Genomic DNA, 56,226 nt, shown 5'->3' on the forward strand with positions numbered 1-56,226 from the left:
CCGGCGCCGCCGGAGCCGGGGCGGTGGCGTGCGCGTTGACCTGGGCGTTGGCGGTCGACGGCGCGGCGAGCAGGCCGTGGTCGTTGAGCACCTGCATGCCGCTGGTCAGGAAGCGCAGCCCGACAAGTGCCGACAGGGCCAGGATCGCCACGTTGAGCAGCTTGAAGAATCCGTAGTCGTTCGCGGTGATCAGGAAGAAGAGACTGATCGGCGCGAACGCCACCGCGAGCATCGAGGTGACCGTGATCGCCACCATCACCAGTGCCAGCGACTGGCGCACCGAGAGCCGGGCGCCGAAGACCAGGTTGAACAGGTAGAGCGTGGGCAGGCAGATGACCAGGGTGACCAGGAACAGCAGCGGCAGCTTCAGCGCCGAGGTCAGCGCCATCAGCGGGCTGTGGAAGAAGCCCAGCACCGCCCCGTAGCAGGCCAACGCGATGGCGGAGCTGGTCAGCATCCGCCCGGTCAGCTTGTTGAGGTCACCCTCGGCCACGATCTGCTGCCAGATGCCCTCGCGATCACGCAGGATGCGCTCGATGACGAGCGGGCTGGGACGGTCACCCGACACGGGCGCACCCCTTTCGGTGGTCTTTCACTGTGGACTGGTGGGCAGACGGTAGGGCACCCCGGGCCGGGCCGCCACCCTGCTCCGGTGAGTCCTCAACGCCAACCCACGTCGATCCGGGCGCCCCGCTCGTCGAAGAAGTGGAGCGCGTCCATCCGAACCGAGACGGCGAGCGGGTGACCGGCGCTGACCGCCGGGTACGGCGCCAACCGCACCGCCAGCTCCGCCGGGCGGCGGTGGTGCCGGCCCGGATCGGGAAGCACGCTGGTCTGGGTGCCACTGCTCGGCACCTCCTGGGGCTCCACCGGCTTACCGGTGAGTCGCTGCATCACCGAGCCGAACCGACGCAGGCCGCGCTGGCCCACCGGCGGCGGGTCGAGCGGCGCACCCATCTCGTCGACCATGATCGCGGTGGCGCCGATGTCGAGGAACGCCAGCGACTCGTGCCCGTGGTGCTCCAGGTAGCGGATCCGCCCGCGCAGCACGTCGCCCGGGCTGTCCGGTGCGACCGGGGTGAGCGCCTCGGCCCGCATGCCGACCACGATCCGCTCACCGTGGTAGTGCGCCACCGCCCGACTGCGGATGTCGTTCCAGGGCAGGTAGAGCGACTGCTCACCGAGGTTGAGCGTGACGTACCGGTCGAGGTGGACGTAGACCGACGCCTCCAACAGGTTCATCCGGGGGCTGCCCAGGAAGGCGGCCACGTAGAGCGTCGCCGGCCGGCCGTACACCTGGGTGGGTGTGCCCACGTCCTGGAGGACGCCCTTACGCATGATGGCCACCCGGTCGGCCATGGTGAGCGCCTCGGCCTGGTCGTGGGTGACGTAGACGGTGGTGACGCCCAGCTCCCGGGTCAGGCCCGAGATCTCCGCGCGCAGCTCCGCCCGCAGGCCGCTGTCCAGGTTCGACAGGGGCTCGTCCATGAGGAACAGGCCGGGCCGGCGGACGATCGCCCGGCCCATCGCCACCCGCTGCCGCTGCCCACCGGAGAGCTGGCCGGGCTTGCGGGCCAGCACGTCACCGATGCCCAGCGCGCTGGCCACGTCGCCGACCCGCTCACCGCGCGGCTCCGGCTCCACCCCGGCCAGCCGCAACGGAAAGGCGATGTTGTCGCCGACGGTCATGTGCGGGTAGAGCGCGAAGTCCTGGAAGACCATGGCGATCTTGCGGTCCCGTGGGGGCAGGTCGTTCGCCAGCTCGCCGTCGAGCAGGACGGCACCGCTGGTCGGGTCCTCCAACCCGGCGATCATCCGCAGCACGGTGGACTTTCCGCAACCGGACGGCCCGAGGAGCACCATGAACTCGCCGTCGTTGACATCGAGATTGATGCTGTCGACGGCCATGGTGCCATCTCTGAATACCTTGGTCACATCCTTGAGCGTGACGGTACTCACCGTCGTCCCCCCCAATTGGTCGGCCGAACCCCTGAAGACTGTGACCAGGATCATTGGTTTAGGACATCGGGTAAACGTCCTATGTTGAGTGGGTGACGCTGCTATTAAGCGACAAAAGTCCGATCAGCAGCTTCCGGACCGCTCACCCGGCTCACCGAGGAACACCTGACGCACCACCCGCTCCGCCGCGTGCCCGTCGTCCAATGTGCAGAACCGACCCCGAAAATGCGCGCGCGCCCTGGCCACCGCGTCCGACCGCACCGCGTCGGTCCGGAACAGGTCGAGCAGATCGTCGAAGGTGGTGGCCACCGCACCCGGCGGTTCGGCCGTCACGTCGAAGTAGACACCACGGGCCAGCCGGTACGCCTCCCAGTCCGGGGCGTACAACACGATCGGCCGATCCAGCACCGCGTAGTCGAACATCGCCGACGAATAGTCGGTGACCAGTACGTCCGCCACCAGGTAGAGATCCTCCACCCGCTGGTGGCCGCTGACGTCGCGGACCCGCTCCCAGTCCGCCGGTCGACCGGGACGCCGATCACGGTCGTGGAAGTAGTGACTGCGCATCAGCAGCCGGCCCGAGTCACCGAGCGCCCGCACGAACCGGTCCGGGTCGAACGGCGGCCGGTAGCCGGGCAGGTGCTCGCGGTGCGTCGGGGCGTACAGCACGACCTGCTCGTCGGGGCCGAGGCCGAACTCCGCGCGCAGTCGGCGCACCTCGTCCGGGCCGGCGGTGACCAGCCGGTCGTTGCGCGGGTAGCCCACCTCAAGGGTCGTGTACGTGGCCGGGTACGCGCGGTCCCACATCTGGGTGGAGAAGCTGTTCGCGCTGACGCTGTAGTCCCAGCGGTCCACCCGGCGCAGCAACCCGGCGAAGTCCATCCGGCCCGCACCGATCGGGTAGCGCTGCTGATCCAGCCCCATCACCTTCACCGGAGTGCCGTGGTGGGTCTGCAGGTGCACCTGCTCCTGTCGCTTACGGACGAAGTCGGGAAAGTTGACGTTGTTGACCAACCAGCGGGCGCGGGCGAGCACCCGGTAGTACGCCGGGGTGCCGGCGACCACGTACTCCACCCCGGCCGGCACGGCGTCCACCCGGTCCCGGCGCACGATCCACACCCCGCGGATCCCCGGCGCCAACCGGCGGGCGACCTCGTAGATCGCCGCCGGGTTGCAGGAGTAACCCCGGTACCAGTACGCGGCGTAAACGGCGAGCGTCGGATCGACAGGTCGTCGCAGCTCGGCCCGGTAGTACTCGCGCAGCAACCCGTCGCGGGTCAGCCGGGCACCGCGCCGGGCGACCGGGCCGACCCGGCGCCGGGCGGTGCGCGCCTTCCGGCGGGCGGCGTCCCGGGCCCGGCTCGCGGCCCGCAACGCGCTGAAGGTGTGCCACCGACCGGAGGCGACAAGCCGGTGCTTGAGCCCCTCCACCCCGTCCGGCACCGGATAGCCGCCGGGTGGCAACCAGCGTTCGTAGTCGGCGGTGATCTGCGCGAAGAACGCCGGCCGCAGCTCCGGGGCGATCCGCTGACCGTTGCCGAGCACGGTCAGGTAGTGCCAGATCATCCGCTCGAAGACCGCCGGTCGCAGGGTGTCCGTCGCCGAGCCCCACGCGTCCATCAGGTGGAAGACCCGGTGCCACTGCGGGAAGACCTCGAAGTGCCGGTCCCCCCGGGTCCGGGTGATCGCGCCGGCGCGGCGTTGCCGATAGTTGACGCAGACCCGATCGAGTACGCCGATCCGCTGCGCCGCCATCAGCACCGGGTAGCTGAACGAGACGTCCTCGTACCAGCCGGGCGCGAACCGCAGCCCCAGGTCGGTCAGGAACTCCCGGCGGACCAACCGGTTCCACGCGGTGTGCAGCAGGCGCATCGCCGCCGGCCGGTCCCGCAACCGGAAGGTGCCCGAGCCGGGCGACTCGGGGAACACCTCGGCCATCGCGCTGCGGGTGGCGGTGTCGTTCCAGTGGGTCCGGACGTGGTCGACGAGCAGCACGTCCGGTCGGGTCACCCGCAACCGCTCGGCGACCTCCGACAGGCACTCCGGCGCCAGCCAGTCGTCGCCGTCGAGGAACCACACGTACTCGCCGACGGCCCGGTCCAGCCCGATGTTGCGGGCCGGACCGAGGCCGACGTTCTCCGGCAGCCGGACCGACCGGACCCGCCGGTCGCGGGCCGCGTACTCGTCGATGATGTCGCCGCTGGCATCCGGCGAGCAGTCGTCGACGGCGATCACCTCGATGTCGGTCTCCGGCTGACCGAGGATGGAGTCCAGGCACTCGCGCAGGTATCCCTGCACCCGGAAGGCCGGCACCACGAAGCTGATCAGGGTCATCCGGCCGTCCCTCCGTCAGCGTGGCGCGGCACCTCCGGCGCTCACCGGCGCGACAAACGCCCGCGCGCTACGGGCCGGTCGGACGAACCAGGCCAGGACGACGCTCACCACGAAAAGCACGAGAAGGTACGCACCGAGTGTAGCCAGCCCGATACCCGCCATGCCGGCAATCGCCGCGAGGGCCAGCAGCACCGACCGTCCCTCCCAGCCCAGCGTGGCCGCGTGAAGCGGTGGTGCCGCCTGCCGCTTCTCCAGCCGGGCGGTCAGGTCGTAGTGGTGCACGGTGAGCACGAAGACGTACCCGAAGATCAGCCAACCCGGTACGTCGCCGACCACGCCCACCGCGATGGCGAACAGGTACTCGGCCGCCCGCAGCGCCGCCGGCACCAGCCAGTCCAACGGCCCGTTGTGCGCCGCCCCGGCACCCAGACCACCGGCCAGCAGCACCAGCAGCGCCACCGGCACCGCCCAGCGCAGCCCGCCCGGCGCATCCCCCAGCAGCGCGACGACCAGCAGCACCGCCGGGCCGAGCGCCGCGAGCACCGCAAGGGTGAGCGGCCCCATCGGGCGGACCACGGGCAGCCGCCGGGCCAACGGCCCGTCGTCGCGGTGCAGGGTGGCATCGACCGTGTCCAGCACCGGCACCCACATCCAGCGGGCGCGCAGCGTCCGCAGAGCGCCGGTGTACGCGAACGCCAGCACCCCCCAGACCAGCACCGCGATCAGGCTGACCAGCGGATTGAACAGCGCCACGGTCACCGCGATCAACGCCCAGCGCTCACCGATCGGGAAGACCACCGTGCGCTTGAGCCAGTACGACACCGAGCCGGTGTCCGCCTGCACCCGGGTCGACGCCGCGTTCAACCGGTCGCCGATGCCGCCGCTGGCACCCGCTGCCGTACGCGGTCGGCGGGCTGCCTCGTCGTGCAGCGCCCCGTACCAGGTGTCGGTCATGTGCCGGACGGTCTGCAACGTCATCGCGGCGATCGCCAACGCCCAACCGTTGCCCAACCCGGCGTGACTCACCCCGAAGCCCAGGCCGGCGTAGACCAGGTATTCCTTGGCGCGGTCCGCCATGGTGTCCAGCCAGCCGCCCCAGGCGCTGAAGTGCCGGGTGTAGCGGGCCAACTGGCCGTCCACGCAGTCCAGCACGAAGCCGAGATAGAGCAGTACCGCGCCGCCGACGAGGGCGGGTCGTCCGCCGACCCCGAACAGGACCGCCGCGGCCAGCGCGAACAGCACCGAGATCGCCGTCACCCCGGTCGGGGTGAGCCGGAGCCGGGCCGACAGCCGGACCACGTACGGCGACCAGGTGCTGACGAAGTAGGTGGAGAAGAAGTCGTCCTTCTCCTTGACCGACAGCCGCAGCTCGGCCCGGTCCTCGTCGACAGCTGTCACCGCGGCTTCGGCAGCCGCCAACCCAGACGCGTCCGTGACCCGGTGCGCGACGAGCAGGCGTACCCGCTGGGCGAAGATCAGGGTGCCGAGCGCCGCGAGACCCGCGACGAGCCGGTCCACGGCGGACCCGGGGGCGCCGTGCCCGGCTCCCCCGGCAGCCGGCAGCGGCGACACATCGCCGACCGGACCGATCGGGGCGGCGACCGGGAGCACCCCGGACGCGGCGGCACGGGCGGCGGCGGCAAGAGTCGGCAGGTCGTCCACACCGACCCGCAGCGCGCCACCGAACACGCCGGTGGCGTCGCCGTCGAGTGCCTCCAGCGGGCCGGCGTCCACCACCTGGCCGCGTTCCTCACGCACGGCGGTCCGACCGGGCACCGGCGGGTCGGTGAGCACCAACGCCACCGTCGGCCCGACCGGGCTGGTGGCCAGGTGCCGCAGCACGGCCGTGTGGGCGACCAGGTCGGCGCCGGTGATCAGCAGCGGGCCGTCGGCGTCGTCGACAAGCGCGGCCAGCTCGTCGAGGTCGCCGGCGAACCGCACCTCGTCCGCGCCGGCCCGGCGCAGTTGGGCGGCCAGCCGCTCGGTCAGGGGCTCGCCGGTCGACGTGGTCAGGCCCGCCGCGGGAGTCCCGGCGGCGAGCACGATCGCGAGCGTCACCGCGGAACCGCGGCGTGGTACGCGTCGAGCGCCTCGGCGATGGTGCCGTCGAGCGTCAACCGGCCCGCGTCGAGGTACAACCCCCGACGGCAGAACCGGGTCAGGTCCTTTTCGTTGTGTGACACCAGCACCAGCGTGCGCCCCTCCCCGAGCAGACGATCAATCGTCGCGTAGCACTTCTTGCGGAACTCCGCGTCTCCAACCGCGGTCACCTCGTCCATCAGCAGGATCGGGTGCGGCAGGTGCGAGATGATCGCGAAGCCCAGCCGCACCTTCATTCCCGACGAGTAGTGCCGCACCGACGTGTCGATGGCACCCTGCACCTGCTCACCGGCGAACTCGACGATCTCGTCGAAGTGCCGCTTCAGGTAGCCCGTCGACAGCCCGTGCAGCCCACCGACCAGGTGCAGGTTCTCCCGTCCGGTCAGGTCGTTGGCGAAACCGGCGGACAGCTCCAGCAACGGCGCCACCGCGCCGTGCACCCGGATGCTGCCCTCGTCCGGGATGAGCACCCCGGCGATCAGCCGCAGCAGGGTGCTCTTGCCGGTGCCGTTGCGGCCGATCACCCCGACCGTCTCGCCCGGCTCGACGGTGAACGACACGTCGCGCAGCGGCCAGAACTGGCCGGGCAGGGCGCCGCGCCCGCCCCGGTGGATGAACAACTCCCGCAGCCGTAGCTGCCGGCGCCGGTTGCGGACGAACCGGATGCCCAGGCCGTCGGCCTCGATGATCGGCGCGGCCACGTCAGAGTTCCTTGAGTACGGCAGGTTCCAACCGGCGGAACGACCACCAGCCGGCGGCCAGCACCAGCACGCTGCCGACGACAGTCGTGGCGAGCAGCCGGGCGTTCGGGAACTCGTCCGGGTACCAGATCGCGTGGTGCAGCTGGAAGATCCCGACCAGCGGGTTCAGCTCGTACACCAGCTTCAGCCAGCCGGGCAGCTCGGACTCCCGGACCAGGCTGAGCGGATAGATGATCGGCGTGGCGTAGAAGAGCACCCGGATGATCAGCCGCAGGAACCGTTCCACGTCGCGCATCAACACGTTCCACGCGGACAGCAGCAGGGCCAGCCCGGTCAACAGGACGGCCTGGACGGCCACCGCGAGCGGCAGGGCGAGCAGCGACCAGCCCGGGTGGATCCGACCGTGCACCGCGTAGATCACCGCGATGGCGATCAGGATCGGCAGGCCGGCAGCGTACTCGGCGAACCGGCCGGTGACCCGGCCGATCGGGAAGACCTGCCGCGGCACGTTCATCGTGGTGATCAACCGGGACTGGCCGGTCAGCGCGTTCGTCGCCTCGCTCAACGCCGAACTCGTCCACATCCAGGCGAAGATCCCGGTGATCAGGAACAACGGGTACGACCCCGCCGCCTCACCCAGATGCCGGCCGGTGTCCTGCGAGTAGAGCACCCCGAACACGAACCAGTAGATGGCGCCCATGCCGAGCGGCTCGATCAACGACCAGAAGTAGCCGAGCACCGACTGCTGGTACTTGACCGCCAGATCCCGTCGGACCAGGATGCGCAGCGAGTTGCGGTGCGACCACAACGCCGCGACGCCAGAGGTCACCGCGAGCCTCCCGCCTCCTGAAACGGACGACAGGTTAGCAGTCGGTGAACGAATGCCCCGAATCCGCCGGACTCAGCACTCGATCACGTTGACGGCCAGACCGCCACGCGCCGTCTCCTTGTACTTGACCTTCATGTCGGCGCCCGTCTCCCGCATGGTCTTGATGACCTTGTCCAACGACACCTTGTGCACACCGTCGCCGCGCAGCGCCAGCCGGGCGGCCGTGATCGCCTTGATGCTAGCCACCGCGTTCCGCTCGATGCAGGGGATCTGCACCAGGCCACCCACCGGGTCACAGGTCAATCCGAGGTTGTGCTCCATCCCGATCTCGGCCGCGTTCTCCACCTGCTCCGGGGTGCCGCCGAGCACCTCGGCCAGCCCGGCCGCCGCCATCGAGCACGCCGAACCCACCTCACCCTGGCAGCCGACCTCCGCGCCGGAGATCGACGCGTTCTCCTTGAACAGCACGCCGATCGCGCCGGCCGTCAGCAGGAACCGCACCACGCCATCGTCATTGGCACCCGGCACGAACCGGGTGTAATAGTGCAAAACCGCCGGAATGATCCCGGCCGCGCCGTTCGTCGGCGCCGTGACCACCCGGCCGCCGGCCGCGTTCTCCTCGTTCACCGCGAGGGCGAACAGCGTCACCCAGTCCATCGCGTGCAGCGGGTCGGGCGTCCCGGCGTCCGCCTCCAGGCCACGCCGCAGCTCCGCCGCCCGCCGCCGAACCTTCAACCCACCAGGGAGTACGCCGTCGCGCTCACAGCCGCGCTCCACGCACTCCCGCATCACCCGCCAGATCTCCAGCAGGCCCGCCCGGATGTCCGCCTCGCTGCGCCAGGAACGCTCGTTGGCCAACATCACCTCGCTGATCGACAAGCCGGTGGAGGTGGTGACGTCGAGGAGCTGCCCGCCGGTCAGGAAGGGATACCGCACCCGTGTGCTGTCCGGCTTGATCCGGTCCGCGCCCGCCGCGGCCTCGTCCACCACGAACCCACCACCGACGGAGTAGTAGGTGCGGCTGCGCACCTCGGCGCCCTTGTCGTCGTACGCCGCGAAGGTCATCCCGTTCGGGTGGTACGGCAACGAACGACGGCGGTGCAACGTCAGGTCCCGATCCGGGTCAAAGTCGATCTCGTGCGCGGCCAGGATGCTGATCCGCCGCTCGGCCCGGATCCGCTCGACCCGAGGGCCGATGCTGTCCGTGTCGACCGTCTCCGGCGCCTCGCCCGCCAACCCGAGCAGCACCGCCGGACCACTGCCGTGGCCGTGCCCGGTGGCACCCAACGAGCCGAACAGCTCAGCCTGCACCCGCGCGACCTCGGTGAGCAGCCCGTCGGCCTTGAGCCCGGTAACAAACGTCCGCGCGGCCCGCATCGGCCCCACCGTGTGCGAGCTGGACGGCCCGATACCGACGCTGAAGAGGTCGAAAACACTGATCATGGCTGCGCTTCCTCGCCGTCGTCCCGGCGTACGGGACCCGGCCGCCCCAGGACCGCCGGTCTGGCAGCCCTGCTCGTGATCACCGGGGTATGAGTTCCGGCCGCCCGGGGTGTGGGTGGCCGATCTGCCAGCCTACCCGCCCAGCTCAACGCCCCACCCGACCACCGGGAGTTTGCACCTGCCCGCCATCCCACCGCCACCCGCCCGCCTCGCACGGCCGCCGCCCGGCCAACCCAGCAGGGCCGCCACCCCGCGCCGCCACCCCGCAAGATCGTGCTCGATCCTGGTTCTAGTGGTCTCCCTCCGTCCTCGATGCCCCTACAACCAGGATCGAGCGCGATCTTGCACGGACACCGGGGCGGACGGACGCGGCGGGCGCCGGCGGGCGGGCTCGGAGAGGCGTCAGCGAGGGGCTGCCCGGGTAAAGCACCTACGGGTCCACGGGTCGCCGCTCATCCTCGGGACGGAGGGCGAGGTGGCCACCCCCTTCTACCGTGGATTGCAGACGCGGCGCACCGCCGCAGAGTGGGAGTACGACGATGAGTCGCAAACTGGTCCGGCCCCGCGAGGGGCGCATGCTCGCCGGTGTCTGCGCCGGCCTCGGTCGACGGTTCGGCATGTCCGCCGGGATGGTCCGGCTGCTGTTCCTGCTGTCCCTGCTGCTGCCCGGCACCCAGGTGATCGTCTACCTGGTCCTGTGGGTGCTCATGCCGAACGAGGACCGCTACCTGGCCTCCACCCAGCACTGACGCTCGCCGCACACCGCCCCATCGGCCCCACATCGCGTTCGGAAGGCCACCACAACCACGTTGTGGTGGCCTTCCGCGAAGCCGAAGCCCGCCGGTCTCCAAGGTTGGCGCCGCGCCGACCCACCGACGCCCTCCAAACGCCACCCCAACCCGCCTCATCCAGGCCGTTCGGCAGCAACTTCGGTGAAGTTGCTGCCTCACGAGCGGCGGAGGTAGCACCATCCCTGAAGTTGCGCGGATCTTGAGCATGGGGGGTCGGGAACAGGCGGAGACGAGGCACGCCCGCCCACGGGCACACCCACGCCCACCCGGCCCCACGGCCACGCCCGCCGGCCCACGCCCCTGCCCGACCCACGCCCCCATGCCCGGCCCCGGCGCACAGGGCATTTCCCCGACGGATGCCGTCGCGGCCCACCTGTAGATCCACTCGACATTGCTGATGGCGGGGTGTCCGGGGCATCGGGACACCCCGCTTCTGCTGATGTCTAGTGGATCATGGCGAGGGCGGGCGGTGACGGAACAAAGTGCGACGCCCGCTCCGACGGACGTCGGGGCGGGCGCTCGGCACTACGGAATTGGCAGGTCAGGGGGCCGTGTAGGTAACGGTGACCTGCTCATAGCCAAGGGATCGCAGCAGCCCTTCCAGCATCTTGCGGGTGTTCTCCTCGGCGCGGGCGGAGAGCCCGCTGTCCCGGGCGGCGGCGGTGATCCGTTCCTCGGCGAGCTGGTAGATCTGCTGCTGCCGGTTGGGGTCGTTGCCGACCAGGTCACCGAGCCGGTTGAGCAGACCACGCTGCTCCGCGAAGACGTAGCTCTTCTCCATGTCGAGATTGGTCTCGCCGAGCTGCGGCGCGGGCAGCTTGATCTCGACGGACTTGCCGTCGGCGGACCGGACGATGGCACCGTCACTGATCTTGGTGAAGTCGACGTACGCCTCGATGCTCCCGGCGCCGACGAACAGGGTGCGCTCGTTGAGCAGGAAGTCCGGCACGTTGCGCCTGTCGTTCTGGGTGTCGACGACGACCTGGAAGTTGCCCTCCGCGGCCACGTAGCGGCTGAGGTCCTGGATCGACTTCAGCAGCGGTGGCTGGCTGCGGTCGGTCTGCTCCTTGGCGAACGGGTTGCGGAACTCCGGCAGGAAGCCGGTCGCCTGGATGCCGAGCAGCACCACCACGGCCAGCGCGGCGGCGCCGAGCAGCAGGAGCAGGCCGCGAGCGGCCCCACCACCACCGCCGTCGCCACCGGCCGTCGGGCCACCGGGAGGACCGGCCGGAGGGCCACCGGGCCCACCCGGGCCGCCAGCACTTCCAAAGCCGCCCGGTGTATCGGTGGTCGGCTCGGGTGTAGCGGTCGACCGCTCCCGGAGATCGTCGCCGGTCGGGTAACCGGGGAACTCCCTCGTGGGCTCGTTGTTGCCAGCGTCGCGGGTCATCACGCTCACCGTCCTCGTCAGACACGTCGTCTGCCGATGACGGTACGGCCCCACTGCGACAGTCGCGCGTTGAGCGCCGGGACTGCGGATTCGGGCAGGTCAGGCGAACGCGGAGAGGCCGGTGAGCCGTTGCCCGACGACGAGCTGGTGGATCTCGGAGGTGCCCTCGTACGTCAGCACGCTCTCCAGGTTGTTGGCGTGCCGCATGATCGGGTATTCGCCGGAGACGCCGTTGGCGCCGAGGATGGTCCGGCACTGCCGGGCAATGGCCAGGGCCTCGCGGACGTTGTTCAGCTTGCCGACGCTCACCTGCTCGGGCCGCAGCCGGTGGGTGTCGGCGAGCCGGCCCAGGTGCAGCGCGAGAAGTTGCCCCTTCATCAGCTCGACGGCCATGTCGGCGAGCTTGGCCTGGGTGAGCTGGAAGCCGGCCAGCGGGCGGCCGAACTGGGTGCGGGTGGTGGCGTACGTCAGGGTGGTTTCCAGGCAGTCCCGAGCGGCGCCGATCGCGCCCCAGACGATGCCGTAGCGGGCTTCGGTGAGGCAGCTCAGCGGCGCCTTGAGTCCGACCGCCTCGGGTAGTTGGGCGTCCGCCGGGAGGCGGACGTCGTCGAGCACGATCTCGCCGGTCACGGACGCGCGCAGCGACATCTTGCGGCGGATCTCCCGGGCCGTGACACCTGGCGTGTCCATGGGTACGGCGAACCCGCGCACGCCCTCGTCGGTGCGCGCCCAGATCACCGCGACGTCGGCGATCGGCGCGTTGGTGATCCACATTTTCCCGCCGGTGAGCAGCCAGTCGTCGCCGTCGCGGCGGGCCCGGGTGGTCATCGAGGCGGGGTCGGAGCCGTGGTCCGGTTCGGTCAGGCCGAAGCAGCCGATCGCCTCGCCGGTGGCCATCGACGGGAGCCAGCGTTGCTTCTGCTCCTCGCTGCCGTAGCGCCAGATGGCGTACATGGCGAGCGAGCCCTGCACGCTGACCAGGGAACGGAGGCCGGAGTCCCCGGCTTCCAGCTCCTGGCAGGCGAGTCCGTAGGCGACCGCGGACGCGCCGGCGCAGCCGTAGCCGCCCAGGTGCATGCCGAGCAGGCCGAGCTTGCCGAACTCGCGGGCCAGGTCCCGGGCGGGCACCTGACCGTCCTCGTACCAGTCGGCGATGTGCGGACGCACCCGGTCGTCGACGAGTTGGCGGACGACGTCGCGGATCTGCCGCTCCTCCTCGCTGAGCGACTGGTCCAGGTCGAGCAGATCGAGCGGAGCGGTCATGGACGCCACCTTAACGAAGGTTCAGCGCGCGGAAGAAGGGCTCGTCACTCGATCGGTTCCGCGAGCACCAGCACCCGAGCGTGGATCTGGTTGCGCTGCTGGAGGGCGGCGCGCAACGCGCGGTGCAGCCCGTCTTCCAGGTAGAGCCCGCCGTTCCACTGCACGACGTGCGGAAAGAGGTCGCCGTAGAAGGTGGAATCCTCGGCGAGGAGCTTGTCCAGCGCCAACTCGCGCTTGGTGGTGATCATCTGATCCAGGCGCAGCGGACGGGGCGGGATCTCCGCCCACTGCTTCAGGGTCAGGTTGTGCTCCGGGTAGGGACGCCCGTCCCGGACCGCTCTGAAGATCACGACGGCACGCTCCCCTCCCCGTGGCCGGGCCGACCGACAGCGCCGAGCCGGGCCGCGGCGGGCACCGCGCGGCGCGGCACCGATGATGACCGTGCCAGCCTAGCCGCCCATTGCTCGCAGCGTTCTGCTCCCTGATGTCAGTTTCGCTACCGGTCGTCCGATCCTCAACCGGACGAACGGGACACTCCCGCTCAGCTCCACCTGCCGCGGCGGACAACCTCGTCCACGCCACGACGCCCACGGCGCAGCGATGGTGACCGATGGTCGGGTGCCCGGTAACCGATTGTGACGGCACCGATGGGTTGGTACTCGGTCGGCACCCCGAACGCGTCCCGGTAGCTGGCCAGCCGCTGCGGCGCGATGCCGAAGAAACAGGCCCCCAACCCCTCGTCCACGGCGGTGAGCAGCATCAGCAACGCCGCGAAGCCGGTGTCCACGTGCCAGTACGGCACCGGCCAACGATCGGTGGACCGGTCCGTCCAACCCTTGTCCGGCTCGGCGTACCGTCGCAGGTAGGCCGACTCGTTCGCGTGCGGCACCACGATCAGCGGTGCCCGGCGCATCCCGGCCAGCCAGCGCTCCCGTCCACCGCCGTCCGGGGTGGTGGCCGCCCAGAACCGCTCCCGGTCGGCCGGCTCCTCCAGCACCAGGAAGCCCCAGCCCTGGGCGAAGCCGGCCGACGGGGCACGGATCGCGTGGTCGAGCAGCCGGTCCACCACGTCGGGCGGGACCGGACGGTCCGGGTCGTAGTTGCGCACCATCCGCCGACGCCGGACGACCTCGGCGAACTCCATCAGGCCCCGGGCCGGATGCCCCAGGCACCCCGCCAGGTCGTGCCGGGCTTGAGCGTGAGCAGGTCCCTTCCCGACCGGAACGCGTCCGGAGGGCAGGTCATCGGCTCGATCGCCACCGAACGGCGGTGCCGCACACCGGTGAGCGCGTCCCCGGTGAACACCTGCCACCAGCCGAACTCCGCATCGGCCCAGATGCTCACCCCGGCCGAGGAGTCCGGGGCGGACAGGCTCACCGACGAGCCGCCGTCGGCGTCGCGGATCACCTCGCCGACGCACAGGTCGAGCTCGGCGGCACCGATCCGGCGCGGGCTGGTCCAGTCGTACTCGGTGCTGGCCACCGGCGTCGCGCCGATCGGCAGCAGCCGGCCGTCGACGAGCATCCGGGTACGGGCCGGCAGCCGCATGACCAGGTCGTCGACCGCGACGCCCGGCAGTTGCAGGTACGGGTGCACGGAGAAGCCGAACGGCGCCGACTCGCCACCGATGTTCGTCACCTCGTGCTCGGCGCGCAGCCCGTCCGCGCCGACGCTCCAGCGGCTGACCAGCCGCAACGGCCACGGGTAGCCGGGCTGCGGCGGCAGGTCGTAGCCGAGGGTCACGGCGTCCGCCGACTGCTCCAGCAACTGCCACGGCACCCAGTTGACCAGCCCGTGGATCGCGACGTGCCGCTCCGGCTCGGTCAGCGGGAGCTGGTGCGTCCGCTCGCCGAACGGGTAGCGGCCATCGCGGATCCGGTTCGGCCAAGGCGCCAACACCTGTCCGGCGCAGCCGGGGCAGACCTCGTCGGTCTGGTAACCGTCGACCAGGTCGACACCGTCGTGCCGGTACGTCCGCAGCCCACCACCCACCTCCACGATGACGGCCTCGTGGCCGGCGGCGGAGATGGTCCACTGGGCGCCGGAGAACGCGCGCTGCTCGGGGCTTTCCATGTCGGCGACCCTAACCGGTCACGTCCGGTCGCCGCTCGACCCCGCCGCCCGGTAGCGCAGCAGCGCCGGGAACGCGACCGCGAGCACCACGACGAGCACCGCCGAGGCGAGTCCGCCGGCCACCCAGGCCACCCCGCCGCCGAACCCGGCGGCCATCGTTCCGGCCCGCAGATCGCCCAGCCGAGGACCACCGGCCACCACGACCGTGTTGACGCCCTGGAGCCGGCCGCGCATCCGGTCCGGTGCGTAGACGAGCATCATCGACTGGCGCAGCACCGCGCTGACCAGGTCCGCGGCCCCGGCCACGGCGAGCAGGAGGACCATCAGCCAGAGCTGGTGGGCGAGCCCGGCCGCGGCGATCGCGACTCCCCAGGCGACCACCGCGACCACCAGGCCGAGGCCCTGCCGGCGGAGCCGGCCGATCCAGCCGGAGGTCAACCCACCGATCATCGAACCGATCGCGATGGCGCTGTAGAGCAGTCCGACAGCTCCACCGCCGCCGAACCTCTCGTGGGCGATCTCCGGGAAGAGCGCGCGGGGCATGGCGAGGATCATCGCGATCAGGTCCACCCCGAAGGACAGCAGCAGCACCGGCGTCGTGGCCAGGTAGCGGAATCCGTCGACCACACTGGCCAGGCCGGCGCGGCGGCGCTCCCCGTCGGCGGTCGGCTCGGGCGGCAGCGCGGGCAGGCGCAGCGCCGCCCAGAGCATCGCGGTGAACAACACCGCGTCCACCCCGTACGCGATGGGCAGCACGACCGTGGTGTCGGCCGAGGCGGAGAGGATCAGGCCGGCGGCGAGCGGGCCGGCGACCGAGGCCGCCGTGAAGGTCGTGTAGTTCAGGGTGCTGGCGGCCGGCACCAGGTCATCCGGCACCAGGCGGGGCAGCATCGCGCTGCGGGCCGGCGAGGTGATCGCGAACGCCACCGACTGCAACGCCATCAACGCCAGCAGCAGCACCGGGCTGCCCACGTTCAGCAGGGCCTGGACCAGCAGCCCGAGGGTGGACGCCCAGAGCAGGACCGACCCGCCGAGCAGCACGGCACGGCGGTCGTGGGCGTCGGCGACCGCGCCACCCCAGAGCCCGAAGATCAGCAACGGTACGAAGGCGGCCACGCCCAGCAGGCCCACCCAGAACGAGTCCCGGGTCAGGGCGTACATCTCCACCGGCACCGCGACGGCGGTGAACTGGAACCCGAACATCGCCACGGTGTTGCCGAGCCAGAGCCGCCGGTACGCGGGCACCCGCAGCGGACGTACGTCGATCGCCCAGCGGCGCGCCCCGCGCGGCCGGGCCTCCCGCACACCCGTCACGGCGCCAACCGCTCGACGGTCCAGCCACCCTCGTCGAGGCGGAAGCGGAGCCGGTCGTGCAACCGACCGGCCCGGCCCTGCCAGAACTCCACCGACTCGGGTCGGACCCGCAACCCACCCCAGTGCGGCGGGATCGGGATCTCCGCCTCGTCGGCGAACCGCTCGGCCACCTCCCGGTAGCTCTCCTCCAGCGCCGCCCGGTCCGGCACCACGTGGGACTGCGGGCTGGCCCAGGCGCCCAGTTGGGAGCCGCGCGGTCGGCTGGCGAAGTACGCCGCGCTCGTCGCGCGGTCGACCGGCTCGACCTGCCCGGCGACCACCACCTGCCGCTGCATGGGAAACCACGGAAAGACCAGGCTGGCGTACGGGTTGGCGGTCGCCTCGACGCCCTTGCGGGACAGGTGGTTGGTGAAGAAGACGAAGCCGTCCGGGTCGTACCCCTTGAGCAGCACCGTCCGACCGCTCGGCCGGCCGGCCGGGTCCGCGGTGCCCAGCACCATCGCGTTCACCTCGGGCAGCCCGAAGGCCACCGCGTCGGCGAACCAGGTGCCGAACTGCGTGTGCCAGTCGGCGGCCAGGTCAGCTTCGGTCAGGCCCAGGTCCGCGGCGTACTCGTTACGCATCGCGGCCGGGGCTGGTGTGTCGCCCGTCACGTCCCCACTCCTTATCGGCAGGTCCGGCGGCGCCCTCCCGCGCTGGCCAGCCCGCACCGCCCAGTCTCACCGAGTCCGGCGGAGAATGCGCGTCCGGGGATGTCGCGTGCAGCACAGTCGCCGTGGGTCGCGTATCCGGTCACTCAGCAGGCAAGATGTTGCGAACACATACCTGATGGTCGCCTAGAGGGCGCTCGGCCGACCGGGCCGGATGAACCGACCGGGCGCACCGACCAGATCCAGGAGAGCGACATGGCCGATTTCAAACCCGGGCTGGAGGGCGTCGTCGCCTTCGAGACCGAGATCGCCGAACCTGACCGTGAGGGCGGTGCGCTGCGCTATCGCGGAGTCGACATCGAGGATCTGATCGGCCAGGTGTCGTTCGGCAACGTGTGGGCACTGCTGGTCGACGGCCGGTTCGGGCCGGGCCTGCCGCCGGCGGAGCCGTTCCCGGTGCCGGTGCACTCCGGTGACATCCGCGTCGACGTGCAGTCCGCGGTCGCCATGCTGGCCCCGTACTGGGGTCTCAACCAGCTGTTGGACATCTCCGACGAGCAGGCCCGCGAGGACCTCGCCCGGGTTTCGGTGACCGCGCTCTCCTTCGTCGCCCAGTCGGCTCGGGGCCTCGGCCTGCCGGCGGTGCCGCAGAAGGAGATCGACAAGGCGCAGACCATCGTCGAGCGGTTCATGAAGCGGTGGCGCGGCGAGCCCGACCCGCGGCACGTCAAGGCCGTCGACGCGTACTTCATCTCGGCCGCCGAGCACGGCCTGAACGCCTCCACCTTCACCGCCCGCATCGTCGCCTCCACGGGAGCGGATGCGGCGGCCTGCATCTCGTCGGGCATCGGCGCCCTCTCCGGCCCGCTGCACGGTGGCGCGCCGTCCCGGGTGCTCAGCATGCTGGAGGCCGTGGAGCGCAGCGGCGACGCGGAGGGCTACGTCAAGGGCGTGCTCGATCGCGGCGAACGGCTGATGGGCTTCGGCCACCGGGTCTACCGGGCCGAGGACCCGCGCGCCCGCGTGCTCCGCCGCACGGCCAAGGATCTGGGAGCGCCGCGCTTCGAGATCGCCGAGGCGCTGGAGAAGGCCGCGCTCGCCGAGTTGCAGGCCCGCCGCCCAGACCGGGTGCTGGCCACCAACGTCGAGTTCTGGTCGGCCGTCGTGCTGGACTTCGCCGAGGTGCCCGCGCACATGTTCACCTCGATGTTCACCTGCGCGCGGATGGGCGGTTGGAGCGCGCACGTCCTGGAGCAGAAGCGCCTGCAGCGGCTGGTCCGCCCGTCCGCCCGCTACGTCGGCGCGGAGCCGCGCAAGCCGTCCGGCGTCGAAGGCTGGGCCGCCATTCCGCACGGCGTCTGACCGGTCGCGAAGGGTCCCTCCACCACGTCTGGCGTGGCGGAGGGGCCCTTCCGTGCGTCTACCGGTGGGCGCCGTCGAGGTGTGGCGAAGGACTCAGCCCCGCCCTCGGGGGCCCGGCTTCCACCGATGGGTCCGAGTGCGAGGATGAGGGCCGGCAGTGTCGCCGGGCCCGCCCTCGCCCTTGCGGAAGGATCTTCAAGACCGTGGCTGACGCACCGACCATCCGGATTCCCGATGACCTCAAGCCCGCCGACGGACGTTTCGGCTGCGGCCCGTCCAAGGTCCGCCCCGCGGCGGTGTCCGCACTTACCGAGGTCGCGACCAGCTACCTGGGCACCTCGCACCGGCAGAAGACGGTCCGCGACCAGGTGGCCCGGCTGCGCTCCGGCATCGCCGAGTTCTTCTCGCTGCCCGAGGGTTACGAGGTCGTGATCGGCAACGGCGGCACCACCGCGTTCTGGGAGGTCGCCACCTTCGGCCTGGTTCGCGACCGGGCCCAGTTCGCCAGCTTCGGCGAGTTCGGCGCCAAGTTCGCCAAGTCGGTGAAGGACGCGCCCTTCCTCGGTGAGCCGACCGTTCGCAAGGCCGAGGCCGGCAGCGCGCCCACCCTGGTCGCCGAGTCCGGCGTGGACACCTACGCGACTCCGCAGAACGAGACGTCGACAGGCGTGGCCGTCCCGATCAGCCGGGTTGCCGGGGCGGACGACGGCGCGCTGTTGCTCGTCGACGCGACCTCCGGCGCGGGTGGCCTGGACGTCAACGTCGGCGAGACCGACGTCTACTACTTCGCTCCGCAGAAGTGCTTCGGCTCCGACGGTGGTCTCTGGCTGGCTCTGATGTCACCGGCCGCGCTGGACCGTGCCGCCGAGATCAAGGCGTCCGGGCGCTACATCCCCGCCTTCCTCGACCTGGCCACCGCGATCGACAACTCGCGGCTGGAGCAGACCTACAACACCCCGGCGCTGGCCACCATCTTCCTGGCCGCCGAGCAGACCGACTGGATGAACGCGCAGGGTGGCCTGGCCTGGGCGGCCAAGCGCACCGCCGAGAGCGCCGCCACGGTGTACGGCTGGGCGGAACGGTCCAGCGTGGCCACCCCGTTCGTCACCGACCCGGCACTGCGTTCCAACGTGGTCGCCACGATCGACTTCGCCGACGGGGTGGACGCCACCGCGATCGCGAAGGCGCTGCGCGCCAACGGCATCGTGGACACCGAGCCGTACCGCAAGCTCGGCCGCAACCAACTGCGGATGGCGCTGTTCCCGGCAATCGAGCCTTCGGATGTCGAGGCGTTGACCGCGTCCATCGACTACGTCGTCGAGCGACTCTGACGTTCGTCACGGTCGGTGTTCGTGGGGGCCTTCACGGACACCGACCGTGATCATCGTTGCAGCTCAGTCGCGACATGCGGGGTGTCGCTTCCCCCACCCCGAGACAGATGCGCGTACGGTGGTCCGAGACGCCTGGGTGGCCGACTCGTGGCGTGCGGCCAGCGAAGCGGGACGGAGGCAACGCTATGCGCCCAGTACGCTTCGTCGCCCTCTCCGAGGACGGCCATGCCCTGGTTCTCGCCGACGAGGTCGGGCGGTTGCTCGCCCTGCCGATCGACGACCGGATCTCGGGTGCGCTGCACGCCGAGCCCGGCGCGCCGCCGCTGCCGGCGGCACCGGCCGCCGCCGACCCGATTCCGTCCCTGTCCCCTCGGGACATCCAGGCTCGCATCCGCTCCGGTGAGTCCGCCGAGGATGTCGCCCGGATCGCCGGCGTGCCGGTCGACCGGGTGCTGCGCTATGCCGGCCCGGTGCTCCAGGAGCGGGCGATGCTCGCCCAGCACGCCCGCCGCACCCGCCTCAAGGGAGCGGAGAAGCCCACCCCGCTCGCCGAGGTGGTCAACGGTCGGCTGAGCCAGCACGGCATCGACACCGAGAAGATCTCCTGGGACGCGTACCGGCGGGACGACGGCACCTGGCGGATCATCGCCACCTGGCCGTCGGGCAAGGCCACCGCACAGGCCATCTGGGATCTCGACAAGACCCGGCAGTCGGTCGCCCCGCACGACGACATGGCGCAATATCTGTGCGCCGAGCGGCCCGTGCCGATCCTCGGCCAGGAGCCGGCACCGGAGCGGAGCGGGCACGGCCTGCCCGGTCCCTCGCGCGGCGAGCCGAGCCGTGGTGGGCACGGGTTGCCGGCGGCGTCCGAGCATCCGCGCCCTGGCCGGGACCCGATCCGGGCCGGGCGGGACGCGCTGCTCGCCTCACTGGACCGTCCGCTCGGTGCCTCGTCGGGTCGTGGCCTTGAGCCGCGTACCCCGGCTGCTCTTGCCGGTTCGGACGCGCCTCGCCAGCGGCCGGTCGGCGGGGGTGCCGCCGCGCTGCTCGGCGGCGGCCAGGGGTCGGCCTTCGACGACGACTCGGACGCGCCCAAGGAGGTGCCGGCCGTGCCGTCGCTGGCGGTGCTGCGGCCCCGCCGCACGGGCGCGGCGGCAGCCGCCGGTGGCGAGTCGACCGACGCCAACGGCAAGCCGCGTAAGCGCCTGCCGAGCTGGGACGACGTGCTCTTCGGCAGCGGGCCGGCGGCACGCGAGTCTTCCTGACCCTGCGCGTCGACGGGTGGTGAACGGCCCCCGTCGACGCAAGGCAGGGCGGTGTCGGGTCACCTGATCCGTCGCACATCTTGGCCAAACAGCGATAGGCGTTAGCTGGCCTAGCTGCCGCCCAGGAAGTGCTGGCCTCGCCCACTACAGCAGACCATCTCGCGAGCTCCCCGCCGCCTGGTCGAGGGCGGCGACCTCGCGTACGGCCTGGGCGATGGCCGAGAAGTCCTTCTTGAGGATCGCACCGTGGTTGCTGGCGACCTTCGCGGCGATCTGGATGCTCGGGTTGCGGACGGTCACCGCGTCGAGGCTGGCGCGGATCTTCTCCTGCTCGTCACCGCGACTGCCCAGGGACGTGCCGGAGGCGACGACGTAGCGCACCGGCACGGTTATGCCGTCCAGCACGGGGCCCAACTCCCGCTCACGCGATAGTTTGCCCAGCTCGATGTTGCTGTCCGCCATCTGTTCGGCATTCATCCGCGGGGTCAGACCGGTCGGGCGCAGCAGCGGCATGAACAGGTTCATCCGTCGGAACATCTTCCGGATCCGCTGCTCCATGGCCTCGTCGAGCCAGTCGTGCGGGAACGCGCCGTCGACCAGGACCGCACCGAGAGCCCGCTCCGGGTTCCGGTTGGCCCAGTGCGCCCCGACCACCGCCCCGTAGGACCAGCCCACCACCAGTGCGCGGTCTACCTTCCTGGCGGCGAGGACGGCATCGACGTCGCGGACGGCGGCCTCGAAGGAGTAGTCCGTCGAGCGCTTCGACTGTCTGCCGCGAGCCCGTTCGTCGTAGGTGATGTGCCGCCAACCGGTACCAAGGTCGGCGATGACCCGACGCCAGTACCCCTGGGTGGCGAACTGACCGTTGAGGTAGAGCAGGGGGACACCGGGACCGCCGGTGTCGGTGACGGCCAGGGCGGTGTCGTCGACCGGCACCAGGCCGGTCCACGCCGAACTGGTCGCGGACATGCTGTTGTTCGTCATCGTGTTCCGTCCTGTTCAGAGGCTGCGGGCGGCGATGTCGCCGCGGGAGGTGATGGCGCGGATGTCGAGTGCGGTGGTGCCGTCGTTGCGGAGGGCGTTGCTGACCCGGCCGTGGCCGGTGCCGGCGTCCAGCGCGGCCGAGACGCCAGCTGCGGCGGCGATCGAGATGTCGCCGGACTGGGTCGTCAGCACGACGCTGCCGCGCACGGCCTCGGCGATCCGGATGTCGCCCCTCGCGGTGCTGATCTCTGCGGGGCCGTTGAGCCGGCCGACCTCGACGTCGCCGTCGATCGCGGTGAGGCGGACGCTCGCCGCCTCGTCGATCTTGATTTGCCGGTACGCCCCCTCGAAGGCGATGTCGCCGAGTCGTCCGACGCCGCGCAGCTCGGCACTGGCGGTCCTGGCTTCGACGTGGGAGCCGGCGGGCAGCTGGACGGTGACCTCCAGAGATCCGGATGGGCCGATGAGCGAGTTGCTGGGGGCCGCTGCCGTGATCCGCAGAACGCCGTCGGCGTACGTGACGGTGGCCTGTTCGGCCGCCCTGGTGTCGCGGCTCTTGGCCGGGTCGGTGGGCAGGATCTCGACGGTGGTGTCGACGCGGTCCGCGGCGATGAGCTGGATGCGCCCGGCGGGGATGTTCAGGATGGCGGAGATCGGGGCGGGGGTGTCGAACGTCTTCATCATGGTCTCCGGTGCTCGCGCGTTGTTTCTGATACCGGAAACGCTACGTTGCTTTCCAAAGTCAGACAACCAGATCGTTGCGTTGTTGATAAGAAACAGCAGTTCAGAGCCCGTTTATCATTGCACTGACCCTGCTGGATAATGCAACGGGCGATGCGCCCATGTTGCAATGGACTGAAAGTGAACGCTATGGTGAAGGGGCCACAAGGCCGCCACGAAGGATCACCAGGGAGGTCAGATGCCGGGAGGCCGACTCACCCAGCAGGAACGCCAGCAGATCGCCCTGGGGCTGGCCGACAGCCTCCCCTACGCAGAGATCGCCCGACGTCTCGACCGACCCACCTCGACGGTCACCCGCGAGGTGATGCGCAATGGCGGCCCGCTGGGCTACCGCGCCGACCTGGCTCACCGCGCCACCGAACGCCGCGCCCACCGTCGCAGGCCTGCCTCCTCCCGCCCGACGGGAGCGGCCCTCCCGCAGCACGGACGCGACGCCGAGGCCGTGGCCGAATACGAGGAGACGTTCACCGCCGTTCTCATGGCGTCGGGTCTGAACAAGATGGGGGCCCGTGTGTTGACCTGCCTGTTCACCACCGACGCGGGCACCCTCACCGCGTCCGAGCTCGCCCAGCGCCTCCAGGTCAGCCCGGCGTCCATCTCCAAGGCGATAACTTTTTTGGAGGGCCAGAGCCTGGTCCGCCGCGTACGCGACGAACGCCGCCGCGACCGCTACGTCGTCGACAACGAGCTCTTCTACCAGGCCACGATCGCCAGCGCCCGAGCCAACGACCAGCTCGTCGCCACCGCGCGGCAGGGCGTCGCCCTCCTCGGTGCGCACACCCCGGCCGCCGCCCGCCTGGAGAACATCGCCCGCTTCCTCGACTTCATGAGCGAGAGCATCGTCCGCGCCGCCGAACAGGCCCGCGAAGTCCTCCACAGCGGACCCGAGCCTGCCGCCGCCCAACCGATCTCGGAGCAGGGGCAGGCGCCCGTGCGGGTCGTCCCGCCGACGGCACCGGATCAGAGCGGCCAGGCGGCGAGCCGGTCGTAGCGCGAGCCTCGGGAGTCGAGCTGGCTGCGCATCAGCAGCAGCTCGCTCACCTGCCACTCCGGTCCCCGGTAGTCGTCCAGGTCGGCCCGGTCGGCCTCGACGTCGGCCGGGTCCATCCGATCACCGGGCCGGGCCACGGTCAGGTGTGGGCGTAGCGGCCTGGCGTCGTACGGCAGCCGGACCTGCCGCAATCGGGACCGGACCAGCCCGGCCAGCACGTGCAGCGCCTCGACCTCGCCGCGCAGGCCCACCCAGAGCACCGTCGACCGGCCCTGACCGAACCGGCCACCGCCGCCGAGGCTGAGCCGGGGCAGGGAGTGCCGGCCGTCGCGGAACCACTCGGCGGCCAGCCCCAGCGCACTCTCCACCTCGACCAACCGGGCCGCCTCGACGTCGCCGAGGAAGGCCACTGTGACGTGTAGCTGAGCCGGATCGGCGAGCCGGACGTTGGTGCCGGCGGCGGACGCCGCGCCGACCCGTAGCCGCGCGACCTGCGCGCCGAGGTGGTCGACCGACTCGGAGGGCGGGTAGACCGCGACGAAGAGCCGCAACCGTCGCTCAGCGGTGCCGTTGCCGGTGCCCGGCTCGGGCCGCCGGGAGGGCCAGCCCGGCGGCGTGCAGCACACCCTCCACCCGGACCCGCTCGATCTCCTGGTCGACGCCCTCCAGGTCGGCGAGGTGTTCGTCGATGCCGAGGGCGCGGCAGGCCAGCCGGAGCCGGTCGTCGTACGCCTGTAGGAGCGCGCCATGCCAGACCATCGACCGCCCGCTGCCGCCGAGCCGCTGACCGCCGAGGCGGCGCAGGTCGGCGGCGAGCTGCTCCAGGGGGCGACGGTCGACCCGGTCGAACGCGCTGAGGTCGATGTCGCGGGTCAGCGCGTCGGCCTCGACAGCCCGGTCCAGTCGGGCGATGGTGCGCTTCTCCCGTCGGCCCTCCCGCCACTCGGACCAGCCGCAGACGACCCGGTCGAGGATCTCGTCATAGCAGAAGAGCAGGGCGAATGCCGCCGGCAGGCTGGCGACGGCAAGGAACGCCAAGGCCAGCACCAGCGCGCGTCCGACTCCCACGTATCGACGCTAAGCCCCGCCGTGCCGAGTCGCCAGCGATTTGGCCGCATCCGCACAATCCGATCAACACGACGCGGTCCGAGTGGCGGTAAACCTCAGCAGTCGGCGGAGGTCACGTAGAAGCGGGGCATCGGGAGTACCCGGAAGCGAAGCCGGGCGCCGGAGCGACGCAGCTGCCAGGTGAGGGCGATCAGCGCGGCGGCCAACGAGATCAACGCACCCATCCAGATGCTGGCGCCGGCACCGAAGTGCTCCGCGACCCAGCCGATGAGCGGCGCGCCGACCGGGTTGGTGCCCAGGAAGACGAGCACCCACAGGGACATCACCCGACCCCGGAAGGCCGCATCCACACCCAACTGAACCCGCTGGTTGGCGGCCTGGGCGAAGAAGACCATGAAGAAGCCGGTCGGCACCAGCAGCACCACGACCAGCCAGTACGCCGACGCGAGGCCGACCAGGGTGCCGAAGCTGGCGCAGGCGATCGCGGCGCCGAGCACCAGCCAGACCGACGGGCGACTGCGCCGGCCGGTGCCACTGAGCGCACCGCCGAGCGCGCCGACGGCAAGCGCCGTGCTGAACAGGCCGAAGGAGGCGGCACCGGTGTGGAAGACCGTCTTCGCCAGGGCGGCCAGGGTGAGCTGGAAGTTGAAGAGCGACATGCCGATCACCGACATGACCGCCATCGGCAACAACAGGTCGGGTCGACGCCAGACGTACCGCAGCCCGTCGATGACCCGTGCGGACGCCCGTTCGTCGCGCGGCAGCAGGGCGTCGCGCTCTAGCTCGGCCGTCCGCATCCGGACGACGTTGACCAGGGGCGCGATGGAGCTGACGGCGGTGAAGAGGAAGACCGGGCCGACGTCGAACGCGGCGATGGCCAGGCCGGCGACGGCCGGTCCGACGATCCGGGCCGAGTTGAACACTGCGGCGTTCAGCGACAGCGCGTTCGGCAGCAGGGGTGTGCCGACGAGTTCGGAGACGAACGCCTGGCGGACCGGGGTCTCCACGGCGTTGGCCGTGCCGAGCAGCGCCGCGAAGGCGAAGACGTGCCAGAGCTGCACCAGGTCGGTGAGGACCAGCAGGGACATGCCGAGCGCCAGCAGGCTCCAGAAGGCGTTGGCGACGAAGAGCAGCACCCGCTTGTCGTACCGGTCGGCCAGCCGGCCGGAGAGCAGGGTGAGCAGCAGCACCGGGGTGAACTGGCAGGCGGTCACCACGCCGAGCGCGGTGGCCGAATTGTTGGAGAGGTCGAGGACGAGCCAGTCCTGGGCGATGAACATCATCCAGACGCCGATCAACTTGATCAGCTGCCCGGATGCGAAGAGCCGGTAGTTGCGAACCTGTAGGGACTGGAACATCGTGCTCAGCTTGGCCTGCACTCTTGGTGCGCCTCCTCGGACGTACGCGTCATCGACAGGTGACGGCACGGCCCGGTGGGGCTGAGTGCGGCTCAGGCGCGAGCGAGCTGCTGGAGAATCTCGGCGGCCCTCTGCAGGGTCTCCCGTTCGTCCTCGTCCAGCGCGGCCAGCCGGTGGGCCAACCATTCGTCGCGGGCCCGCTCGAACTGGTCGAGCACGGCGTGCCCTCCCTCGGTCGCCGCGAGGATGACCTGCCGACCGTCGGTCGGATGGGGTGTCCGCCGCACGAGGCCGCGGTCCTCCAACTTCCCGACGATCTTGGTCATCGTCGGTGGCTGCACCCGCTCGACGTCGGCCAGTTCCCGGGGGGTCATCGCACCCGCCAGCCGCAGGCTGGTGAGCGCGGAGACCTGGGTGACCGTGAGGTCCCCGACCGGTCGGGCCTGGCGGACCCGCCGGTTGAGTCGGGTGATCGCATCACGCAACTGGGGGGCCAGCTGCGCCGGTGGCACGCGTTTCGCCGTCACCGTCCGCTCCGTCACAGTAGTTAGCTTAACTAATGAGCATGGCTAACGACATCGGTTATGACCAGGCTCACGAGGAGGTCAGTGCTGTTCCGGGCGGGGAATCCCGTTCGACTCCCCGCCCGGACACACGTCAGAGCACGAGCGATTCGATGGGTCCACGCAGGAAGTACAGCACGAACAGCGCGGCCACCCCGTACAGCAGCGGGTGGACCTCCCGGGCCTTGCCCCGCACCAGCTTGAGCACCACGAAGGTGATCAGGCCGGCACCGATCCCGTTGGAGATGGAGTAGGTGAACGGCATCAGCACGATCGTGAGGAACGCCGGGATGGCGATCTCGTAGTCGGACCAGTCGATCGTCCGGACCGCGGTCATCATCAGGAAACCGACCACCACCAGGGCCGTCGAGGCCGCCTCGAACGGCACGATCACCACCAGCGGCGCGAGGAACATCGCCAGCAGGAAGAGCACGCCGGTGACCAGGCTGGCCACGCCGGTCCGGGCACCCTCCCCGACACCGGCGGCACTCTCGATGTACGACGTGTTGCTGGAGGTGCTGGCCGCACCACCGGCCGCCGCCGCGATCGAGTCGACGAGCAGGATCTCCTTGGCCCGGGGCGGGGTGCCCTGCTCGTCGAGCAGGCCGCCCTCCTGGCCCACCGCCACCATCGTGCCCATGGTGTCGAAGAAGTCGGTGATCAGCAGCGTGAAGACGAACATCAGCACGACGACCCAGCCGGCCCGCCCCCACGAGTCGAGCACGTTGAACTTGCCGAGCAGCGACAGGTCCGGCAGGTCGACCACCGTCTTCGGCAACTCCGGCACGTTCAACGCCCAGCCCTTGGGGTTGGGCTTCCCGTCCACGAACGACGGGCCGATGTTGCCGATCGCCTCCACGATCACCGCGAGCACGGTGGAGGCGAGGATGCCGATCAGGATCGCGCCCTTCACCCGGCGTACCAGGAGCACCAGGGTGATCAGCAGACCCACCACGAAGACCAGCAGCGGCCAGCTCACCAGCTTGCCGCCGATGCCCAGGCCAACCGGGACCGTGGTGTTGGCGGCGTCCGGGAGCCGCCGGACGAAGCCGGCGTCCACCAGACCGATGATGGTCAGGAAGAGCCCGATACCGACCCCGATCGCGGTCTTCATCTGTGTCGGCACCGCACGGAACACGGCGGTCCGCAGACCGGTCAGCACCAACACCGCGATGATCACACCTTCGATCACCACCAGGCCCATCGCATCGGCCCAGGTCATCTCGGGAGCGATCTCGTACGCGACGAGCGCGTTGACACCCAGACCGGCGGCGAGCGCCAGCGGGAATCGGCCGACCACACCCATCAGGATCGTCATCAGGCCGGCGACCAACGCGGTCCCGGCAGCCAACGCGGCAATCGGCAGGGTCTTGCCGTCACCGTCGACGGCACCACCCAGAATCAGCGGGTTGAGCACCACGATGTACGCCATCGTGAAGAAGGTCGCCAGGCCGCCGCGTACCTCACGGCTCAGCGTCGAGCCACGGGCGGAGATCTCAAAGAACCGGTCGAAACTGTTACGCGGATGAGCGGGGTTGGGAGGTGTGCCGGTCTCGGGCGGCGCTACTGCCATCAGGTCCTCGCAGGTGATCTTCCGGTTGTCGCGCGCATCGTCCCAGATCACCAGCGGGCAGGGGAAGTGGATCGCGTACGCTTGCCGAATGCCGAACGAGCAGCCGCCGCGGCCGGCACCACTGGACCCGCCGATGGTGCCGTTCGCTCTCGCCGGGTTGGTCGCCTGGGCGGTGGCCGGGCTGGTCCTGCTGATCTTCTTTCGGGGCTGGTTGACCGACCACGGTCATCAGAACTGGCTCTGGACCTGCCTCGCCGGTTTCCTGTGGGGCTTCCCGGGCCTCGCCGTGATGCTGCGGCACGACGCCAACCGCCGCCGCCGTCGCGCGAACTGACCTGGCCACCACGCCCGGGTCACCCGGGCGCGAACGCTCAGGAGTGCCCGTACGGCTCCGCCGGCTCGGTCGCCTCCACCGAGCCCGGGGCGCGACTGACCGACATGGCCTCCACCGCGCTGTCGTCGTACACCGTCGGTAGCTCTTCGACGGCGGTCTCGGCCGCCTCGATGAGCGTCTCGGAGTGGGCGCCGCAACCGTGGTCGGCGCTCACCACCCGGCCGTCGTCCGGTGCGTAGAAGTTGCCACACGCCCCGAACGCCTGCCGCATCGCGCCAGCCAGCGGCAGGTAGAACCCGCAGGTGCCGCAACGGGCAGCGGCCGGCGCGGCGGTGGAGATGGGCGCGGCGGGGCCGTGGTCGCCGTCATACCAGCGCTGCGCCGCCTCGATGCGGCCCTCGCGGGAGAGCACGCGCGCCCGCCCGAGGCCCAGCTCCCACGCCGTCTCCTCGACCGCCGGGTCGTCGGAGAGCAGGTAGCCGGGGACCAGTCGATCGTCATCCGGCGCGCTGGGCAGCAGGTCGCCCGGACCCAGGTCGCCCGGCTTGAGCCGCTCCTGCCAGGGCAGCCAACCGGGCGCGAGCAGCGCGTCCGGGCCGGGCAGCAGCACCGTCTCGCAGATGGTCACGGTCTTGCTGCGCGACACCCGGGTGACGGTGACCGCCCACCGCCAGCCGCGATAGCCGGCGAGGAGGCACTCGAAGTAGTGGGTGACCAGGCGTTCGCCTTCGGCCACGACCTGCAGGTGGTCGCCGACGTCGTCGGCGTCCACCTCGGTGATGCCAGCGCGGGCCACCTCGACGGCGGCGGCGCAGACCTGGTCGAGACGGGCGGCACGGGTGGAGGCGGGCCTGGTCACCTGACCATTGTTCCCCATGCGCCCCGCAGGGGTGACAGTGACTCCCGGGGAACCTTTCCCCGCGGTGGTGCGGCGTACCCGGATCAGATGGGCGAGGATGGTGCACATGCCGTCGTACTCCCGCTCCGGGCGATCCGTCCTCGGGCGAACCGTCGGCACCGGCATTCGCGCCATTCGCCTGCTGCTGCGTGGTTCGGTGGGCAGCGGCCGCTGGGTGACCAGGCGGGCCGGTCGGGCCCGGACCCGGGGTGCTGGCGGCGAGGTCGGCATGGTTCGCCTGTTCGACCTGCACGCGGTCTCCTGTGCCGGTGACACGCTGATCGCCATCGGCCTGGCCGGGACGATCTTCTTCAACGTCCCGCTGGGCGAGGCCCGCAGCAAGGTCGCGCTCTACCTGCTGGTGACCATGGTGCCGTTCGCCATGCTCGCTCCCGTGGTGGGCCCGCTGTTGGACCACTTCCGGCACGGTCGCCGCTACGCGCTGGCCGCCACGATGCTCGGCCGCGCGTTCCTGGCCTGGTTGATCTCCGACTACATCCACGGCTTCGGGCTCTATCCGGCCGCGTTCGGGGTGCTCGCCCTGTCCCGGGCGTACGGGGTGGCCCGCTCCGCGGCGGTGCCCCGGTTGTTGCCGGAGGGGCTCGGCCTGTCCCAGGTGGGTGCCCGGGCCAGTGTCTACGGCACGGTCGCGGGTGCGCTGGTGGCGCCGATCGGGTTGGCCGCGTTCTGGTTCGGCCCGCAGTGGCCGCTGCGCGTCGCGTCGGTGATCTTCCTGATCGGCATGGTGATCTCGCTCCGGTTGCCGCCGAAGGCCGACTCGGAGCCGCCGGAGCGGGTCCCCCGGCCGCTGCGCCGGCTGGGTGGACACCGCGGCGACCGGCCACTGGGTCGGGGGCGGCCCGCCGGCCGGCTGGTGATCGCCACCCTGATCGGTTCCGCGACGCTACGCGCGGTGTACGGCTTCCTGCTGCTCTTCCTCGCCTTCGCGATCAAGAAGGGCGACCTGACCACCGTGGCGTTCGGCCGGGATCTGGGTGCCGAATGGGCGTTGGGGCTGGTCGGCGGCGCGCTCGCGGTCGGTACCTTCCTGGCCACCGCCGTCGGCACCCGGCTGCGCATCCACCGACCGACCGCCATCCAGTCCAGCAGCATGATCATCGTGGCGGGAGTGGCGGTGCTCACCGTCATCCAGTTCTCGCTGGTGATGGTCGCCCTGCTCTGCCTGGTCGCGGCGTTGGTCAGCGGGATCTCGAAGCTGGCCGTGGACGCCTCGATCCAGGAGCGCATCCCGGAGCGGTTGCGAGCGAGTTCCTTCGCCCACTCCGAGACGGCGCTGATGCTCGCCTTCGTCGCCGGCGGCGGGCTCGGCCTGGTGCCGTTCGACGGTCGGGTGGGTATCGCGGTGGCCGCCGGCGTGGGCGTCCTGGCCGCGATCCGGGGTGTGCTGGTCGCCGCCCGCCTGCGCGGCGAGAAGCTGGCCGGCCGACCACTCGGCGACGACGAGCTGACCGAGGACGAGCCGGCCGACGAGCCCGGGGACTCCACGCCCACCTCGCCCGCACCGGCGCAGAGCAGCTCCCCGTCGTACGAGGATCCGAGCCTGGCCCCGCCGGGCTACCACATCTACCGGCCGTCCTCCGCCGTCGGCGGCCCGGGTGGCGGCGCCGACGAGGAGACCCGCCGCGAGTCCCCCGGCTCGCTCTCGTGACCGGTCTGCTGGTGGTGACGGCGGTACCGGCCGAGGCGGACGCGGTCCGCGCCGGGCTGACCGACCCGACCGTGACCGTCGCCCCGGTCGGTGTGGGTCCGGCCGCCGCCGCTGCCGCCACCGCACGCCTGCTGGTGCTGGCCGAGGCCGCCGGACGGCCGTACCGCGCGGTGGTCAGCGCCGGCGTGGCCGGTGGCTTCACCGGTCGGGCCGAGGTCGGCGCCACGGTGCTCGGCACCGCAAGCGTCGCGGCCGACCTGGGCGCGGAGTCACCTGACGGTTTCATCCCCGTCGACGAGTTGGGCATGCCACTCGCGCTGCTCGGTACCGGCAGCGTCGTGCCGGCCGACCCGGTCCTGCTGGCCGCGCTGCGGGCCGCCCTTCCGGGGGCCACGGCTGGCCCGGTGCTCACGGTCAGCACGGTCACCGGCAGCGCCGCCAGCACCGAAGGGCTGCGCCGCCGGCATCCGGAGGCAGTCGCCGAGGCCATGGAGGGGTACGGCGTGGCGGTCGCCGCAGCGCAGGCCGGCGTGCCCTTCGCCGAGCTGCGCACCATCTCCAACCCGATCGGCCCCCGCGATCGCGACGGCTGGCGCCTGCGCGAAGCCCTCACCGCCCTCACGGCGGCGGCCCCGGCGCTGCGCTGAGCCCACCTGTGGATAACCCTGTGGACAGTGGCCCTGGCGCTGTGTACATCCCTTCGTCAGCACCTGTAGAGCCGCCCGGCCAATGGGGCAAGAAGGTGCACCTCGCCAGCACGGCACGGCACGGCACGGGCGAACGGCCGGACCACGCTGATGCCGGTGAGTCATCTTGATGACTCACCGGCATCAGGCTCGATGGAGATACGGCACGGGCACGGGTATGGCCACGGCACCGCACCTTGCGGACAAACGGCGAGTGCCCGACAGATCACAGGCACCAGACCGCGCCGACCGAACGCTCGGGGGCAGGGCTAACGTGGGGCCGTGGCGCTCTCTCTGGCGATCTCGCCCTGCCCCAACGACACGTTCGTCTTCCACGCCCTGGTCCACGGGCGGGTGCCCGGCGCGCCGCCGGTCGAGGTGACGTACGCCGACGTGGACGTCACCAACACGGCGGCCGAGCGGGGTGCGTTCGACCTGGTGAAGGTGAGCTTCGCGGCGCTGCCCTGGCTGCTCGACGACTACCACCTGTTGCCCTGCGGCGGTGCACTCGGTCGCGGCTGCGGCCCGCTGGTGCTCACCAAGGGCGACCGCACCGACCTGACCGGTGCCACGGTGGCGGTGCCGGGCGACCGGACCACCGCGTACCTGCTGTTCCGGCTCTGGTCGGCCGGACGGCCGCCGGCCCGGATCGAGGTGGTCCCGTTCCACGAGATCATGCCGGGCGTCGCGGCGGGCCGCTACGACGCGGGGCTGGTCATCCACGAGGCCCGGTTCACCTACCACCGGCACGGCCTGACCGCCCTGGTCGACCTCGGCGAGTGGTGGGAGGCCGACACCGGGCTGCCCATTCCCCTCGGCGCGATCCTGGCCCGCCGCGGCGCGGTGGACCCGGAGGCCGCGGCCGGCTGGGTCCGCGAGTCGGTCCGCCAGGCCTGGGCGGACCCGGCGGCGAGCCGGGAGTACGTGCTGGCGCACGCCCAGGAGATGGAACTCGACGTGGTGGACCGGCACATCGGCCTCTACGTCAACGAGTTCACCGCGGACCTGGGCGAGGCCGGTTTCGCCGCGGTGGCGGCACTGCTCGACCGAGCCGCCACCGCCGGCCTGGTGCCTCAGACCTCCAGCTCGCGGGCGACCGCGTGGACGAGCTGAGCGATCTTCTGCGCCGCCTTCTTGTCCGGGTACCGACCGCGGCGCAGGTCCGGCTGGACCTTCGCCTCCAGCACCTTGATCATGTCTTCGACGAGGCCGTGCAGCTCCTCGGCCGGCCGACGGCGCAACTCCGCCATCGACGGCGGCGCGTCCAGCAGCTTGACTCCCATGGCCTGCGCGCCCCGGCGACTGTCCACCACACTGAAGTCGACCCGCTGGCCACCCTTGAGGTCGGTGACACCCGCCGGCAGCGCACCCTTGGGCAGGAACACGTCGCCGCCCTCGTCACTGGTGACGAAGCCATATCCCTTGGCCGTGTCGTACCACTTCACTCGACCCGTAGGCACCTGAAAACCCCTGCTTCACTTGAGCCGCTACTGCTCCAAGGCTAGCTGGATCATGCCGTCGAGCGCCGCCGGGAATTCGGTGAGATCGTCCAGCACCACATTCGCCCCGGCCGCGCGCAGCTCATCGTGGGAGCACGGGCCGGTCGCGACACCGATGCCGGGCACCCCGGCGGTCGCCGCCGCGACCATGTCCGCGACGTGATCGCCGACGTAGTGGGTGGCCTGGTGTTCCCGTAGGGCCGTCGCCTTCTGCTCGGCGAAGAGGTCACCGGCCAACTCGTCGACCGCGAGGCCCAGGTGGTCCAGGTGCAGGCGGGCCAGCCGGCCGATCTTGGACGTGACGACAAGCACACGTCCGCCCCGGGCGCGGATCGCGTCGATGGCCTCCCGCGCGCCCGGCAACAGGACAGAAGGAGTGATCGCGTACGCCGGGTACAGCTCGCGGTACACCCGCACGGCCGACTCGACCTGCTCCGGCGGGAACCAGTGCGCGATCTCGGTACGCAGCGGCGGCCCGAGCCGCGACACCGCCAGGTCGGCGTCCACCGGCACACCGGTCCTCGCCGTCAGCGCCCGATAGGCCGCGGCGATGCCGGGGCGGGAGTCCACCAGGGTCATGTCGAGGTCGAATCCGACGGTCAGTGCGGGCATGTCGAGAAACCTACCCGGCGACCCCCGGTCGGCCGGACGTCCGAGGGGCGCGGAAGCCCACTGCCGGGCTAGCGTGGAAACACGATGACCACCTCACTCGCCGACCACCTGCGGTCGCTGCCCGACGAGTCACTGGCCGCGCTCCTCCAGCTGCGGCCCGACCTCGTCGTGCCCGTGCCAGCCGACATCTCCGCCCTGTCCATCCGGGCACAGTCCCGGGTGTCGGTGGCCCGCGCGCTGGACGGGCTGGACCAGTTCACCCAGCAGATCCTCGACGCCGCCCGCCTCACCCGGGACCCGGACGACGGCACCACGGCCACCGACGCCGTACTCGCCATGGCGACCACCGGGCCGCACCCGCCCGCGCCGACGGCCGTCCGAGCCGCCGTGGGCCGACTACGCGCGCTCTTCCTGCTGTACGGCCCGGAGCACGCGCTGCACGTGGTACCCGCCGTCGACGAGGTCTCCCCGTACCCCGCCGGGCTCGGCCGGCCAGCGGCGGAGCTGGACCCGCGCACGGCCGCGCTCTGCGCGGACCCGGCGAAGCTACGACGGACGCTGCTCGCCGCCCCGCCCTCGGCCCGGGCGATCCTGGACCGGTTGGCGGCTGGCCCGCCCGTGGGCAGCGTGCCCCCGGGCGCTCTACAGGCGCCGCCGCTCGGTGCGGAGGACCCGGTGCTCGCCGACCCGACAAACGGTGGCGCCCCGACCGGTTCCCCGGTGCGGTGGCTCGTCGACAACCGGCTCCTGGTCCCCGTGACGACCGGCTCGCCGACGTCCAGCGGCACGGTGGAGCTGCCCCGAGAGGTCGGCCTGCTGCTCCGCCGCGACAGCGGGCCACTCGGGCCGCTGCGCACCAGCCCACCGCCGGTGACCGCCGCGCCGCGTGAGCCGAAGGCGGTCGACTCGGCCGGCGCGGGGCAGACGATGGAGGTGGTCCGGCACACCGAGGGGCTGCTGGAGCAACTCGCCGACGAGCCCGCGCCGGTGCTGCGCTCGGGTGGCATCGGCGTACGGGACCTGCGGCGGCTGGCGCGTACCGCCGGGCTGGACGAGTCGACGACCGCGCTGCTGCTCGAGGTGGCGTACGCGGCGGGGCTCGCGGGTGAGCTGGAGATGCCCGGTGCGACCACCAGCCGGTACGGGGCGGACCAGCAGGTGCTGCCGACCGGCGGGTACGAGGTGTGGCGGGCCGCCTCGCTGGCCCAACGATGGGAGCAGCTCGCCCGAGCCTGGCTGAGCATGAGCCGGCAGGTCGGGCTGGTCGGCCGCCGCGACGACCGGGACCGGCCCATCACCGCGCTCTCCGCCGAGGCCGAACGGGCCAGCGCGCCGGCCACCCGTCGGGCGGTACTCGGTGTGCTCGCCGACCTGGAACCGGCGACCGCGCCCACCGCGGAAGAGGTGCAGGACCTGTTGGACTGGCGGGCGCCGCGGCGCAGCCGGGGCCGGGACGCCGCCCACCGGGAGGTGCTGGCCGAGGCGGCGCAGCTCGGCGTGACCGGGCTGGGGGCGCTCACGTCGTACGGTCGGCTGCTGCTCGGTGACCTGACGTCGGCCGACGAGCGGGGCGACGACCCGCTGGGCGTGCACGCCGACGTGGAGAGCGGTGACCCGTCGAGTGCCGCCCGAGCCCTGGACGCGCTGCTGCCCGCCCCGGTCGACCACTTCCTGGTGCAGGCCGACCTGACCGTGGTGGTGCCCGGCCCACCCGAGCCGGCGCTCGCCGCCGAGTTGGAGGCGATGACCGAACTCGAGTCGGCCGGCGGGGCCAGCGTGCACCGGGTCACCACGGCGAGCGTGCGGCGTGCACTGGATTCCGGCTACACGGCCGATGACCTGCACGACGTGTTCCGGCGACGGTCGCGTACCCCGGTGCCGCAGGGGCTCACCTACCTGGTGGACGACGTGGCCCGTAAGCACGGTGGGCTGCGGGTGGGGCTGGCCGGTGCGTACCTGCGCAGCGACGACGAGACGCTGATCAGTGAGGTGCTGGCCGACCGCCGGTTGGAGTCGTTGGCGCTGCGCCGGCTCGCGCCGACGGTGCTGTGTACGCCGTACCAGGTTGGTCGGTTGTTGGGCGCGCTGCGCGACGCCGGGTTCGCCCCGGTGCAGGAGGACGGCACCGGCAGCACCGTGCTGGCCCGGCCGCGGATCCGGCGGGCCCCGGCCCGGGTGTCGATGACCACCCGGACACTCGATCCGCTGGCCGTCCCGAAGCTGCCCATGCCCCGGCTGCTCGGGGTGGTGGAGCACATCCGGCGGGGTGACGCGGCGGCGCGGGCGGCCCGGCGGGCACCGGCTGTGGTGCGGGGCGGGGCGGCGGGGCTGGGTGGCGGCCCGGTGCCGGCGCACACGCACAGCGAGGCGCTGGCGGTGCTCCAGCAGGCGGTCCGCGACAAGGCGCTGGTCTGGGTCGGTTACGTCGACGCGCACGGGGCGACCGCGTCCCGGCTGGTCAAACCGGTGTCGATCGGTGCGGGCTACCTCCGCGCCGAGGACGAACGGACCGAGATGCTGCACACGTTCGCGTTGCACCGGATCACCGCGGCGGTGCTGGCGGACTGAGCGGGGCGAGGTCGTTGGGCTGGTCGGTCAGCGGCGGCTGCGGCGTACGGTGCCGACCACCGAGATGACCAGCAGCAGCGCGAAGCCGGCGCCGGCGGACTCCCCGACCGAGTCGACGAAGCCCTGGCGCAGCACCAGCCAGCCGAAGAGGAACCACCCGACGAGAAGCGTCGCGGCGACGGCATAGGCGAGCACTGTCGCACGGGACACCTCGTCGGGTGGAGCTTGTTCGTGCTCCGGGATCACCTCACGGTCGACCGTCATGCCCAGCCTCCCCGCCCGGTCCGGCCCTGGCCTCCCAGCGTGACACTCGTTGGACCGGTCGGACAGGGGGTTATCCCCGCGATTCGCTCCGCGTCGGTCAGGTGCCGGGCCGGCGGCCGATCAGCACCACCCGGGTGCCGACCCTGCCCAACTCCCACATCCGGACGGCGTCGGCGTGCAGCAGGTTGAGACAGCCGTGCGAGCCGATCGACTTGTCGTGCAGGTAGGTGGTGGTTTCGTGGAAGCCCATGCCCTGGGTGAAGTGCTGCCAGTACGGCAGCCACACCTCGTACGGGTCGGACCACTCCTTCGGGTTGCGGAAGTTGATGGTGAACGTGCCGGCCGGGGTGCGGTAGCCGGACATCCCGGTGCGGGTCACCGTCGGCGGCATGATCACCTTGCCGCCCCGGACCGCCCAGACGGTCTGCCGGGTCAGGTCCACGCAGAACGTGGTGCCCGTGCCGGCCCTGCACCGCGCCGGGTCGGTGGTGGCGAGGCGCTGGGCCACGTCGTACGTGGTTGGCCCGGCGCGACCCTCGACCGGGCGAATGCCGTACCTCTTCTGGAACTTCTTGATCGCGGCGCAGTCGGCAACGGACTGCCGCCCGTCCACGGTCACGGCCCCGAATCCGCCCAGCCGGGCCAGGTAGCTCTCCACCTCGCGCTGGTGCTGCCCCTGGGGGCAGCCGGCCACCGTCGGCGTACCGGTGCCGGTGGTCGGCTTCGGCGTCGCGCTGCCTGTGGGTTTCGGCGCCGGAGGCCGGGCTGCCTTCGGCGTGGGGCTGGGTGCGGCCGGTGTGGGTCGGCCGCGCTGGTCCGGGCCGGGCGTGGCGCTCGCCCCCGTTGCCTGTTCCGCCGCACCGGCTGGGGCGGCTCCCCCGCCACCACTCCCACCGGACTGCGGATCGAACGCGCACGCACCGGCGCCGACCAGCACAACCACCGCCAGGGCGACCAGCCGGGAGATGATCCGAACACGTTGCATTGGAACCTCCCCTGACATCGTCCCCTTACTAGACGTTCGTGAGTGCCGTCACGGTTGCGGCCGGTGAGCATCTTTCTTCGGGGATCCCACATCGTGCAACACTGGATGGTCGGCCAGCGGCGGGTATGCACCCGTTCCAGCCGGGCGACCAACCGAGGAGAGGACGCTGGCGTGAGCGGTGGACCACTGATCGTGCAGTCGGACAAGACGCTGCTGCTGGAGATCGACCACCCCGACGCGCAGGCCTGCCGGATGGCGATCGCGCCGTTCGCCGAGCTGGAGCGCTCCCCCGAGCACGTGCACACCTATCGGCTGACCCCGCTGGGCCTGTGGAACGCCCGGGCGGCGGGGCACGACGCGGAGGGTGTGGTCGACTCGCTGCTCAAGTACTCCCGTTATCCCGTGCCGCACGCGCTGCTGGTCGACGTGGCCGACACGATGGACCGGTACGGCCGACTCCAGCTCGCCAACGACCCGGCGTACGGGTTGGTGCTGCGCGCACTGGACCGGCTGGTGCTGATCGAGGTGGCCAAGAGCAAGAAGCTCGCCGGGATGCTCGGCGACAAGATCGACGACGACACGATCCGGGTGCACCCGTCCGAGCGGGGCCGGCTCAAGCAGGCGCTGCTCAAGCTGGGCTGGCCGGCGGAGGACCTGGCCGGCTACGTCGACGGTGAGGCGCACCCCATCGAGCTGGCGGAGGCCGGCAAGGACGGGCGCAAGCCGTGGACGCTGCGGTCGTACCAGCGGGAGGCCGTCGAGGCGTTCTGGGCCGGCGGGTCCGGTGTGGTGGTGCTGCCCTGCGGCGCCGGTAAGACCCTGGTCGGCGCGGCGGCGATGGCCGAGGCGAAGGCCACCACGCTGATCCTGGTCACCAACACGGTCGCGGGCCGGCAGTGGAAGCGGGAGCTGATCGCCCGCACCTCGCTGACCGAGGAGGAGATCGGCGAGTACTCCGGGGAGCGCAAGGAGATCCGCCCGGTCACCATCGCCACGTACCAGGTGCTCACCTCGCGGCGCGGCGGCGCGTTCACCCACCTGGACCTGTTCGGGGCCCGCGACTGGGGCCTGGTCGTCTACGACGAGGTACACCTGCTGCCCGCGCCGATCTTCCGGTTCACCGCGGACCTTCAGGCCCGCCGCCGGCTGGGCCTCACCGCGACCCTGGTACGCGAGGACGGCCGCGAGGGTGACGTGTTCAGCCTGATCGGCCCGAAGCGGTACGACGCGCCGTGGAAGGACATCGAGTCGCAGGGCTGGATCGCTCCGGCCGAGTGCACCGAGGTCCGAGTGACCCTGACCGACGCGGAGCGGATGTCGTACGCGACGGCGGAGGCCGAGGAGCGCTACCGGATGGCGGCGACCGCCCGCACGAAGCTGCCGGTGGTCAAGGCGCTCGTCGACCGGCACCCGGACGACCAGGTGTTGGTGATCGGGGCGTACATCGACCAACTGCACCAGCTCGGCGAATATCTCGACGCGCCGATCATCCAGGGCTCGACCACGAACAAGGAGCGGGAACGGCTGTTCGACGCGTTCCGCACCGGTGAGATCCGCACGTTGGTGATCTCCAAGGTCGGCAACTTCTCCATCGACCTGCCCGAGGCGGCGGTGGCGATCCAGGTGTCCGGCACGTTCGGGTCGCGGCAGGAGGAGGCGCAGCGGTTGGGGCGGGTGCTCCGGCCGAAGGCCGACGGGCGGCAGGCGCACTTCTACACGGTGGTGTCCCGGGACACGATCGACACGGAGTACGCGGCGCACCGGCAGCGCTTCCTCGCCGAGCAGGGGTACGCGTACACGATCATCGACGCCGACGACGTCCTCGGCCCGTCCCTCCCGACCTTCGACTGAACCTTCGCGACTTTGATCGACTCGGTTTTCCGGAAGTCGGGGTGTGCAGGGCAGGTTGATGCCCCGACTACACGGAAGCCGAGTCGCGGCAGCCGCGCCGCGAGCTCTGGCCGTGCAAGCTGGTCAACGTCGACGGGACTCCGCGACGAAGACGCCACGCCCTGGACGACCCACCAGCACACCTTCGCCGCGCAGCCTCGCCACCGCCCGGTGGATGGTCGACACCGAGACGTCGTAGTGGTCGGACAACTCCTGGGTGGACGGTATCTGCGAGCCGGGCTGGAACTCGCCCGCCTTGATCCGCCTCAGCAGATCATTGATCAACTCGTCCATCGTCGGCGGAATCGGCACCTGGTGGCCCCTTGCAGTCGGTTGGCCCGCCCAGTATCGAGCACCAGGTGAAAGAGCGGCAACAACTGAGAGCGAAGCAGTATGCAGCGCCTTAGCGAGGTTTGACAGGTAGGAGAGCGTTGACAGAGGTGAGAGGTATCGGTAGCGTCGCTCTCGGTGATGCGGTGCTGCTGCGGTCGGTTGGCGCCTCTCGTACTGGTCCCGCATCGCCGCCGAGACCCCTCCCGCCGCGCTCCCCCGGCGCGGCCTGCTGCCGTACCTCCGGAGCGGCCGCAGGGCGGGGCGGCCTCCGTCGACCGCAACCGGCGGAGGCCGCCCCTGCACGTCGATCCCATCCGACGAAGGGCAGACACCGATGAGCGAGCGTTGGGTGATCCACCTGCCGATCACCGCGCCGGATCTGCTGCGCGCCCGGATCTTCGCGCGTACCGCAGCTCGGGTGCTGGTCCGGCTCAGCGCGCGGGTCGAGCCCGGCGGGGTGACCGTCTCGGCGGAGGACCAGCAGGGCGTACGACATTGGGTGTTCTGTGACCGGCCGCTGCCCGGCGGCGCGCGGTGTGCCCTGCCGGTCGACCACCTCGCGCCGTGCGGGCGGCGACCTCGTCCCAAGGAGATCGACGAATTGACGAGGCGGGGTACCCTCCGCAGCCTGGGCTTGAGTTAGGGGTCGCTCGCCGATGAAGTACACCGCGCAGTGCGTACGTTCAGGTCACTGGTGGGCCATCACCGTGCCGGAGGTCAAGGGTGTTGCCTCCCAGGCACGTCGCCTCGATCAGGTGGAGGCGACGGCACGGGCGGCCATTGCGCTGATGCTCGACGTCGAGCCACACAGCTTCGACGTCGAGGTGGAGCCCGACCTGCCGCAAGAGGTGACCCGCGCTCGCAAAGCCCGGAGCGCGCTGCGCAAGGCCGAAAAGTCCGCCGAGGAGGCGACTGCCGCCGCCGCACAGGCACTCCTGGCGCAGGGCTACACGGTCCGCGACGCGGGTGCACTTCTTGGCATCTCGCCACAGCGTGTCTCGAAGTTGGCACCGAGGAAGGCTGCGGGCGACAGCGCCAGCACGGGCGCACCGGTCCCGCTCATGCAGAAGCGCGAAACCATGGCCGCCTGCGCGCCCCGGCCGGCCGACCAGCACGACCTGCTCCCGCAACGCCTCCACCCCCTGATCCGCTTCGACGCAGGCACCTGACGCACAGCCGGACCGCTCAGCGGGAGAAGCTGCGCACGAGCACGGCCAGCCGCTGCTGGTGGCCGGCGCGGCGGAGCCGGCCACTGCGCATCAGCGTGACCAGCCCGTGCAGGCCGCTCCAGAACGTCTCGGTGACCGTCTCCAGGTCGTCGTCCCCGGCGACCGGGCGCACCGTCTCGGCCAGCTCGGCGAAGCCCCGGGCCAGATCGGTCGGGACGTCCTGGCTGGCGAACGGCAGGTCCACGGCGAGGGTGAACATCGCGTCGTAGAGCGCGGGCCGCTGTTCGGCGAAGGTGGTGTACGCCGCCGCGACGTCGGCGACCGCCTGCCGGGGGTCGGCGGCCGAGGCGCGGGCCGAGGCGAGCGCGGTGGCCAGCTCGGCGAAGCCCTCGACGGCGACCGCCGCCATGATGGCGTCCTTGCCCTTGAAGTGGCTGTAGAGGACGGGCTGGCTGTATTCGATCTCGGCGGCGAGTCGGCGGGTGGTGACCGCGTCCCAGCCTTCCGCCAGAGCCAGGTCGCGCGCCGCCTCGACGATGGCCCGTTCCCGTTCCGCCCGCTCGCGCTCCCGGCGCGTCTGAGTCGACATGACTTGAACTCTAGCACCGCTAGATATCCTGCCGACGCTCTGCTAGCGTCGCTCTCACATCTAGCAGCGCTAGCAATCGGAGCGGACCATGTTGTCACCCCTCGCCTACGGGCTCGCCGTCCTACTCAACCTCTTCATCGTCTTCATCGGTGCGCGGTTCCTGCTGGCGCCGACCGCGTCGGCTGCCGGGTACGGCGTACCGGCCCGGCCGGAGGGAGATCCCGCCTACCTCTCCGTCAAGGGCGTACGCGATCTCAGCTACGGCCTGCTCGGCCTCGCCCTGATCGCCTTCACCACCGCCGACGCGGTCGCGTGGTTCATGCTGGTCGTCGCGCTCGTCCCGCTGGGCGACACCGTCATCGTGCTCCGCAACGGTGGGACGAAGGCCGTAGCCTTCGGCATCCATTTCGCCACCGCCGTCGTCGTCCTCCTGGACGCCGCCCTGCTGTTCGCCCGGTAACCAAACCCCACCCAGACCCGACCCTGACCCCGCCCGCGTTGATCAAGAGGTTTGCGTCATCATCAGGCCGATCGATGACGCAAACCTCTTGATCAACGGAGTGGATGGGCTACGGCGTGGGTGGTGGGCAGCGGTCGGGGAGGGTGACCTCGCCGGGGCGGTGGTCGAAGGTGTCCATGGTGAACCACTCGTCCAGCTCCGGGTCGAAGAGGTTCTGCAGGCCGAACTGCAACACCTGCCACCACCGGGTCGGGTCGTGCTGGTCGACGTAGATGTCGCCGAGCGCGAGCGGGAACCGGAAGAACTCCCCCGGCACGGTGGAGCCCCCGACCACACCGACCCGCCAGTGGTCGACGTGCCGGTCCTGGTCACCGTGCAGGACCTCCGGCCCCACATACCGCGCGGTCTTCAGCTTGTCGTTGAAGATCTGCCGGTTGAAGAACCCCGGCACCTTGCTGCACGCGCGGGGCGGGAAGAGCGGAATGTTCGGCCACTTGTAGGTCAGCGTGTAGAGGGTGTTCTCGTAGATCAGGTTGGTGAACCAGATCGGATGGTCCGGGCCGCCGGCGGTCATCTGGCTGTTGCCGTCGCGGCCCTGCCACGAGAACGGCACGTCGATGCCGAGGTCCCGCACGACGTACCGACCGGTGCCCTGGAAGTCGGCGGGGAGCAGCGGCGGGCGCGGCTCGCGCGGGTCGGGGGTGGTGGGGCCGTCGGCCTGGGCCGCGCGGGGCAGCGGCGCCGCCGCCGGACCCGGCGCGACCACCCCGAGGGCGAACAGGGTGACGCGGCCCTGATCGACTCGGTTTTCAAGAGGTCGCGGCGTCCGGGACACGTTGATACCCCGGTTTCACCAAAGCCGAATCGGTCAGAGCAAGCGCTGCCCGACTGCTCAGGCGGCGCGCAGTTTCCGTAAGACGTACTGGTTGAGGCTCATCCCATCCTCGGCAGCCTCGATGGCGAGTTCGCGATGGAGGCTCTCCCCGACACGGAGGTTGAACTTGCCCGAATAGCTTCGTTCCGCGAACGGCTGCGGCACCGGCTCGCCCTGCTCCTCCATATCCGCGATCACCTCCTGCACGAGACCCTGAAGACCTTGCAGCGCCTCAACCTGTGCGGGGGCCAGCCAGGAGAGCGACGGAAACTCGGCGCAGGTGGCGACGAACTCCTGGTCATCGACCGACCAGGTGACGCGGTATGTGTAGTGCGTGATTTCGGGACGGGCGTCGGGTTGCATCACATCGCCTCCTTCTTGTCGATCGCCTTGAGGACCTGCCGGACCTGATACGCCTTGGCCTTGCCCTTGTCGTCCTGGATGTTGACGCGTGGGTCACCGACCCACGGCATCCTGAACACGGCATGCGAGGTCCCCGCCTGCCGCGGCTTCCCGAAGTAGTGCTCGCACACCCGATAGAGATCGTTGTAGGCGATGTTCTGCTGATGCAGTCGCATCGCTTCCACGAGCTTGGCTATCGAGGGCGCCCAGCAATGGTACTACCCGCAGTACCACCGCTCCACCCATTCAAAGGATGCGCGTCGCCCGCTCGGCGGCGGCGACGGCGTCCCGCCGGGCTGGGTAGAGGTTGGCGCTGATCACCACGGACGCGCCGGCCGAGAGCGGCGCGAGCAGCCACTTCAATGGCTCCTCGTGCTCGGCGGCGTCGACCAGCAGACGATCACCGGCGCGCAGGCCCAGCATCTTCGCGTACTCCTGGGCGATCGCGCCCCACTGGCCGTAGGTGGTGCCGTCCGCGGTGGCCGGGTCCGACGGGCGGATGGCGGTGTGCTCGGGCGTCGCCTCGCCGTGGCGAAGCACCTCGGCGGACCAGTCCAACCAACCCAGCGGCACGTCGGCCAACCGCCCCGGGCCGGTGCCGACGAGGTAGCGGTGTGGCGCGTCCGGCACGTCCTCCAGCCAGTCGTCCTGCCGCTGCGGGGTCACCAGGACCGCGTCGAACGGCCGGTCACCGCCCGGTTCGAGCACGGGCAGGCCCGCGGTGGCGCGCGGTCGGAACGACACCGCCAGGCCCGAGGCCCACGCGCCCAACAACACCGCGGCGGTACGCCAGTGCGGCGGCAGCAACACCGCTACGCGGCTGCCGGGGCCGAGCCCGCAACCGTCCCGCAGCAGGCTCGCGCTGCGCGCCGCCCAGACGCCGACCTGCTGTGCGGTCAGGTCGACGCGCTCGCCGGTCGCCTCGTCGCGGTAACTGAGCAGGGGCTGCTCGGCGTCGGCGGGTTGGGCCGCCAGTTCGGCCGTGACGGTTGGCTGCATCTCCACGCTCCCCGGGTTGACGTCGGCCCCACCCTACGCAACGACTTTGGTCGCTCCGATCGCCGCCCGATGGCCGTATCGGACGACCGCTTGGCCTCCGCACGGTACGAGGTGACAGGCGAAACGCCACCGCCGAGGAGCGCCCATGCCGACCGGACCCGACCCCGCCGCCGCCGACCACCCGGCCGCCGCCGACCACCCGGTCGCCGCTGAGCAGCCGGTCGCCACCGACCAGCCGGCCGCCGCTGAGCAGCCGGCCGCCACCACGCGGCTGCCGTTGCGCCGGCGGCTCCTGCCGGTGATCGCGTTGCTGCTGCTCGCGCCCTGGGCGGCGGAGTGCTCGTGGGGCGGCTTCGCCATCGACGACTTCCTCCCGGTGCTGATCTTCCTGGGTCCGATGTACGGCGGCGCGGCGATCCTGATCCGGGAGACCGCTCGGCACCTCGGCGCGAGTTGGCCGACGATCGTGCTGCTCGCCGCCGCGTTCGGCGTACTCCAGGCCGGGCTGGTCGACCAGTCGCTGTTCAATCCCGACTTCCTCGACGACACCCAGTACGCCGACACCCGGGCCGCCGCCGAGGCGACGCTGGTGCCGGGGCTCGAATTCAGCCTCCGGCAGGCGTTCGACTACGTGGGCAACCACATCGTGCTGACGATCTGCGCGCCGATCGTGCTGATCGAGTCGTTCCTCGGGCGGGACCGCCGGCTCCGGCCGTGGCTGGGCCGACCCGGTCTCCTCGTCGTCGGTCTGATCTATCTGCTCGGCAGTCTGTTCATCTTCTCCAACATCAACGAGGACAAGGGCTTCCTGGCCAGCCCACTCCAACTGGCCTTCACCGCCGTGGTGGTCCTCGCGCTCGTCGGAACGGCGCTGCTGCCCCGCTGGCGCCGCCCCCACCCGCGCCGGGCCCGTCGGGCGCCGCATCCGCTCTGGGTGGGTCTGCCGATCGTCCTCGTCCGCCTCGGCGCCGACCTGATGCCCGGCTGGCCGGGGATGGCGATCGCGCTGGCGCTCGCGGCGGCCGCCGGAGGGCTGATCGTCTACTGGTCGTCGCGCAGCAATTGGGGGCAGCGGCACGTGCTTGTCGCCGGTAGCGCGGGCCTGGTCATGGCCGCCGCGTTCGCGTACGTGGTGCCGCCGTACTCCCCGGCCTCTCCGGCGGCTGCCCTGGCCGGCGACATCGCGGTCACCGTCGTCACGGTCGTCCTGTTCGGCGGTGCCTGGTGGCGGCTGCGCCGGGGTTCGCCGACTGTTCATGTCGGCGCAAGCTGACGCTCCCCGACAACTGTCAGCCTCCGTCCGGGTACGACCTAACGGAGGAAGTCCTTGACTCTCAGAAATGCATTCGCCGCGCTCACCGCAGCCGGTGTCGCCGCCGCCAGCCTGACCGGGGCCACCCCCGCGTCGGCCGGCGGACACCACCACCCGTCGCTCGCCTTCGACCGGGTCGCCACGTTCCCGGTGTTCCAGAACCGCCCGGCCGGGGAGGACCCGGCGACCGCGACGGTCGCCGAGATCTCGGCGGTCAGCGAGGACGGCCGCACCCTGATCCACACCGACGCGCTGGCCCGACGCATCGGCTTCCTGGACATCTCCCGCGCCGACCGGCCGCGCGGCCTCGGCACGCTCTCCCTGGCACAGCTCGGCAACGCCGAGGACGAGCCCACCTCGGTCGCCGTGGTCGGTCGGTACGTGCTGGTGGTGGTGAACACCAGCGGCAGCTACACCGGGCCGTCAGGTCGGCTCGACGTGATCGAGCTGGCCAGCCGGAAGCGGGTGGCCAGCTTCGACCTCGGCGGTCAGCCCGACTCGATCGCGATCAGCAAGGACAAGCGGTACGCCGCGATCGCCATCGAGAACGAGCGCGACGAGGAGGCCACCCCGCCCGGCGGCGAGGAGGGCGACCTGCCCCAGGCGCCCGCCGGTTTCGTGCAGATCGTCGACCTGACCGGGAAGTCCCCGGCCGGTTGGCGGCTGCGCCCGGTCGCGCTGACCGGCGCCGACGGGAGCGCGCTGCCCGCCCTGGTCCAGGCCGGTCTCGCCGCGCCGACCGACCCGGAGCCGGAGTACGTCTCGATCAACAGCCGCAACCAGTTGGCCGTGACGCTCCAGGAGAACAACGGCGTTGCCCTCATCGACCTGCCCACCGGTCGGATCACCACGGTGTTCAGCGCTGGCACCGCCACGATCAACGGGATCGACACCAGGAAGGACGGTGTCATCGACCTGACCGGCAGCATCACCGACGTCCCCCGCGAGCCGGACGCGGTGGCCTGGGTCGACGACCGTTACCTGGCCACGGCCAACGAGGGTGACTGGCACGGAGGCACCCGCGGCTGGTCGATCTTCGACAGCCGCAGTGGCCGGGTCGCCTGGGACGCCGGCAACACCTTCGAGCGGCTCGCCGTCACCTATGGGCTGCACAACGAGGACCGGGCCGCCAAGAAGGGCACCGAGCCGGAGGGCGTGGCCGTCGCCGAGTACGACGGCGTGCGGTACGCGTTCGTCGGCTCGGAGCGCAGCAACTTCGTCGCCGTCTACGACCTGGGCGACCCCACGAAGCCCGTCTTCCGGCAGGTGCTGCCGACCACCAACGGACCGGAGGGACTGCTGCCCATCCCGTCCCGCGGGCTGCTCGCCGTCTCCAGTGAGGAGGACGACGCCTCGGTGAACGTTCGCGCCTCGGTGTCGCTCTTCCAGCTCGGCAGGGGCACCCCGGAGTTCCCGAGCATCGTCTCCGGCGCGGACCGCACCGGCACCCCGATCGGTTGGGGCGCGCTCGGCGCGTTGAGCGCGGTGCCGGGCAAGCGGGACCAGCTCTACAGCGTCACCGACGCGGCGTACAGCCAGACCCGCATCCTCACCATCGACGCGAAGCGGTCGCCGGCCCTGATCACCGGCGCCCTGCCGGTGCGGGACGCGGCCGGCACCCCGGTCGGGTACGACGCGGAGGGGATCTTCGCCCGCCCGCAGGGCGGCTTCTGGCTGGCCGTCGAGGGTGCCAAGGGCGCGGAGAACAAGCTGGTCCGGCTCGACGCCGCCGGGGTGACCCGGCAGACCGTCGCGCTGCCCGCCGAGGTCGCCGCCGGCCTGGGCAAGCAGGGCCTGGAGGGCGTCACCGCTACCACCGACCGGCAGGGTCGGGAGATCGTCTGGGTGGCCGTGCAGCGGGAGCTGAGCACCGACCCGGCCGGGATCGTCCGGCTGGGTCGCTACGACGTCACCGCGGGCACCTGGAGTTGGTACGGCTACCAGTTGGACGCCACCAGCGTGCCCGGTGACTGGATGGGCCTCTCCGAGATCACCGTGGTCGGCGACCGGCTCGCGGTCATCGAGCGGGACAAGCTGAACGGGCCGGCCGCCACGGTCAAGCGGATCTACACGGTGCCGCTGCCGGGCGCGGCGGCGACCGGCCCGCTGACCGTGCTGCCGAAGACGCTCGCCGTCGACGTGCTGCCCGCGCTGCGCGCCACGAACGGTTGGACCCAGGAGAAGCTGGAGGGCCTGACCGTCGCGGGCAACGGCGAGGTGTACGCGATCACCGACAACGACGGGGTGCAGGACGCCACCGGCGAGACGGTGCTCCTGCGCCTCGGCTCCAGCCGGAAGGTCTTCGGGCACCGCTGATCGGCAGCGCTCGGAGAAGCCACCTCGGCCCGGCGTCCACCCACGTGGACGCCGGGCCTCCCTCTTTGCCAGTGCCACGATCGCGATCCCGGCCGGTACGCCTCCGGCCGGTCACGCGCCTTCACGCCGGAAGGTCAGGCAAGCCGCCGGGCGCGGGTGGCGGTGACCGTCGCGGTGCCACTGCTCGACAAGCCGGAGATCAGGTACGCCCGGTAGGTGCCATTCGGCAGCACCGTCCACAGGTCCGGGGTGCCGTCGGCGTTGATGTCGGCGGCCTGCAGCGCGCTGATCGCGACGCCGGTGTTCCAGTTCGTCGCCACCCGGTACTGGGTGTGCGTCAACGTGCCGGTGCCGTCACCGTTGTCGACCATGGTGACCCCGGTCCACAGGTACAGGTGCCCGGTGCCGGCGTTACGCAGGAAGAGAGCCACCCCCGACGCGGTCTCGGTGCTGGCGATGGTCCAGTTCTGCCAGTCCGCCGCACCGGTCGGCGTGGGGTTGGTCAGGTCGGTGACACCGTAGTAGAGGCCCGGCGCGTGGAAGTTGGGGTGGTAGCCGAGCCGGTAGCCGTTGGTGGCGTCGCCGGCGATGCCGAACAGATCCGGGATGCTGGTGTCGACGCCGTCAGCCTGGAACGCGTTCGCGAGTTGCAGAGGGCTGTTGCCGTTGGCGTCGGCCAGAAACTCGTACGGGATGGAGAACTGGTTGTTGTAGGGGCTGGGCATCGTGCCGTCTCCGGCACCGCGGAGAAGGATGGCGGCACCGGCGGAGTTGCCGGTCGGGTAGTAATAGAGGAAGTCCTGGCGTTCGCTGCCGGTAAAGCGGCCGGTGATGACCTGGGCGCCGTCGAAGTCCGCTCCGGACTCGTCTCCGCCGACACCAGTGCCGAGTAGGCCGATGTTGATGGCCGGAGTCTGCACCTTGCCGGTGCCGACGCCGGTCTTGCGAGACTTCAGGCCGAGCGCCGACCAGACGCCGGAGGCGAGGCGAGTGCCTGGGCCGCCGACAGCGACCAGGTCCGCGACGCCGTCACCGTTGAGGTCCTTGTCGACCGGACCGGCGGTGACGGTGGGCGTGGGCTTCGCCTCGGCCCGGGCCGGCAGGGCCGGGGCGAGCGCGGTCAGCGCCAGCGCCACGGGCGCGGTCCAGGCCAGCACGCGGCGGGAAGTGAAGGACTTGGTCAAGGGTTCCCCCGTGTTGTTAGGAGTTGCGGCTCGGACGGTACCGGACAAGAACAACTGTCACGAGCCGTGCAAACCCGTCCTCCCGGAGCCTTGGTCCGCGCTAGCTCGACCGGCTGATGGCCGGCAGTTCCGGGCCGCCGTCGAGCAGGGGGGCGAGCAGGTCGTCGTACTCCTCGACCCGGGCCAGGACCTCGGCGGCGGTGAACTGGCGGACGGCCGGCTTCCGGCCGCGGGCGCCGGCCTCGACCTCGTCCCAGGTCAGCGGCGTCGACACCGACGGCACCGACTGTGCCCGCAACGAGTACGGCGCGACAGTGGTCTTCGCCGCGTTGTTCTGACTCCAGTCGATGAAGACCTTGCCGGGGCGCAGGTTCTTCGCCATCTTCGACACGATCAGCTTCGGGTGGGCCTTCTCCAACTCCTGGGCGATCCGCCGCGCGTAGGCGGAGACGTCGTCGGAGGGCTGGGTGCCCGCGATCGGGCAGCAGAGCTGCATGCCCTTCTTGCCGGACGTCTTGGGGTACGACTCGATGCCGTCGTCGGCGAGCCGGTCGCGCATCAACACTGCCACCGGACAACACTCGGCGAGCCCGGCCGGCGGCCCCGGGTCCAGGTCGACGACCATCATGTCCGGGTGTTCGCCGACCTTCCACTGCGGCGTGTGCAGCTCCAACGCGGCCAGGTTGGCCAGCCACACCAGGGTGGGCAGGTCGTCGGCGACCACGTAGTCGATGGTCTCCCGGCCCTTCGTCGACCCGGGCGCGGGCAGATTTTCCACCCGCACCCAGTCCGGGGTGGCGGCCGGCGTGTTCTTCTCGAAGAACGACTTGTCGTCGACGCCGTTGGGGAAGCGGATCCGGGTCACCGGCCGGTCGCGCAGGTGCGGCAGCAGCACCGGCGAGATCCGCGTGTAGTAGTCGATCACCTCACCCTTGGTGAAACCGGCCGCCGGGTAGAGCACCTTGTCCAGGTTGGAAAGCTCCAGCGGGCGGCCCTCGACGTCCACCCGTAGCCGCTCAGCCGGCATCGTCGACCTCCTCCGGCGGCTTGTCCGGGCGCAACCGCAGCACCCGGGGGAAGCGCAGCCGGCCGTCCGGGGTGCGCTGGCCGTACTTCACCTCCACCACCACCCGAGGTTCTACCCAGATGGCACCCCGGGCATCCTCGCGCGGCACACCCGGTGCGAACGGTGACACGCCGGAGCGCAGCGGCTCCAACTCGGCGAGGAGCTGCCGCTCGATGGCCGCCCCGATCCCACCGCCGACCCGACCCCGGTAGATCAGCCGGCCGTCCGGACCGGGCACCCCGACCAGCAGCCCGCCGATCCGACGCGCGCCCGGTCGCCAGCCACCGATGACGAAGTCGCCGGTCACCTCCAGCTTGACCTTCACCCAGTCCGGCGAGCGCACCCCCGGGCGGTAGACGGCACCGACCCGCTTGGCCATCACGCCCTCCAGGCCGTGCTCACCGGCCGCCTCGTAGGTGGCCGGCCCGTCGGCGAACATCGGCGGCACCGCCCACCGGAGGCCACCGAGCGCGAGCGCCTCCAGCGCCTCCCGGCGGCGCTCGTACGCCCAGCCGGTCAGGTCGTCCCCGTTCAGCCGCAGCAGGTCGAAGATCATGTACGTCACCGGCATGACCGCCGCCAACCGGGCCGCCTTGGCCCGGTCCCGGACGTGCATCCGCTCGGCCAGCGCGGTGAACGACGGCTGCCCGCCCTGACCGAGCAGCACCACCTCACCGTCGAGCAGCGCGTCGTCGACCTGCTCGTAGAGGGTGGCCAGCTCGGGGTACGCGGCGGTGATCTCCACGCCGGAGCGGGCGTACAGGTGCTGGTCGCCGCCGGAGATGTCGGCGAGCGCGCGGACCCCGTCCCACTTGAACTCGTACGCCCAGCCGTCACCCGCCGGGAGCGGCCCGGTCATCGCGAGCATCGGCTTGAGCGGCGCGCCGGGCACGACCCGACTGTAGTAGCAGGCCGAACACCTCGCGTCCGGTTCATCGGGATGCGAGCATGGTCGATACCGGGGAAGGGAGCGCAGGATGCGTGCCATCTGGAAGGGAGCCGTGTCGTTCGGGCTCGTCTCGATCGGGGTGAAGCTCTACTCCGCCACCGAGGAGAAGGACATTCGGTTCCACCAGGTACACCGTGAGGACGGTGGCCGGATCCGCTACAAGCGCACCTGCTCGGTCTGCGGCGAGGAGGTCACCTACGACGACATCGCCAAGGGCTACGACATCGGCGGCGGCGAGATGGTGATCCTCACCGACGAGGACTTCGCCGACCTGCCGCTGACCAGCTCCCGCGCGATCGACGTGTTGGAGTTCGTGCCGGCCGAGCAGGTCGACCCGATCCTCTACAACAAGGCGTATTTTCTCGAGCCGGAGGGCACGGCCACCAAGCCGTACGTGCTGCTGCGCGACGCGCTCATCGACTCGGAGCGGGTGGCCATCGTCAAGGTGGCGCTGCGTCAGCGGGAGCAGCTGGCCACCCTGCGGGTCCGCGAGGGAGTCCTGCTGCTCAACACCATGCTCTGGCCGGACGAGATCCGTACCCCGGACTTCGGTTTCCTCGACGAGGACCTCAAGGTGCGCCCACCAGAGTTGGCGATGGCCAGTTCCCTGATCGACTCGATGACCGGCGAGTTCGAGCCGGACGTCTTCACCGACGACTACCGGGCCGCGTTGCAGGAGGTCATCGACGCCAAGGTGGAGGGTCGGGAGGTCGTCCAGCCGGAGGAGGTCGAGGAGGCCCCGGCCGCGGCGGTGGACCTGATGGCCGCGTTGAAGGCGTCGGTGGAGCGGGCCAAGGCGGCCCGCGGCGAGCAACCCGCCCGTGGTGGCGGTGGCGGCGAGCCGACACCGATCTCGTCGGCCCGGTCGGCGCAGAAGGCGGCGGAGAAGAAGGCCGCCAAGGCCCCCGCGAAGAAGACCGCGGCGAAGAAGACGGCCGAGAAGAAGACCGCCGCGAAGAAGGCCGAGCCGGCCAAGAAGACCGCCGCGAAGAAGGCGGAGCCGGCGAAGAAGACGGCCGCCCGCAAGACCGCACCCCGCAAGAGCGCCTGACCGGTACGGCAGCGACGGCGATGTCCGGCGGGCCGGGTACGCTCCGCCGGCCGCTGGCCACCGGAGGAGCCCCCATGCCGTACACCCCTGACCTGGACCGGTTGTTGACGCCCGGCGCCCGCTTCACCGACCAGCACGGCGCGTACCTGATCGAGGTCCACCCGGTGGACGACGTGGTGCTGCCCACCGGGCAGGTGGTCGGGTGCGACCCGCTGGTCTGCCCGGACGCCGAGCCGTTCACGGTCACCGTGCCGCCGGGGCGATATGCCGCCCGCGCCTGGGTGGCCGTGGTGCTCCGGGAGGACGCCGAGGTCGACCGGCGGGTGGCCGCACTGGAGTTGGTCGTCTCCGCCGAGCCGACGACTCGGTGGGAGCCGGCCGTCGCGGGCGACCAGGACGTGTCCACGCTCGGCGCGGACGACTACTTCGGGTACGGGGTGGACGCCGGTGTCGGCACCCTCGCCGACCCGACCGCGCTCGGTGTCCTGGAAGGCTGGGACTACGACCGGGTCGAGCAGGTCTTCCTCTCCGGCGAGCTGCCCACGTCCCCGGTCCCGAGGCTGATCAATGCCGTCCTGGACGAGGCCAGCGGGGCCAACGTCGTCACCGTGGCCACCGGTTGGGGCGACGGCTGCTACGGCACCTGGATCGGGCGTACCGCCGACGGCCGGGTCACGTCGTTCGTGACCGACTTCATGGTCATCCCGGGATAACCGCCCGGGAACGGCCCGGAACTGCCGCGCTGGGCGATCCGAGGTGTCCGTGGCCGGCACGGTGGGCCGTGGTGCGGGTACCGTGTGCGTCGGCTTTCCCCCCGGCACCGGGTGCCGGCCACACTTCGCAGCAGGGAGTCGACGACGTGAGCGAGCGGACGCAGCAGAACCGGCCGGCGGACCAGGACCAGAGCCCGGCGACCAAGTCGGGGCGCCGGCTGGCCGCCCAGTTGGCGGCGAAGAAGGCTGCCGACCGGAAGCGCAGGCGCAACGCGTGGGCCAGCGGTCTGGCCGCCGTCGCCGTTGCCGGCGTGCTGATCGGCGTGTTCGTGACGATCGGCGGCGGTGGCGACGACAAGCCCAAGAAACAGGCCGACGCGACCCCGTCCGCGTCCGCCCCGGCCCCCGACGGCCCCGACGCCGCCGCGCCCCCCGCTCCGCAGTTGCCGGCCGGCGCCGACCCGGCGCTGGGCAGCAAGCCGACGGTGAAGCCGGGCACGGGCGAGCTCAAGAAGCTCACGGTCACCCCGCTGATCAAGGGGACCGGCCCGGCCGTGCAGAAGGGCCAGAACATCACCACGAACTACGTGGGGGTGCTCTACAAGGACGGCAAGGAGTTCGACTCGTCCTGGAACAGCGGGCAGCCGGCCACCTTCCCGATCGGCGTCGGCCGGGTCATCCCCGGCTGGGATCAGGGCCTGGTCGGCGTGACCGTGGGCAGTCGGGTGCAGCTCGACATCCCGATGGAGCTGGCGTACGGCAAGGACGCCGCCGCGCAGGGTGCTCCCGAGGGGCCGCTGCGCTTCGTGGTGGACGTGCTCGCCGCCCAGTGACCCCGTCCGGATCGCCCCGGTTGTCGCCGGGGCGCGATGGAGTTGTTCACATGGGGCTTCCGGCCCGTCACCCAGCGGCAGTAGGTTCGGCGTCACCCCGGGCGGTTCGCCGTCCGGGGTGATCCGGGACTCCGACGCGGAGGTGCAGATGACGGCGCTGGACGAGCCTGGGCGGACCGCCCGGTCGATGTGGGCCTACTTCGAGCCGGTGCACGCGGTCACCTACCTGCACCCTCGGGCCCGCGCCGCGTACGAGGCGGTCGGCTTGCGCGGCTACTGGCGTGGTTACTTCGCCGGCCGGGCCGCGCCGCTGGGCGCCACCGAGGCGGCCCCGGTGATCGCCGCCTTCTTCACCTTCTCGCCGCCGATGGTGTCCCGCGCGCTGCCGGCCGTGTGGCGGTTGGCCACCCCGCCGGAGGCGCTGCGCGCCCGCCTGACCGGTGCCGTGCAGGCGCTGGCCGAGCTGACCTACGAGCTGCCGGAGTCGCACCTGGCGGAGGCCGCCGACCTGCTGGAACGGGCCGCCTCGGCGGCGCAGACCGCCGGCCGGGTGCTCGGCGCGGCCAACGCGGCGCTTCCGGTCGGGGAATATCCGCTGGCGCGGCTCTGGCAGGCCGCCACCACGCTGCGCGAGCATCGGGGGGACGGGCACGTGGCGGCGCTGGTCGCCGCCGGCCTGGACCCGGTGGAGACGCTGACCGGGCGGGTCGCTCTGGACGGTTCGCAGCCGCAGTACCTGCTGGGCCGGGGCTGGTCCGAGGAGCAGTGGCACGCCGCCCGGAAGCGGCTCACCGAGGGGGGTTGGCTGACCGGGGACGGCGCGGCCACCGACCACGCCCGGGCCGGGTTCCAGGCCATCGAGGACGCCACCGACCGGGCGGCTGCCCACCCGTGGCAGGCGCTCGGCCCGGACGGCACGGACCGCCTCCGGGAGTTGCTGGAGCCAATTGCCAGGTCCGCCCACACCCTGCTCCCCGAGAGCAGCCCACTCGCCCTGCCCGCGCTGCCCGGCTGACCGGGCACCCGCCGATCGGGCAGGATGGGCGCGTGACTGATGCGGTGGTCTTCGACCTGGACGGCGTGATCGTGGATTCCGAGCCGGTGTGGGAGGAGGTCCGCCGGGCGTACGTGGCGACGCACGGCGGGACGTGGCAGCCGGACACGCAACGTCGGCTGATGGGGATGAGCACCGGCGAGTGGGCCCACTATCTCAGCGGTGAGCTGGGCGTTGGCCGCACCGCCGAGCAGGTCGCCGTCGAGGTGGTCGAGGAGATGACCCGACGCTACCGGGACCACGTACCCCTCATCGCCGGCGCCGACCAGGTGGTCCGCCGATTGGCCGCACGGTGGCCGCTGGGGTTGGCCAGTTCGTCGCCGACCCGCCTGATCGAGGCGGCGCTGGCCGCCACCGGTCTGACCGACGCGTTCGGGGCGACCCTTTCCACCGAGCAGACCGAGCGGGGCAAGCCGGCACCGGACGTCTACCTGAGCGTCGCTGAGCGCCTCGGCGTCGACCCGGCTCGCTGTGTGGCGGTGGAGGACTCGTCGAACGGGGTGCGGTCGGCCGCCGCGGCGGGGATGCGGGTGGTGGCCGTGCCGCACGGGTCCTACCCACTCGACCCGGATGCCGCCCGGCTCGCCGTGGTGACGCTCGGGGCGATCGGGGAGCTGACCCCGGAGCTGGTGGAGAGCCTGGGTTGACGCCGGCCGAGAGGGGTAGAGACCACCAATGAAAGCGATCGTGTACGAGCAGACCGGCGACCCTTCGGTGCTGGAGCTGGTCGATCGGCCGGTGCCCGAGCCGGGGGCCGGCGAGGTTCTGGTCCGGATGGCGGTGTCGGGGGTCAACCCGACCGACTGGAAGTCCCGGCGCTCCTCCGCGCCGAAGGGTTGGCAGATTCCCGGGCAGGACGGCGCGGGAGTGGTGGAGGCGGTCGGCGACGGGGTCGACCCGGACCTGATCGGTGAGCGCGTCTGGATCTGGGAGGCCGCCTGGCAGCGGCCGTGGGGCACGGCGGCGGAATACACGCTGGTGCCGGTCCGACAGGCGGTACGCCTCGGCGACGCCCCGTTCGAGCTGGGGGCGGCCCTGGGCATTCCGTTCCTCACCGCGCACCGCTGCCTGACCGCCGGCGAGTTCATGCCGGACACGCTGCGCGCCGGTGCGCTGGCCGACCACACGGTGCTGGTGCAGGGCGGGGCGGGCGCGGTGGGCAACGCCGCGATCCAGCTCGCCCGCTGGGCCGACGCCACGGTGGTCGCCACGGTGAGCAGCGCCGAGAAGGCCCAGCTCGCGGCGGCTGCCGGTGCCTCCTACGTGGTGAACTACCGGGAGCAGGACGTGGTCAAGGAGGTCCGCAAGATCGCTCCCGACGGGGTGCACACGATCGTGGAGGTCTCCCCTGCCCGCAACGCCGCAATCGACGCACAGGTGCTGCGGCACGGCGGCGCGGTCTGTATGTACGCCGACGACGGCGGCGACGAGGTG

General features: G+C 71.4%; 57 protein-coding genes (2 of these 57 only partly in view). 22 read left to right on the forward strand and 35 right to left on the reverse strand.

The features are described 5' to 3' along the window. From AB0O48_RS04830 to AB0O48_RS04860, 7 genes are all read right to left on the reverse strand, one after another. Window positions 1–568, reverse strand: the 5' portion of a protein-coding gene (locus AB0O48_RS04830) for a hypothetical protein (protein WP_357571985.1). 422 nt of this gene lie to the left of the window's left edge; only the first 568 of its 990 coding nucleotides appear in the window; it begins with the start codon at window positions 566–568; its stop codon lies beyond the left edge, outside the window. A 92-nt stretch (window positions 569–660) separates the two neighbouring features. Further along, window positions 661–1,959, reverse strand: coding sequence for an ABC transporter ATP-binding protein (locus AB0O48_RS04835; RefSeq protein WP_357251938.1), 1,299 nt, complete (start codon window positions 1,957–1,959; stop codon window positions 661–663). A gap of 123 nt (window positions 1,960–2,082) precedes the next feature. Then, a complete protein-coding gene (locus tag AB0O48_RS04840; protein ID WP_365062986.1) occupies window positions 2,083–4,293 on the reverse strand; it encodes a bifunctional glycosyltransferase family 2 protein/CDP-glycerol:glycerophosphate glycerophosphotransferase in 2,211 nt (736 codons plus the stop codon). 15 nt (window positions 4,294–4,308) lie between these two features. Continuing rightward, the gene (locus AB0O48_RS04845; protein ID WP_357252062.1) at window positions 4,309–6,306 is read right to left on the reverse strand and encodes a DUF5941 domain-containing protein; all 1,998 of its coding nucleotides are present in this window, start codon (window positions 6,304–6,306) and stop codon (window positions 4,309–4,311) included. A 41-nt stretch (window positions 6,307–6,347) separates the two neighbouring features. Next, complete coding sequence (locus AB0O48_RS04850) at window positions 6,348–7,094, reverse strand: ABC transporter ATP-binding protein (RefSeq protein WP_357251932.1); 747 nt, start codon at window positions 7,092–7,094, stop codon at window positions 6,348–6,350. A 1-nt stretch (window position 7,095) separates the two neighbouring features. Then, window positions 7,096–7,923, reverse strand: a complete 828-nt coding sequence (locus AB0O48_RS04855) for an ABC transporter permease (protein WP_357251929.1) — start codon at window positions 7,921–7,923, stop codon at window positions 7,096–7,098. Between the two features lie 72 nt (window positions 7,924–7,995). Next, entirely contained in the window at window positions 7,996–9,366 is a 1,371-nt protein-coding gene (locus AB0O48_RS04860) for an L-serine ammonia-lyase (protein WP_365062990.1), read from the reverse strand. Between the two features lie 539 nt (window positions 9,367–9,905). Here AB0O48_RS04860 and AB0O48_RS04865 point away from each other — a divergent pair. Next, a complete protein-coding gene (locus tag AB0O48_RS04865; RefSeq protein ID WP_088951236.1) occupies window positions 9,906–10,115 on the forward strand; it encodes a PspC domain-containing protein in 210 nt (69 codons plus the stop codon). Between the two features lie 583 nt (window positions 10,116–10,698). Here the strand turns inward: AB0O48_RS04865 and AB0O48_RS04870 are convergent. The 7 genes from AB0O48_RS04870 to pdxH all read right to left on the reverse strand — a co-directional run bounded on the left by AB0O48_RS04870 (window position 10,699) and on the right by pdxH (window position 16,820). Beyond that, a complete protein-coding gene (locus tag AB0O48_RS04870) occupies window positions 10,699–11,547 on the reverse strand; it encodes a DUF4230 domain-containing protein (protein ID WP_357251923.1) in 849 nt (282 codons plus the stop codon). A gap of 99 nt (window positions 11,548–11,646) precedes the next feature. After that, window positions 11,647–12,810 (reverse strand): acyl-CoA dehydrogenase family protein, encoded by a 1,164-nt coding sequence (locus AB0O48_RS04875; RefSeq protein WP_365062995.1) that lies wholly within the window; start codon window positions 12,808–12,810, stop codon window positions 11,647–11,649. Window positions 12,811–12,854: 44 nt separating this feature from the next. Further along, window positions 12,855–13,160, reverse strand: coding sequence for a type II toxin-antitoxin system VapB family antitoxin (locus AB0O48_RS04880; protein ID WP_357251917.1), 306 nt, complete (start codon window positions 13,158–13,160; stop codon window positions 12,855–12,857). A gap of 191 nt (window positions 13,161–13,351) precedes the next feature. Further along, on the reverse strand, window positions 13,352–13,954 hold the full coding sequence (locus AB0O48_RS04885; protein WP_357251914.1) for a nitroreductase family protein: 603 nt from the start codon (window positions 13,952–13,954) through the stop codon (window positions 13,352–13,354). Further along, window positions 13,954–14,883 (reverse strand): aldose 1-epimerase family protein, encoded by a 930-nt coding sequence (locus AB0O48_RS04890; protein ID WP_365063000.1) that lies wholly within the window; start codon window positions 14,881–14,883, stop codon window positions 13,954–13,956. Before AB0O48_RS04890 ends, AB0O48_RS04885 begins: the two co-directional genes overlap by 1 nt. Window positions 14,884–14,901: 18 nt before the next feature. Further along, window positions 14,902–16,197, reverse strand: a complete 1,296-nt coding sequence (locus AB0O48_RS04895; RefSeq protein ID WP_357251908.1) for an MFS transporter — start codon at window positions 16,195–16,197, stop codon at window positions 14,902–14,904. Continuing rightward, window positions 16,194–16,820: a pyridoxamine 5'-phosphate oxidase gene (pdxH, locus tag AB0O48_RS04900; RefSeq protein ID WP_357252059.1), complete on the reverse strand. Its 627-nt coding sequence runs from the start codon at window positions 16,818–16,820 to the stop codon at window positions 16,194–16,196. Before pdxH ends, AB0O48_RS04895 begins: the two co-directional genes overlap by 4 nt. A 282-nt stretch (window positions 16,821–17,102) precedes the next feature. Between pdxH and AB0O48_RS04905 the strand changes: the two genes are divergently transcribed. From AB0O48_RS04905 to sepH, 3 genes are all read left to right on the forward strand, one after another. Continuing rightward, on the forward strand, window positions 17,103–18,209 hold the full coding sequence (locus AB0O48_RS04905; protein ID WP_357251905.1) for a citrate synthase 2: 1,107 nt from the start codon (window positions 17,103–17,105) through the stop codon (window positions 18,207–18,209). A gap of 203 nt (window positions 18,210–18,412) precedes the next feature. Further along, window positions 18,413–19,540 (forward strand): phosphoserine transaminase, encoded by a 1,128-nt coding sequence (gene serC, locus AB0O48_RS04910; RefSeq protein WP_365063003.1) that lies wholly within the window; start codon window positions 18,413–18,415, stop codon window positions 19,538–19,540. A gap of 185 nt (window positions 19,541–19,725) precedes the next feature. Beyond that, window positions 19,726–20,805 (forward strand): septation protein SepH, encoded by a 1,080-nt coding sequence (gene sepH / locus AB0O48_RS04915; RefSeq protein ID WP_357251899.1) that lies wholly within the window; start codon window positions 19,726–19,728, stop codon window positions 20,803–20,805. Between the two features lie 144 nt (window positions 20,806–20,949). On the opposite strand, the gene AB0O48_RS04920 is transcribed toward sepH, so the two are convergent. Then, window positions 20,950–21,789, reverse strand: a complete 840-nt coding sequence (locus AB0O48_RS04920; protein WP_357251896.1) for an alpha/beta hydrolase — start codon at window positions 21,787–21,789, stop codon at window positions 20,950–20,952. Between the two features lie 15 nt (window positions 21,790–21,804). Further along, the gene (locus AB0O48_RS04925; protein ID WP_357251893.1) at window positions 21,805–22,470 is read right to left on the reverse strand and encodes a DUF4097 family beta strand repeat-containing protein; all 666 of its coding nucleotides are present in this window, start codon (window positions 22,468–22,470) and stop codon (window positions 21,805–21,807) included. A gap of 238 nt (window positions 22,471–22,708) precedes the next feature. Here AB0O48_RS04925 and AB0O48_RS04930 point away from each other — a divergent pair, with 238 nt between their 5' ends. Further along, window positions 22,709–23,521 (forward strand): helix-turn-helix domain-containing protein, encoded by an 813-nt coding sequence (locus tag AB0O48_RS04930; protein ID WP_365063009.1) that lies wholly within the window; start codon window positions 22,709–22,711, stop codon window positions 23,519–23,521. Here the strand turns inward: AB0O48_RS04930 and thpR are convergent. The 5 genes from thpR to AB0O48_RS04955 all read right to left on the reverse strand — a co-directional run bounded on the left by thpR (window position 23,491) and on the right by AB0O48_RS04955 (window position 28,083). Continuing rightward, entirely contained in the window at window positions 23,491–24,072 is a 582-nt protein-coding gene (thpR, locus tag AB0O48_RS04935; RefSeq protein ID WP_365063012.1) for an RNA 2',3'-cyclic phosphodiesterase, read from the reverse strand. The two genes, AB0O48_RS04930 and thpR, sit on opposite strands and share 31 nt — an antisense overlap. A 7-nt stretch (window positions 24,073–24,079) precedes the next feature. Then, window positions 24,080–24,589 carry a hypothetical protein gene (locus AB0O48_RS04940; RefSeq protein ID WP_357251883.1) on the reverse strand — a complete coding sequence of 170 codons (510 nt, stop codon included), beginning with the start codon at window positions 24,587–24,589 and terminating at the stop codon, window positions 24,080–24,082. A gap of 95 nt (window positions 24,590–24,684) precedes the next feature. Then, complete coding sequence (locus AB0O48_RS04945) at window positions 24,685–25,968, reverse strand: MFS transporter (protein WP_357251880.1); 1,284 nt, start codon at window positions 25,966–25,968, stop codon at window positions 24,685–24,687. Between the two features lie 71 nt (window positions 25,969–26,039). Further along, entirely contained in the window at window positions 26,040–26,489 is a 450-nt protein-coding gene (locus AB0O48_RS04950) for a MarR family transcriptional regulator (protein ID WP_357251878.1), read from the reverse strand. A 115-nt stretch (window positions 26,490–26,604) separates the two neighbouring features. Further along, on the reverse strand, window positions 26,605–28,083 hold the full coding sequence (locus tag AB0O48_RS04955; RefSeq protein ID WP_357252056.1) for an NCS2 family permease: 1,479 nt from the start codon (window positions 28,081–28,083) through the stop codon (window positions 26,605–26,607). A gap of 88 nt (window positions 28,084–28,171) precedes the next feature. Here AB0O48_RS04955 and AB0O48_RS04960 point away from each other — a divergent pair, with 88 nt between their 5' ends. Further along, window positions 28,172–28,417: a DUF2530 domain-containing protein gene (locus tag AB0O48_RS04960; RefSeq protein ID WP_357251875.1), complete on the forward strand. Its 246-nt coding sequence runs from the start codon at window positions 28,172–28,174 to the stop codon at window positions 28,415–28,417. Window positions 28,418–28,454: 37 nt separating this feature from the next. On the opposite strand, the gene AB0O48_RS04965 is transcribed toward AB0O48_RS04960, so the two are convergent. After that, on the reverse strand, window positions 28,455–29,384 hold the full coding sequence (locus AB0O48_RS04965; RefSeq protein WP_357571975.1) for a DUF3027 domain-containing protein: 930 nt from the start codon (window positions 29,382–29,384) through the stop codon (window positions 28,455–28,457). Here AB0O48_RS04965 and AB0O48_RS04970 point away from each other — a divergent pair. The 3 genes from AB0O48_RS04970 (at window position 29,383) to AB0O48_RS04980 (ending at window position 32,783) form a co-directional block, all read left to right on the forward strand. Next, the gene (locus AB0O48_RS04970) at window positions 29,383–30,984 is read left to right on the forward strand and encodes an MFS transporter (RefSeq protein WP_365063019.1); all 1,602 of its coding nucleotides are present in this window, start codon (window positions 29,383–29,385) and stop codon (window positions 30,982–30,984) included. The two genes, AB0O48_RS04965 and AB0O48_RS04970, sit on opposite strands and share 2 nt — an antisense overlap. Next, window positions 30,981–31,631 (forward strand): futalosine hydrolase, encoded by a 651-nt coding sequence (locus AB0O48_RS04975; RefSeq protein WP_357571973.1) that lies wholly within the window; start codon window positions 30,981–30,983, stop codon window positions 31,629–31,631. Before AB0O48_RS04970 ends, AB0O48_RS04975 begins: the two co-directional genes overlap by 4 nt. Before the next feature lie 321 nt (window positions 31,632–31,952). Then, a complete protein-coding gene (locus AB0O48_RS04980) occupies window positions 31,953–32,783 on the forward strand; it encodes a 1,4-dihydroxy-6-naphthoate synthase (RefSeq protein WP_357251864.1) in 831 nt (276 codons plus the stop codon). On the opposite strand, the gene AB0O48_RS04985 is transcribed toward AB0O48_RS04980, so the two are convergent. Next, window positions 32,744–33,130: a cold-shock protein gene (locus AB0O48_RS04985; RefSeq protein ID WP_074316242.1), complete on the reverse strand. Its 387-nt coding sequence runs from the start codon at window positions 33,128–33,130 to the stop codon at window positions 32,744–32,746. The two genes, AB0O48_RS04980 and AB0O48_RS04985, sit on opposite strands and share 40 nt — an antisense overlap. Window positions 33,131–33,157: 27 nt before the next feature. Continuing rightward, window positions 33,158–33,781, reverse strand: a complete 624-nt coding sequence (locus AB0O48_RS04990) for an HAD hydrolase-like protein (protein WP_357571972.1) — start codon at window positions 33,779–33,781, stop codon at window positions 33,158–33,160. A gap of 84 nt (window positions 33,782–33,865) precedes the next feature. On the opposite strand from AB0O48_RS04990, the gene AB0O48_RS04995 reads away from it, so the two are divergent. Next, window positions 33,866–36,349 (forward strand): helicase-associated domain-containing protein, encoded by a 2,484-nt coding sequence (locus AB0O48_RS04995; RefSeq protein WP_357251858.1) that lies wholly within the window; start codon window positions 33,866–33,868, stop codon window positions 36,347–36,349. Window positions 36,350–36,376: 27 nt separating this feature from the next. Here AB0O48_RS04995 and AB0O48_RS05000 read toward each other — a convergent pair whose 3' ends face one another. Together AB0O48_RS05000 and AB0O48_RS05005 are read right to left on the reverse strand one after the other, a co-directional pair. Next, window positions 36,377–36,613 carry a hypothetical protein gene (locus AB0O48_RS05000; RefSeq protein WP_357251855.1) on the reverse strand — a complete coding sequence of 79 codons (237 nt, stop codon included), beginning with the start codon at window positions 36,611–36,613 and terminating at the stop codon, window positions 36,377–36,379. Between the two features lie 97 nt (window positions 36,614–36,710). Beyond that, window positions 36,711–37,598: a L,D-transpeptidase family protein gene (locus tag AB0O48_RS05005; protein ID WP_365063026.1), complete on the reverse strand. Its 888-nt coding sequence runs from the start codon at window positions 37,596–37,598 to the stop codon at window positions 36,711–36,713. A 171-nt stretch (window positions 37,599–37,769) separates the two neighbouring features. On the opposite strand from AB0O48_RS05005, the gene AB0O48_RS05010 reads away from it, so the two are divergent. After that, window positions 37,770–39,449 carry a DNA repair helicase XPB gene (locus tag AB0O48_RS05010; protein ID WP_357251850.1) on the forward strand — a complete coding sequence of 560 codons (1,680 nt, stop codon included), beginning with the start codon at window positions 37,770–37,772 and terminating at the stop codon, window positions 39,447–39,449. Window positions 39,450–39,572: 123 nt separating this feature from the next. Here the strand turns inward: AB0O48_RS05010 and AB0O48_RS05015 are convergent, their stop codons facing one another. Further along, complete coding sequence (locus tag AB0O48_RS05015; protein WP_365063030.1) at window positions 39,573–39,800, reverse strand: winged helix-turn-helix domain-containing protein; 228 nt, start codon at window positions 39,798–39,800, stop codon at window positions 39,573–39,575. A gap of 355 nt (window positions 39,801–40,155) precedes the next feature. Between AB0O48_RS05015 and AB0O48_RS05020 the strand changes: the two genes are divergently transcribed. Together AB0O48_RS05020 and AB0O48_RS05025 are read left to right on the forward strand one after the other, a co-directional pair. Then, window positions 40,156–40,464 carry a hypothetical protein gene (locus AB0O48_RS05020; protein ID WP_357571969.1) on the forward strand — a complete coding sequence of 103 codons (309 nt, stop codon included), beginning with the start codon at window positions 40,156–40,158 and terminating at the stop codon, window positions 40,462–40,464. 13 nt (window positions 40,465–40,477) lie between these two features. Beyond that, window positions 40,478–40,990: a hypothetical protein gene (locus AB0O48_RS05025; RefSeq protein WP_365063033.1), complete on the forward strand. Its 513-nt coding sequence runs from the start codon at window positions 40,478–40,480 to the stop codon at window positions 40,988–40,990. A 16-nt stretch (window positions 40,991–41,006) separates the two neighbouring features. On the opposite strand, the gene AB0O48_RS05030 is transcribed toward AB0O48_RS05025, so the two are convergent. After that, on the reverse strand, window positions 41,007–41,579 hold the full coding sequence (locus AB0O48_RS05030) for a TetR/AcrR family transcriptional regulator (protein WP_357251839.1): 573 nt from the start codon (window positions 41,577–41,579) through the stop codon (window positions 41,007–41,009). An 88-nt stretch (window positions 41,580–41,667) separates the two neighbouring features. Between AB0O48_RS05030 and AB0O48_RS05035 the strand changes: the two genes are divergently transcribed. Next, a complete protein-coding gene (locus AB0O48_RS05035) occupies window positions 41,668–42,039 on the forward strand; it encodes a DUF4267 domain-containing protein (protein WP_357571966.1) in 372 nt (123 codons plus the stop codon). 109 nt (window positions 42,040–42,148) lie between these two features. On the opposite strand, the gene AB0O48_RS05040 is transcribed toward AB0O48_RS05035, so the two are convergent. From AB0O48_RS05040 to AB0O48_RS05055, 4 genes are all read right to left on the reverse strand, one after another. Then, entirely contained in the window at window positions 42,149–42,874 is a 726-nt protein-coding gene (locus AB0O48_RS05040) for a hypothetical protein (protein ID WP_357571965.1), read from the reverse strand. Between the two features lie 57 nt (window positions 42,875–42,931). Then, complete coding sequence (locus tag AB0O48_RS05045; RefSeq protein WP_357251831.1) at window positions 42,932–43,276, reverse strand: toxin-antitoxin system HicB family antitoxin; 345 nt, start codon at window positions 43,274–43,276, stop codon at window positions 42,932–42,934. Beyond that, window positions 43,276–43,491, reverse strand: coding sequence for a toxin HicA (locus AB0O48_RS05050; RefSeq protein WP_365063276.1), 216 nt, complete (start codon window positions 43,489–43,491; stop codon window positions 43,276–43,278). Before AB0O48_RS05050 ends, AB0O48_RS05045 begins: the two co-directional genes overlap by 1 nt. Window positions 43,492–43,561: 70 nt before the next feature. Then, window positions 43,562–44,314, reverse strand: a complete 753-nt coding sequence (locus AB0O48_RS05055; protein ID WP_365063039.1) for a TIGR03089 family protein — start codon at window positions 44,312–44,314, stop codon at window positions 43,562–43,564. Window positions 44,315–44,459: 145 nt separating this feature from the next. On the opposite strand from AB0O48_RS05055, the gene AB0O48_RS05060 reads away from it, so the two are divergent. Both AB0O48_RS05060 and AB0O48_RS05065 read left to right on the forward strand, forming a co-directional pair. Further along, complete coding sequence (locus tag AB0O48_RS05060; protein WP_365063042.1) at window positions 44,460–45,587, forward strand: hypothetical protein; 1,128 nt, start codon at window positions 44,460–44,462, stop codon at window positions 45,585–45,587. Window positions 45,588–45,641: 54 nt separating this feature from the next. Continuing rightward, complete coding sequence (locus AB0O48_RS05065; RefSeq protein ID WP_365063045.1) at window positions 45,642–47,942, forward strand: esterase-like activity of phytase family protein; 2,301 nt, start codon at window positions 45,642–45,644, stop codon at window positions 47,940–47,942. 134 nt (window positions 47,943–48,076) lie between these two features. Here AB0O48_RS05065 and AB0O48_RS05070 read toward each other — a convergent pair whose 3' ends face one another. The 3 genes from AB0O48_RS05070 to ligD (AB0O48_RS05080) form a co-directional block, all read right to left on the reverse strand. After that, complete coding sequence (locus AB0O48_RS05070) at window positions 48,077–49,126, reverse strand: hypothetical protein (protein WP_365063047.1); 1,050 nt, start codon at window positions 49,124–49,126, stop codon at window positions 48,077–48,079. A gap of 100 nt (window positions 49,127–49,226) precedes the next feature. Then, window positions 49,227–50,153 carry a non-homologous end-joining DNA ligase gene (ligD, locus tag AB0O48_RS05075; protein WP_357251814.1) on the reverse strand — a complete coding sequence of 309 codons (927 nt, stop codon included), beginning with the start codon at window positions 50,151–50,153 and terminating at the stop codon, window positions 49,227–49,229. After that, complete coding sequence (ligD, locus tag AB0O48_RS05080) at window positions 50,143–51,084, reverse strand: non-homologous end-joining DNA ligase (protein WP_365063050.1); 942 nt, start codon at window positions 51,082–51,084, stop codon at window positions 50,143–50,145. The genes ligD (AB0O48_RS05075) and ligD (AB0O48_RS05080) overlap by 11 nt, the downstream gene beginning before the upstream one ends. Window positions 51,085–51,169: 85 nt before the next feature. On the opposite strand from ligD (AB0O48_RS05080), the gene AB0O48_RS05085 reads away from it, so the two are divergent. The 6 genes from AB0O48_RS05085 to AB0O48_RS05110 all read left to right on the forward strand — a co-directional run. Further along, a complete protein-coding gene (locus AB0O48_RS05085) occupies window positions 51,170–52,192 on the forward strand; it encodes a Ku protein (RefSeq protein ID WP_357251808.1) in 1,023 nt (340 codons plus the stop codon). 74 nt (window positions 52,193–52,266) lie between these two features. Further along, window positions 52,267–52,905 (forward strand): DUF4241 domain-containing protein, encoded by a 639-nt coding sequence (locus AB0O48_RS05090; protein ID WP_365063054.1) that lies wholly within the window; start codon window positions 52,267–52,269, stop codon window positions 52,903–52,905. A gap of 146 nt (window positions 52,906–53,051) precedes the next feature. Further along, window positions 53,052–53,738 (forward strand): FKBP-type peptidyl-prolyl cis-trans isomerase, encoded by a 687-nt coding sequence (locus AB0O48_RS05095; protein ID WP_365063057.1) that lies wholly within the window; start codon window positions 53,052–53,054, stop codon window positions 53,736–53,738. A 187-nt stretch (window positions 53,739–53,925) separates the two neighbouring features. Next, window positions 53,926–54,753 carry a hypothetical protein gene (locus tag AB0O48_RS05100; protein ID WP_365063279.1) on the forward strand — a complete coding sequence of 276 codons (828 nt, stop codon included), beginning with the start codon at window positions 53,926–53,928 and terminating at the stop codon, window positions 54,751–54,753. A 32-nt stretch (window positions 54,754–54,785) separates the two neighbouring features. Beyond that, window positions 54,786–55,439, forward strand: a complete 654-nt coding sequence (locus AB0O48_RS05105; RefSeq protein WP_357251799.1) for an HAD family phosphatase — start codon at window positions 54,786–54,788, stop codon at window positions 55,437–55,439. Between the two features lie 28 nt (window positions 55,440–55,467). Next, window positions 55,468–56,226, forward strand: the 5' portion of a protein-coding gene (locus AB0O48_RS05110) for an NADPH:quinone reductase (protein WP_357571955.1). The gene runs 252 nt beyond the window's last position; only the first 759 of its 1,011 coding nucleotides appear in the window; the start codon lies at window positions 55,468–55,470; the stop codon falls past the right edge of the window.

It is taken from the genome of Micromonospora sp. NPDC085948, from assembly GCF_040686315.1.
In the GTDB taxonomy this organism is placed as follows: domain Bacteria; phylum Actinomycetota; class Actinomycetes; order Mycobacteriales; family Micromonosporaceae; genus Micromonospora.

Bases quoted from the DNA above. Each gene is read 5' to 3' on its own strand.
- AB0O48_RS04840 (WP_365062986.1), bottom strand. From the start codon at position 4,293: ATGACCCTGATCAGCTTCGTGGTGCCGGCCTTCCGGGTGCAGGGATAC.
- AB0O48_RS04860 (WP_365062990.1), bottom strand. From the start codon at position 9,366: ATGATCAGTGTTTTCGACCTCTTCAGCGTCGGTATCGGGCCGTCCAGC.
- AB0O48_RS04865 (WP_088951236.1), top strand. From the start codon at position 9,906: ATGAGTCGCAAACTGGTCCGGCCCCGCGAGGGGCGCATGCTCGCCGGT.
- AB0O48_RS04870 (WP_357251923.1), bottom strand. From the start codon at position 11,547: ATGACCCGCGACGCTGGCAACAACGAGCCCACGAGGGAGTTCCCCGGT.
- AB0O48_RS04875 (WP_365062995.1), bottom strand. From the start codon at position 12,810: ATGACCGCTCCGCTCGATCTGCTCGACCTGGACCAGTCGCTCAGCGAG.
- AB0O48_RS04885 (WP_357251914.1), bottom strand. From the start codon at position 13,954: ATGGAGTTCGCCGAGGTCGTCCGGCGTCGGCGGATGGTGCGCAACTAC.
- AB0O48_RS04890 (WP_365063000.1), bottom strand. From the start codon at position 14,883: ATGGAAAGCCCCGAGCAGCGCGCGTTCTCCGGCGCCCAGTGGACCATC.
- pdxH (WP_357252059.1), bottom strand. From the start codon at position 16,820: ATGCGTAACGAGTACGCCGCGGACCTGGGCCTGACCGAAGCTGACCTG.
- AB0O48_RS04905 (WP_357251905.1), top strand. From the start codon at position 17,103: ATGGCCGATTTCAAACCCGGGCTGGAGGGCGTCGTCGCCTTCGAGACC.
- sepH (WP_357251899.1), top strand. From the start codon at position 19,726: ATGCGCCCAGTACGCTTCGTCGCCCTCTCCGAGGACGGCCATGCCCTG.
- AB0O48_RS04920 (WP_357251896.1), bottom strand. From the start codon at position 21,789: ATGACGAACAACAGCATGTCCGCGACCAGTTCGGCGTGGACCGGCCTG.
- AB0O48_RS04925 (WP_357251893.1), bottom strand. From the start codon at position 22,470: ATGAAGACGTTCGACACCCCCGCCCCGATCTCCGCCATCCTGAACATC.
- AB0O48_RS04930 (WP_365063009.1), top strand. From the start codon at position 22,709: ATGCCGGGAGGCCGACTCACCCAGCAGGAACGCCAGCAGATCGCCCTG.
- AB0O48_RS04955 (WP_357252056.1), bottom strand. From the start codon at position 28,083: ATGGCAGTAGCGCCGCCCGAGACCGGCACACCTCCCAACCCCGCTCAT.
- AB0O48_RS04960 (WP_357251875.1), top strand. From the start codon at position 28,172: ATGCCGAACGAGCAGCCGCCGCGGCCGGCACCACTGGACCCGCCGATG.
- AB0O48_RS04970 (WP_365063019.1), top strand. From the start codon at position 29,383: ATGCCGTCGTACTCCCGCTCCGGGCGATCCGTCCTCGGGCGAACCGTC.
- AB0O48_RS04965 (WP_357571975.1), bottom strand. From the start codon at position 29,384: ATGTGCACCATCCTCGCCCATCTGATCCGGGTACGCCGCACCACCGCG.
- AB0O48_RS04990 (WP_357571972.1), bottom strand. From the start codon at position 33,781: ATGCCCGCACTGACCGTCGGATTCGACCTCGACATGACCCTGGTGGAC.
- AB0O48_RS04995 (WP_357251858.1), top strand. From the start codon at position 33,866: ATGACCACCTCACTCGCCGACCACCTGCGGTCGCTGCCCGACGAGTCA.
- AB0O48_RS05000 (WP_357251855.1), bottom strand. From the start codon at position 36,613: ATGACGGTCGACCGTGAGGTGATCCCGGAGCACGAACAAGCTCCACCC.
- AB0O48_RS05005 (WP_365063026.1), bottom strand. From the start codon at position 37,598: ATGCAACGTGTTCGGATCATCTCCCGGCTGGTCGCCCTGGCGGTGGTT.
- AB0O48_RS05020 (WP_357571969.1), top strand. From the start codon at position 40,156: ATGAGCGAGCGTTGGGTGATCCACCTGCCGATCACCGCGCCGGATCTG.
- AB0O48_RS05025 (WP_365063033.1), top strand. From the start codon at position 40,478: ATGAAGTACACCGCGCAGTGCGTACGTTCAGGTCACTGGTGGGCCATC.
- AB0O48_RS05030 (WP_357251839.1), bottom strand. From the start codon at position 41,579: ATGTCGACTCAGACGCGCCGGGAGCGCGAGCGGGCGGAACGGGAACGG.
- AB0O48_RS05035 (WP_357571966.1), top strand. From the start codon at position 41,668: ATGTTGTCACCCCTCGCCTACGGGCTCGCCGTCCTACTCAACCTCTTC.
- AB0O48_RS05045 (WP_357251831.1), bottom strand. From the start codon at position 43,276: ATGCAACCCGACGCCCGTCCCGAAATCACGCACTACACATACCGCGTC.
- AB0O48_RS05050 (WP_365063276.1), bottom strand. From the start codon at position 43,491: ATGCGACTGCATCAGCAGAACATCGCCTACAACGATCTCTATCGGGTG.
- AB0O48_RS05055 (WP_365063039.1), bottom strand. From the start codon at position 44,314: ATGCAGCCAACCGTCACGGCCGAACTGGCGGCCCAACCCGCCGACGCC.
- AB0O48_RS05060 (WP_365063042.1), top strand. From the start codon at position 44,460: ATGCCGACCGGACCCGACCCCGCCGCCGCCGACCACCCGGCCGCCGCC.
- ligD (WP_357251814.1), bottom strand. From the start codon at position 50,153: ATGCCGGCTGAGCGGCTACGGGTGGACGTCGAGGGCCGCCCGCTGGAG.
- AB0O48_RS05085 (WP_357251808.1), top strand. From the start codon at position 51,170: ATGCGTGCCATCTGGAAGGGAGCCGTGTCGTTCGGGCTCGTCTCGATC.
- AB0O48_RS05090 (WP_365063054.1), top strand. From the start codon at position 52,267: ATGCCGTACACCCCTGACCTGGACCGGTTGTTGACGCCCGGCGCCCGC.
- AB0O48_RS05100 (WP_365063279.1), top strand. From the start codon at position 53,926: ATGTGGGCCTACTTCGAGCCGGTGCACGCGGTCACCTACCTGCACCCT.